Origin of the sequence: Shewanella sp. MBTL60-007 (assembly GCF_019654915.1) — a bacterium.
GTDB lineage: Bacteria > Pseudomonadota > Gammaproteobacteria > Enterobacterales > Shewanellaceae > Shewanella.
Window position 1 is genome coordinate 1 of the sequence record NZ_BPET01000001.1, and the last position, 57,671, is coordinate 57,671.

The 57,671-nt window shown below is 46.3% G+C and carries 54 protein-coding genes and 2 rRNA genes (1 of these 56 running past the window's edge); 35 read left to right on the forward strand and 21 right to left on the reverse strand.

Features of this window, described 5'->3' with window-relative positions:
• Together K5Q92_RS00005 and rrf are read left to right on the forward strand one after the other, a co-directional pair.
• Positions 1-116 (forward strand): 23S ribosomal RNA (locus K5Q92_RS00005); the annotation flags it as partial.
• A 143-nt stretch (positions 117-259) separates the two neighbouring features.
• Positions 260-375 (forward strand): 5S ribosomal RNA (rrf, locus tag K5Q92_RS00010).
• 1,568 nt (positions 376-1,943) lie between these two features.
• Here rrf and hemB read toward each other — a convergent pair.
• The 12 genes from hemB to rraA form a co-directional block, all read right to left on the reverse strand.
• Positions 1,944-2,954 (reverse strand): porphobilinogen synthase, encoded by a 1,011-nt coding sequence (gene hemB, locus K5Q92_RS00015; protein WP_028766639.1) that lies wholly within the window; start codon positions 2,952-2,954, stop codon positions 1,944-1,946.
• Positions 2,955-2,978: 24 nt separating this feature from the next.
• Positions 2,979-4,850 carry a diguanylate cyclase gene (locus K5Q92_RS00020; protein ID WP_220767005.1) on the reverse strand — a complete coding sequence of 624 codons (1,872 nt, stop codon included), beginning with the start codon at positions 4,848-4,850 and terminating at the stop codon, positions 2,979-2,981.
• Positions 4,850-5,644 (reverse strand): TatD family hydrolase, encoded by a 795-nt coding sequence (locus K5Q92_RS00025; protein ID WP_220767006.1) that lies wholly within the window; start codon positions 5,642-5,644, stop codon positions 4,850-4,852. The genes K5Q92_RS00020 and K5Q92_RS00025 overlap by 1 nt, the downstream gene beginning before the upstream one ends.
• Positions 5,644-6,150, reverse strand: a complete 507-nt coding sequence (locus K5Q92_RS00030; RefSeq protein WP_220767007.1) for a type VI secretion protein — start codon at positions 6,148-6,150, stop codon at positions 5,644-5,646. Before K5Q92_RS00030 ends, K5Q92_RS00025 begins: the two co-directional genes overlap by 1 nt.
• 177 nt (positions 6,151-6,327) lie before the next feature.
• Positions 6,328-7,089, reverse strand: a complete 762-nt coding sequence (tatC, locus tag K5Q92_RS00035) for a twin-arginine translocase subunit TatC (RefSeq protein ID WP_220767008.1) — start codon at positions 7,087-7,089, stop codon at positions 6,328-6,330.
• Positions 7,090-7,092: 3 nt separating this feature from the next.
• The gene (tatB, locus tag K5Q92_RS00040; RefSeq protein ID WP_220767009.1) at positions 7,093-7,488 is read right to left on the reverse strand and encodes a Sec-independent protein translocase protein TatB; all 396 of its coding nucleotides are present in this window, start codon (positions 7,486-7,488) and stop codon (positions 7,093-7,095) included.
• Between the two features lie 6 nt (positions 7,489-7,494).
• Positions 7,495-7,764, reverse strand: a complete 270-nt coding sequence (tatA, locus tag K5Q92_RS00045) for a Sec-independent protein translocase subunit TatA (RefSeq protein WP_220767010.1) — start codon at positions 7,762-7,764, stop codon at positions 7,495-7,497.
• A gap of 61 nt (positions 7,765-7,825) precedes the next feature.
• Complete coding sequence (gene ubiB / locus K5Q92_RS00050) at positions 7,826-9,475, reverse strand: ubiquinone biosynthesis regulatory protein kinase UbiB (RefSeq protein WP_220767011.1); 1,650 nt, start codon at positions 9,473-9,475, stop codon at positions 7,826-7,828.
• Positions 9,472-10,095 carry an SCP2 domain-containing protein gene (locus tag K5Q92_RS00055; protein WP_220767012.1) on the reverse strand — a complete coding sequence of 208 codons (624 nt, stop codon included), beginning with the start codon at positions 10,093-10,095 and terminating at the stop codon, positions 9,472-9,474. The genes ubiB and K5Q92_RS00055 overlap by 4 nt, the downstream gene beginning before the upstream one ends.
• A gap of 11 nt (positions 10,096-10,106) precedes the next feature.
• Positions 10,107-10,862 carry a bifunctional demethylmenaquinone methyltransferase/2-methoxy-6-polyprenyl-1,4-benzoquinol methylase UbiE gene (gene ubiE / locus K5Q92_RS00060; RefSeq protein ID WP_220767013.1) on the reverse strand — a complete coding sequence of 252 codons (756 nt, stop codon included), beginning with the start codon at positions 10,860-10,862 and terminating at the stop codon, positions 10,107-10,109.
• Positions 10,863-11,065: 203 nt separating this feature from the next.
• On the reverse strand, positions 11,066-12,100 hold the full coding sequence (locus tag K5Q92_RS00065) for a formimidoylglutamase (RefSeq protein ID WP_220767014.1): 1,035 nt from the start codon (positions 12,098-12,100) through the stop codon (positions 11,066-11,068).
• Between the two features lie 139 nt (positions 12,101-12,239).
• Entirely contained in the window at positions 12,240-12,725 is a 486-nt protein-coding gene (gene rraA / locus K5Q92_RS00070; protein ID WP_202721254.1) for a ribonuclease E activity regulator RraA, read from the reverse strand.
• Positions 12,726-13,064: 339 nt separating this feature from the next.
• On the opposite strand from rraA, the gene K5Q92_RS00075 reads away from it, so the two are divergent.
• From K5Q92_RS00075 to K5Q92_RS00090, 4 genes are all read left to right on the forward strand, one after another.
• On the forward strand, positions 13,065-13,316 hold the full coding sequence (locus K5Q92_RS00075) for a uroporphyrinogen decarboxylase (RefSeq protein ID WP_220767015.1): 252 nt from the start codon (positions 13,065-13,067) through the stop codon (positions 13,314-13,316).
• A 194-nt stretch (positions 13,317-13,510) separates the two neighbouring features.
• Entirely contained in the window at positions 13,511-14,020 is a 510-nt protein-coding gene (locus tag K5Q92_RS00080; protein WP_220767016.1) for a phosphatase PAP2 family protein, read from the forward strand.
• Positions 14,021-14,029: 9 nt separating this feature from the next.
• Positions 14,030-15,085, forward strand: a complete 1,056-nt coding sequence (locus K5Q92_RS00085; RefSeq protein WP_220767017.1) for an MJ1255/VC2487 family glycosyltransferase — start codon at positions 14,030-14,032, stop codon at positions 15,083-15,085.
• Between the two features lie 111 nt (positions 15,086-15,196).
• Complete coding sequence (locus tag K5Q92_RS00090; protein WP_220767018.1) at positions 15,197-15,868, forward strand: Crp/Fnr family transcriptional regulator; 672 nt, start codon at positions 15,197-15,199, stop codon at positions 15,866-15,868.
• Between the two features lie 49 nt (positions 15,869-15,917).
• Here K5Q92_RS00090 and tsgA read toward each other — a convergent pair whose 3' ends face one another.
• The 8 genes from tsgA to priA form a co-directional block, all read right to left on the reverse strand.
• Entirely contained in the window at positions 15,918-17,087 is a 1,170-nt protein-coding gene (tsgA, locus tag K5Q92_RS00095; protein ID WP_220767019.1) for an MFS transporter TsgA, read from the reverse strand.
• A 96-nt stretch (positions 17,088-17,183) separates the two neighbouring features.
• Positions 17,184-17,888, reverse strand: a complete 705-nt coding sequence (deoD, locus tag K5Q92_RS00100; protein WP_220767020.1) for a purine-nucleoside phosphorylase — start codon at positions 17,886-17,888, stop codon at positions 17,184-17,186.
• Positions 17,889-18,129: 241 nt separating this feature from the next.
• Positions 18,130-18,525, reverse strand: a complete 396-nt coding sequence (locus tag K5Q92_RS00105; protein WP_220767021.1) for a gamma-butyrobetaine hydroxylase-like domain-containing protein — start codon at positions 18,523-18,525, stop codon at positions 18,130-18,132.
• Between the two features lie 116 nt (positions 18,526-18,641).
• Positions 18,642-19,967 (reverse strand): ATP-dependent protease ATPase subunit HslU, encoded by a 1,326-nt coding sequence (hslU, locus tag K5Q92_RS00110; RefSeq protein WP_220767022.1) that lies wholly within the window; start codon positions 19,965-19,967, stop codon positions 18,642-18,644.
• Positions 19,968-20,012: 45 nt separating this feature from the next.
• Positions 20,013-20,537, reverse strand: coding sequence for an ATP-dependent protease subunit HslV (gene hslV, locus K5Q92_RS00115; protein ID WP_220767023.1), 525 nt, complete (start codon positions 20,535-20,537; stop codon positions 20,013-20,015).
• Between the two features lie 150 nt (positions 20,538-20,687).
• Positions 20,688-21,263 (reverse strand): SPOR domain-containing protein, encoded by a 576-nt coding sequence (locus K5Q92_RS00120; protein WP_220767024.1) that lies wholly within the window; start codon positions 21,261-21,263, stop codon positions 20,688-20,690.
• Between the two features lie 10 nt (positions 21,264-21,273).
• Positions 21,274-23,019 carry an arginine--tRNA ligase gene (gene argS / locus K5Q92_RS00125; RefSeq protein WP_220767025.1) on the reverse strand — a complete coding sequence of 582 codons (1,746 nt, stop codon included), beginning with the start codon at positions 23,017-23,019 and terminating at the stop codon, positions 21,274-21,276.
• A 124-nt stretch (positions 23,020-23,143) separates the two neighbouring features.
• A complete protein-coding gene (gene priA / locus K5Q92_RS00130; RefSeq protein WP_220767026.1) occupies positions 23,144-25,339 on the reverse strand; it encodes a primosomal protein N' in 2,196 nt (731 codons plus the stop codon).
• A gap of 210 nt (positions 25,340-25,549) precedes the next feature.
• Here priA and K5Q92_RS00135 point away from each other — a divergent pair, with 210 nt between their 5' ends.
• From K5Q92_RS00135 to K5Q92_RS00220, 18 genes are all read left to right on the forward strand, one after another.
• The gene (locus tag K5Q92_RS00135; protein WP_220767027.1) at positions 25,550-26,260 is read left to right on the forward strand and encodes a FimV/HubP family polar landmark protein; all 711 of its coding nucleotides are present in this window, start codon (positions 25,550-25,552) and stop codon (positions 26,258-26,260) included.
• 199 nt (positions 26,261-26,459) lie between these two features.
• A complete protein-coding gene (rpmE, locus tag K5Q92_RS00140; RefSeq protein WP_220767028.1) occupies positions 26,460-26,672 on the forward strand; it encodes a 50S ribosomal protein L31 in 213 nt (70 codons plus the stop codon).
• A 190-nt stretch (positions 26,673-26,862) separates the two neighbouring features.
• Positions 26,863-27,636 carry a thermonuclease family protein gene (locus K5Q92_RS00145; RefSeq protein ID WP_220767029.1) on the forward strand — a complete coding sequence of 258 codons (774 nt, stop codon included), beginning with the start codon at positions 26,863-26,865 and terminating at the stop codon, positions 27,634-27,636.
• Positions 27,637-27,839: 203 nt separating this feature from the next.
• The gene (locus K5Q92_RS00150; protein ID WP_220767030.1) at positions 27,840-29,090 is read left to right on the forward strand and encodes a malic enzyme-like NAD(P)-binding protein; all 1,251 of its coding nucleotides are present in this window, start codon (positions 27,840-27,842) and stop codon (positions 29,088-29,090) included.
• 178 nt (positions 29,091-29,268) lie between these two features.
• On the forward strand, positions 29,269-31,188 hold the full coding sequence (csrD, locus tag K5Q92_RS00155) for an RNase E specificity factor CsrD (RefSeq protein WP_220767031.1): 1,920 nt from the start codon (positions 29,269-29,271) through the stop codon (positions 31,186-31,188).
• 217 nt (positions 31,189-31,405) lie between these two features.
• Positions 31,406-32,284: an MSHA biogenesis protein MshI gene (locus K5Q92_RS00160; protein ID WP_220767032.1), complete on the forward strand. Its 879-nt coding sequence runs from the start codon at positions 31,406-31,408 to the stop codon at positions 32,282-32,284.
• Complete coding sequence (locus tag K5Q92_RS00165) at positions 32,284-32,892, forward strand: fimbrial assembly protein (protein WP_220767033.1); 609 nt, start codon at positions 32,284-32,286, stop codon at positions 32,890-32,892. The genes K5Q92_RS00160 and K5Q92_RS00165 overlap by 1 nt, the downstream gene beginning before the upstream one ends.
• On the forward strand, positions 32,889-33,545 hold the full coding sequence (locus K5Q92_RS00170) for a type II secretion system protein M (RefSeq protein ID WP_220767034.1): 657 nt from the start codon (positions 32,889-32,891) through the stop codon (positions 33,543-33,545). Before K5Q92_RS00165 ends, K5Q92_RS00170 begins: the two co-directional genes overlap by 4 nt.
• Positions 33,526-33,861: an MSHA biogenesis protein MshK gene (locus tag K5Q92_RS00175; RefSeq protein WP_220767035.1), complete on the forward strand. Its 336-nt coding sequence runs from the start codon at positions 33,526-33,528 to the stop codon at positions 33,859-33,861. The genes K5Q92_RS00170 and K5Q92_RS00175 overlap by 20 nt, the downstream gene beginning before the upstream one ends.
• 4 nt (positions 33,862-33,865) lie before the next feature.
• Positions 33,866-35,536, forward strand: coding sequence for a pilus (MSHA type) biogenesis protein MshL (gene mshL, locus K5Q92_RS00180; protein WP_220767036.1), 1,671 nt, complete (start codon positions 33,866-33,868; stop codon positions 35,534-35,536).
• A 2-nt stretch (positions 35,537-35,538) separates the two neighbouring features.
• On the forward strand, positions 35,539-36,447 hold the full coding sequence (locus tag K5Q92_RS00185; RefSeq protein WP_220767037.1) for an ExeA family protein: 909 nt from the start codon (positions 35,539-35,541) through the stop codon (positions 36,445-36,447).
• Positions 36,444-37,589, forward strand: coding sequence for a tetratricopeptide repeat protein (locus K5Q92_RS00190; protein ID WP_220767038.1), 1,146 nt, complete (start codon positions 36,444-36,446; stop codon positions 37,587-37,589). Before K5Q92_RS00185 ends, K5Q92_RS00190 begins: the two co-directional genes overlap by 4 nt.
• The gene (locus tag K5Q92_RS00195) at positions 37,589-39,322 is read left to right on the forward strand and encodes a GspE/PulE family protein (protein WP_220767039.1); all 1,734 of its coding nucleotides are present in this window, start codon (positions 37,589-37,591) and stop codon (positions 39,320-39,322) included. The genes K5Q92_RS00190 and K5Q92_RS00195 overlap by 1 nt, the downstream gene beginning before the upstream one ends.
• A gap of 2 nt (positions 39,323-39,324) precedes the next feature.
• Complete coding sequence (locus K5Q92_RS00200) at positions 39,325-40,545, forward strand: type II secretion system F family protein (RefSeq protein WP_220767040.1); 1,221 nt, start codon at positions 39,325-39,327, stop codon at positions 40,543-40,545.
• An 18-nt stretch (positions 40,546-40,563) separates the two neighbouring features.
• Positions 40,564-41,055, forward strand: a complete 492-nt coding sequence (locus K5Q92_RS00205; RefSeq protein WP_220767041.1) for a hypothetical protein — start codon at positions 40,564-40,566, stop codon at positions 41,053-41,055.
• Between the two features lie 69 nt (positions 41,056-41,124).
• Positions 41,125-41,733, forward strand: a complete 609-nt coding sequence (locus K5Q92_RS00210; protein ID WP_220767042.1) for a type II secretion system protein — start codon at positions 41,125-41,127, stop codon at positions 41,731-41,733.
• Between the two features lie 94 nt (positions 41,734-41,827).
• The gene (locus tag K5Q92_RS00215; RefSeq protein ID WP_220767043.1) at positions 41,828-42,343 is read left to right on the forward strand and encodes a prepilin-type N-terminal cleavage/methylation domain-containing protein; all 516 of its coding nucleotides are present in this window, start codon (positions 41,828-41,830) and stop codon (positions 42,341-42,343) included.
• Between the two features lie 13 nt (positions 42,344-42,356).
• Positions 42,357-42,869: a prepilin-type N-terminal cleavage/methylation domain-containing protein gene (locus K5Q92_RS00220; RefSeq protein WP_220767044.1), complete on the forward strand. Its 513-nt coding sequence runs from the start codon at positions 42,357-42,359 to the stop codon at positions 42,867-42,869.
• 81 nt (positions 42,870-42,950) lie between these two features.
• Here the strand turns inward: K5Q92_RS00220 and K5Q92_RS00225 are convergent, their stop codons facing one another.
• A complete protein-coding gene (locus K5Q92_RS00225; RefSeq protein ID WP_220767045.1) occupies positions 42,951-43,088 on the reverse strand; it encodes a hypothetical protein in 138 nt (45 codons plus the stop codon).
• A 127-nt stretch (positions 43,089-43,215) separates the two neighbouring features.
• Here K5Q92_RS00225 and K5Q92_RS00230 point away from each other — a divergent pair, with 127 nt between their 5' ends.
• The 11 genes from K5Q92_RS00230 to K5Q92_RS00280 all read left to right on the forward strand — a co-directional run.
• Positions 43,216-43,692 (forward strand): Tfp pilus assembly protein FimT/FimU, encoded by a 477-nt coding sequence (locus K5Q92_RS00230; RefSeq protein ID WP_220767046.1) that lies wholly within the window; start codon positions 43,216-43,218, stop codon positions 43,690-43,692.
• Positions 43,693-43,702: 10 nt separating this feature from the next.
• Complete coding sequence (locus K5Q92_RS00235; RefSeq protein ID WP_374758422.1) at positions 43,703-44,254, forward strand: prepilin-type N-terminal cleavage/methylation domain-containing protein; 552 nt, start codon at positions 43,703-43,705, stop codon at positions 44,252-44,254.
• Positions 44,254-45,144 (forward strand): PilW family protein, encoded by an 891-nt coding sequence (locus K5Q92_RS00240; protein WP_220767048.1) that lies wholly within the window; start codon positions 44,254-44,256, stop codon positions 45,142-45,144. The genes K5Q92_RS00235 and K5Q92_RS00240 overlap by 1 nt, the downstream gene beginning before the upstream one ends.
• Positions 45,134-45,634 (forward strand): MSHA biogenesis protein MshP, encoded by a 501-nt coding sequence (locus K5Q92_RS00245; RefSeq protein ID WP_220767049.1) that lies wholly within the window; start codon positions 45,134-45,136, stop codon positions 45,632-45,634. The genes K5Q92_RS00240 and K5Q92_RS00245 overlap by 11 nt, the downstream gene beginning before the upstream one ends.
• Positions 45,627-49,763, forward strand: a complete 4,137-nt coding sequence (locus K5Q92_RS00250) for a DUF6701 domain-containing protein (RefSeq protein ID WP_220767050.1) — start codon at positions 45,627-45,629, stop codon at positions 49,761-49,763. The genes K5Q92_RS00245 and K5Q92_RS00250 overlap by 8 nt, the downstream gene beginning before the upstream one ends.
• A 172-nt stretch (positions 49,764-49,935) precedes the next feature.
• Complete coding sequence (locus tag K5Q92_RS00255) at positions 49,936-50,985, forward strand: rod shape-determining protein (RefSeq protein ID WP_220767051.1); 1,050 nt, start codon at positions 49,936-49,938, stop codon at positions 50,983-50,985.
• Positions 50,986-51,026: 41 nt separating this feature from the next.
• Positions 51,027-51,914, forward strand: coding sequence for a rod shape-determining protein MreC (gene mreC, locus K5Q92_RS00260; protein WP_220767052.1), 888 nt, complete (start codon positions 51,027-51,029; stop codon positions 51,912-51,914).
• On the forward strand, positions 51,911-52,399 hold the full coding sequence (mreD, locus tag K5Q92_RS00265) for a rod shape-determining protein MreD (RefSeq protein WP_220767053.1): 489 nt from the start codon (positions 51,911-51,913) through the stop codon (positions 52,397-52,399). Before mreC ends, mreD begins: the two co-directional genes overlap by 4 nt.
• 89 nt (positions 52,400-52,488) lie before the next feature.
• A complete protein-coding gene (locus tag K5Q92_RS00270) occupies positions 52,489-53,085 on the forward strand; it encodes a nucleoside triphosphate pyrophosphatase (protein ID WP_220767054.1) in 597 nt (198 codons plus the stop codon).
• 201 nt (positions 53,086-53,286) lie between these two features.
• Entirely contained in the window at positions 53,287-54,753 is a 1,467-nt protein-coding gene (rng, locus tag K5Q92_RS00275) for a ribonuclease G (protein WP_374758423.1), read from the forward strand.
• Positions 54,753-57,671 carry the 5' portion of a YhdP family protein gene (locus K5Q92_RS00280; RefSeq protein WP_220767056.1) on the forward strand. The gene runs 1,359 nt beyond the window's last position, so the window shows 2,919 of its 4,278 coding nt (coding positions 1-2,919); the start codon lies at positions 54,753-54,755; its stop codon lies off the right edge, out of view. Before rng ends, K5Q92_RS00280 begins: the two co-directional genes overlap by 1 nt.

The window sequence follows — 57,671 nt, forward strand, 5'->3', positions numbered from 1 at the left end:
CTAGGAATTTAATTCCTCTAAAGAGCCGTTCGAGACTAGGACGTTGATAGGTCAGGTGTGTAAGCGTTGTGAGGCGTTGAGCTAACTGATACTAATGACTCGTGAGGCTTAACCATACAACCCTGATGGGTTTTGTATGAGAGACTAATGTTTCTGACAAAATTAGAACTTACTCTGAAAAGAGTGGCACTTAATGTAGTGTGAACCCAATTTTTAAGACTTGCATAGCGAGTCCAGCTTTTCAAATTTACCAAATTTGTCTGGAAACCATAGAGCTGTGGTCCCACCTGAATCCATTCCGAACTCAGAAGTGAAACACAGTATCGCCGATGGTAGTGTGGGGTCTCCCCATGTGAGAGTAGGTCATTTCCAGGCGCTAATTAACGAGAAAGCCCGCTACGATGTAGCGGGCTTTTTTCGTTATTGCCTGGAAAGATGACCGAACGAACATGGGGAAGTAGAGAGTGCATGCGAAGCATGCTTCAAATCATGTGTACCCAGAGGGCATAATAAATAGTAGGGTGAAGCCCTTGTGCTTATCAAACGAAGTTTGATGCAAGGGGGAACGCGGAGAGCTTGCTCGAAGCTGGCCATTTCCAGGCGCCAAACTTTTCTCTAAAGATTGGCGAAAAAGCCCTAGCAAACAACGCTAGGGCTTTTTTCGTATATGCGCTGACCAAAATTGTTCCAGACAATTTAAGGCACTTCCTATATCCATATAGGTCGCGCGAAAAGAACGACTCCCGATGTCGCCCCGCCGCTGAGCGGGGCCAGAAACTGCATCCATGCGTTTCAGGCATTCGGCACATCCATGTGCCTTGCCTCCAGCTACGAAGGCAAGCTTCTCCGCGTTCACTCTTCACTTAAAGCAGAGGGGCTGAATACTGCGTATTCAAAGCGCCTCACTTTCACCCCCATGTGTTCGCTGCGCGAACCGAGTAGCTCATTTCCAGGCTTCAAATTAAGTGAGAAAGTACTTATCCTCGAATGCTATAGATGGGATTAGAGAGGAGTTGCGTTTGGGCGACACAAAAGTAATTAAGATTACCTAATCAATGTATCGTTACCGGTTAAGGTGACTTTTCTACTTAAGCACGTACGTGCAATACCTACCCCCGACGTCAACCCGCCGCTGAGCTTGGACAGAAACTGCATCCATGCGTTTCAGGCATTCGGCACATCTGACGTTTAGGACTAACAAATGCCTTGATGGCATGGATGCCAAGGAAAGGCCATGTGCCTTGCCCCCAGCTTCGTAACAAGTTACTCGCGCTTCAAAGCCCTTGAATGCGTTGCATCCAGAGCAGGGCTTCTTCGCCCCCATGTGTTCGCTACGCGAACCGAGTAGCTCATTTCCAGTCGCCAAATAACGAGAAAGGTGACCACTAGAACATGGGAAATAAAAAGCCCGAACGGAGTGAGGTTCAGTACCCATGTGGAGGTCGATAAATGTTCCTGACAATATCGACACTTCCGCCATCCGTGGCGGTCGCAGGGTGAAGCCCTTGTGCTTATCAAACGAAGTTTGATGTAAGGGGTGAACGCGGAGAGCTTGCTCGAAGCTGGCCATTTCTAGGCGCCTGTCTTACTGGTAAAGAGTAGTGAAGAAGCCACCTACTCTTATACGATAAAAGCATGTTGCTTTTTCTGTTACCCATCAATTTAAAGCCCAACTTTTATATTCATATCTTCATAGGTAAGCCGAATTTCTCCACCGTGAGGGGATAATAGAAGGAGTTTATGTTTAAAGGGGGAATAGGAGGGATTTAGTTCCTTTTTGATGAGGAGCAAAGATGGGAGTCGCTGCCGAGGAAGAATATAGCTAGAAGCGCTTATGGCTTTGTCTAAGCGTTATTTTCTAATGGAGTGATTTGACGGTGGCTGTAAGGAATAAAAAAGCCAGAGCGAGGCTCTGGCTTGTTAGATGTATGGCTTAAATTGGCTTACTTATCTTCTTTTAACCACTGAGCAGCGCGTTTCGCGAAGTAAGTTAGGATGCCATCTGCGCCTGCGCGCTTAAAGCAAAGTAATGATTCCATTACGATAGCCTTTTCTGCTAACCAACCGTTTTGAATTGCAGCCATATGCATGGCATATTCACCGCTTACTTGATAGGCAAAGGTTGGCACTGCAAGCTCAGTCTTAACGCGGTGCACGATATCAAGGTATGGCATGCCTGGTTTAACCATAACCATATCAGCACCTTCTTGAATATCTAAAGCCACTTCATGTAGTGCTTCATCGCTGTTAGCTGGGTCCATCTGGTAGCTGTGCTTATTGCCACCCTTTAGGTTGCCTGCTGAGCCTACTGCGTCACGGAAAGGACCGTAGTAGTTAGAAGAGTATTTAGCCGAATATGCCATGATTTGTGTATTGACGTGGCCAGCTTCTTCTAGAGCCTTACGAATAGCGCCAATGCGGCCATCCATCATATCTGAAGGAGCAACAATATCTGCTCCCGCTTCAGCGTGAGACAATGCTTGCTTGACTAAGATCTCTGTGGTGATGTCATTCATGATGTAGCCGGTTTCATCAATGATGCCGTCTTGACCATGGGTAGTAAATGGATCTAGTGCAACGTCTGTCATCACACCTAGCTGAGGGAATGCTTCCTTCAATGCGCGTACGGCACGTTGAGCCAGTGCGTCGGCATTGTAAGCTTCTTCAGCCATTAAGGTTTTTTTCTCAGCTGGAGTCACTGGGAATAATGCGATCAGTGGAATGCCAAGCTCTACTAGCTCTTCAGCTTCTTTTAGTAGTAGGTCAATTGAAAGACGTTCTACGCCTGGCATAGAAGCGACCTGTTCTGTGCGGTTGTTACCTTCTAAGACGAACATAGGGTAGATCAAGTCATTGACTGTTAGCTGATTTTCAGCCATTAGACGACGACTAAATTCATGTTTACGCATACGGCGCATTCTACGTTGTGGGTAGGCACTAGTAATAATATTCACATTTAGCTCCAGACGATGGTGATATTAATCTTGATCAGGGCAATATAGCTTTACTCGATTTCGCCCGTCATTCTTTGCTTGATAAAGTGCTTTATCTGCTTGTTCTAATAATAAAGTCGTGTGTTCTTCTGAGGTGATGATTTCACTGCTCACCCCAATACTAACCGTTAGAGGGATCTTATTTCCGCCCCAACTGATAGGTAGTTCGCTGATAACTTTTCTTATTGTCTCAGCTACTTGTTGCGCACCTATCTTATCAGTGTTGGGTAATATAATAGCAAACTCCTCCCCCCCAAAACGTGACACTAGATCGGTTGGTCGCTTTAAAATCTCTTTTAAGTTGTCGGCGATAACTCTTAATGCTTGGTCACCAGCTAGGTGTCCGTGGGAATCATTGATTAGTTTGAAGCGGTCTATATCCAGCATCAAAATTGAAAGGGGCGTCTGCTGTCGGCGGCTAATTCGTCCTTCGGCTAGAATACGTTTATCGAATGATGCACGATTTTTTACGCCCGTTAGACTGTCTACCCTTGTCTGCTCGGTGAGCTTTTGGTTCGCCTCATTAAGCTCTCTTAACGCAATCTCTAGCTCTAGGGTTCTCTCTTGCACCATTTTCGCTAGTTTTTCGCTCCCCCTAGCTTCAATGCGAAGTGCTTCCTCTTTGATCTCTTGGGCTTTCTTCGCTTGGAGTAGTGCATCTTTTTGTATTTGTAACTTAGCTAGGCGTTCATCGTTATATCGAATTGCCAGTAGCGCTGCCATAAAAATCACTTCGATGCTCAGCCCTATCATGAAGGGGGTTTTAGCTTGTAGATCCCAGTGAAGAAAGCCTAGATAGATAGCGCCAGATAAAAGTGCGCCTAGCATCATACCAGCCCAACCAATGGCAAATAGCTTTGCTAATTTATTACCTTTGAATGCTTGCGCTAGAGACATGTACATTAACATTACGCTAGATAACATGACCGCATAAATATTGAGCGTTAATGCGGTCGAGTAGTCGAGTAGTAGACCAATAAAAAGCAGTAGTACAGACATGGCGGCGCTGACGCGACAGAACCTAAGCATGGCTTGATTGTGGTATTTAAGGTGCATGACCTTTTCAGAGAATAAAAAGGCAAACATTATTGAAAGGCTTAGCAGTGCAGGCAGAGCAAACTCTTGCATGCGTGGCCACTCAGGCCAGAGAAACCTAAATGCTAGCCCATGTAGGCTGGCCACAAAAAGGGTTATGGAGAGAACATAGCCAGCATAATAGCTATAGCTGAATGAGTGTGATGTCACCGCAATCAATAAGCTAAAGATGCCAATCGCCATGAGTACACCAATTTGAAAACCATATAAGATTGAATGCCGCTCAGCATCCTGGTAGTAGGCATCGCTAGCCCACAAGGTTATCGGTAAACTGGATGTTCCGGATGTCTTGATTCGCAAGTAGAAGTGATGCGTATCTCCTAGCTTGCTGTTAAATGAGTACAGCAATTGGGTGCTTAAAATGGGTCTTCTGCTGAACGGGAAGCTATCTCCAGCCTGAAACTGGTTAAGCAATGTTGAGCCGTTAAAGTGATAAAATTCAATATAGTCGAGGTGTGGATTAGCGAGTGATAAGATCATTTCTCTTGGAACTCTCGCTTTTTGAGTTAATGAAAATTTTATCCAATAGGTTTTTTTTGCGATCCCTCTCATTTCCTTCGGATCGTATTTTTGCCATCTAAAAGGTGACGATGCCGCTACCTGGGTTATATTAGAAAGCTCATCGAACTGAGCAACGTATAACTGAGATGTCAGTTCAACTTTATCCGCGGTATGCTCATCAATAAGTAGCGGTTCTTTAGCTGCTGTGAGGCTGGAAAAGAACAATAGAGCTATAACCAACAGTAGATATTGGGCCTGCATTAATACTCTAAACCAAAAAACGTTCGGCTATTTTTATAGGTTACAGCTGAAAAGTCATCAATACTCTGTTTTCTAAGATCGGCAATATACTGAGCAATATAAGGGAGGTATTTAGGTTCATTTTTACTGGATTTGGGCTTTGGACGCATACTTCTGGGTAAGAGGTAAGGGCTGTCGGTCTCTATTAACAAGCGCTCATCAGGAATATAAGGAACTATTGAGGCTAGTTCTTGCCCTCTACGTTCATCACAGACCCAACCGGTGATCCCTAGATAAATGTCTTGCTCTAGGTAAGCATCGAGTGATTGTTTGTTCCCTGTAAAGCAATGCAATAAGGCTGCCGGTAGGTGTGGGCGGTATTCTGTTAAAATGGCTAAAAAATCCTCATGAGCATCGCGTTCGTGCATGAGTACCGGCATCTTTAGCTCAACAGCTAGAGCAAGTTGTTCTGCGAAGGCTTTGCGTTGCATGTCTCGAGGGGAGAAGTCTCGATTATAATCCAAACCACATTCACCTATGGCTAGGACGCAAGAAGATTGGGCTAAACTGCGGATCCGAGCCGCACTATCTGCTTTCCACTCGCTTGCGTGATGAGGGTGAACGCCAGCCGTACTATAGAGCTGTTCAGGAAATTGCTCACAGAGACCGATTGCTTGCTGACTCTCTTCTAGATGACTACCAATCACCACCATAGAAGTGACCGAATGTGCAGCTGCATCTTCTACTACACGGTGAATATCTTTTTCAAGCGAGCTGCCAATCAAGTTGACAGCTATATCCATATACTTAGGCATTACTTTAAGCGCTTTACTCTAATAGTTGTGTTGCGATCATCTAAGCCGAGCATGAATGAGCCAAGCGCTGCTTTCTCGATATAGACGGTTTGATCGGCCTTTAATCTATATGAGCGGCCGTCGGTTTGTTTCCAGACTTGGCCGTTAGTAAATTGGATTTTTAGCGCCCCATAGGCATCTTTGGAAACCTTACTTACATTTAAGTAGATCTTATTGATCTCCTCATCTTCGCTCTTTTTAACTTTGCCAAACTCATCTTGAGAGCTGCCCGTCGTAGAAACGACAGCTGTGCTTGATGTGGCGACCGAAACTGTTTCGGTCGCAGGGAGCGTCTTTGTAACGGTGCTATTTGGTTGAAGAGACTGCGCTAGGTTGTCATAACAAATTAAGCGCTCAAGTTTATCTTCTATAGAGGCGCACTTGGCTAACTGCGTTTCGATCGATGCATATGCACTACTGGAGAGCATTAAAGATGCCGTTGTGAGTATTAATAGCTGTGCTTTCATCAAAAATAACTTCCTTTTACTCTATAGATAGACTCACACTGATTTTACATTTTATTCGGATAATTGAAACACAAATGTGATGGGGTAATGGGGGGAGGCTGAAAACAAAAAAGGTATTATCTACGTCTTTTATTACGAGATAATACCTTTTAGATACGCGCTTATTTAGTCAGTGTGCTAAGACTCAGATTTTTCCTGCTCAATATCATCTTCATCTTCATCTTCATCTGGTTTGCTGTAAAAACGCGCCGCAAATAATCCACCTTCAAACAGGATAAGCATCGGAATTGCTAACATTGTTTGAGAGATGATGTCTGGTGGTGTCAGTAGCATACCGATGACAAATGCGCCGACCACAATATAGGGTCGCTTTTCTTTTAGCTCTTCTGGTGTCGTTACACCGGCCCAACATAACAGAATTACTGCCACAGGGATTTCAAAGGCTAAACCAAATGCAAAGAACAGTTTGAGAATAAAATTCAAATAACTGCTGATGTCAGTAGCAACTTCAACACCATCAGGCGCTACGCTAGTAAAGAATCCAAAGACTACAGGGAAAACAATATAATAGGCGAAGGCAATACCTAGATAGAACAGTAACGTGCTGCTCGCTAGCAGAGGCATAACCAAGCGCTTCTCATGCTTATATAGACCTGGCGCGACAAATGACCACACTTGATAAAGAACGTAAGGCACTGCTATGAAAAACGACAGTACTAAGGTCAATTTAAATGGGGCAAAAAATGGCGCTGCAACATCGGTTGCAATCATACTGCTTGATTCTGGCAAAGCCTGCATCAAGGGTGTGGCCATATAATGGTAAATATCGTTGGCCCAATATACCAAGCAGATAAACACCAAAAGAACACTACCAATTGCTCGCAGTAACTTAGTGCGTAACTCAAGCAGGTGGCTGATTAATGGCTGCTGTTGTGACATGGACTACCCGTTAGGTTTGTCTGAATTAGCACTCGTTGTCGAACTTGTCTCTGCAGTCGGGGTTTCTTTGGCTGGAGTATCCTTAGCCGCAGGAACGTCTTCTACTTGATAAGGACGATTAACGGATTGAGCCGCTTCTTTTAATTGATCGATTGAATCCTGTAACTCTGGAGAGAGGTTCTTTAAACCCTGACTCTCTGCATTTTTCAAATCAGAGTGCAGTTGCTCAATCTTAAGCTCCTGCTCTAATTCGTCTTTTACCGAGTTAGCCATTTTTTTCATGGCGCGGATCCAGCTAGAAATTGAGCGCACCGCAGTTGGGAGTCTTTCAGGGCCAAGTACAACTAGGCCCAAGATCCCAATCAGCAGCAACTCCATAAAGCCGATACCGTCGAACATAGTCGATTACGCCTGTTCTTTGCCCTTAGACTCAGCCTTTTTCTCGGCTGTCTCTGCAACTTTTGCAGTGTCTGTCACTTTTGCAGTGTCAGCAGCTGGCTTGTCAGTCGCGTTTTCTTCTATAGCCTTCTTCTCTTCTTCAGAAGACATGGCGTTCTTAAAGCCCTTAACTGCACCACCTAAATCGCCGCCTAGTGAACGTAACTTCTTAGTTCCAAACAATAATACGACAATTAAAGCAATGATAAGAAGTTGCCAAATACTAATGCCACCCATGGATGAATCCTCTTAATTAGATTACTGGTTCTATTATGAACCTTTAGTTATTTAGGTCTAGCTAAAATTTGCGATTCTTTGGTCTTGATCGCCATCCCAGCACCCACAGAGTGATGCCTATGCCAATACTGCCATAAGAGGGCCATAGTGTAGCGCCTTGGTTTAACAAAATAGTGCCACAGATCACTAAAACAGCCGATGTAATCAAAAGATAGTTACTTTTATGCGCTTTTTGCTGATGTTTGAGATATCGATCTAACAATTTATTTTGATTTTTAGATAGGTCGCGGCCCATTTTTAAATTGTCATAGATAAGTTCGGGTAACTCAGGCAATTGTTCGGTCCAATATGGCAGTTTTTGTTTAACTTTTGCTGCCATTACCTTGGGGCCGACCTGTTCAGACATCCACTGCTCAAGAAAAGGTTTAGCTGTCTGCCATAAATCGAGTTGAGGATAGAGCTGACGTCCTAGCCCTTCGATGTAAAGTAGTGTTTTCTCTAGTAAAACTAATTGCGGTTGCACAACCATATCGAAACGGCGGGCAGTTCTAAATAGTTCTAGCAAGACGTGACCAAATGAGATCTCATCCAGCGGTTTATTAAACATTGGCTCGCAAACCACCTTTACCGCTTGCTCAAAAGCGCCAACATCCGTTTCAGGGCTAACCCAGCCCGATTCTATGTAGAGTTGAGCAATACGACGATAGTCACGATTAAAGAAGGCTAGGAAGTTTTCGGCTAAGTAGCGTTTATCTTCTTCGGTTAGCGTTCCCATAATGCCGCAATCCAAACCTATATAGAAAGGATCGTTAGGATGCTCTCTGCTAACAAAGACATTGCCGGGGTGCATATCTGCATGGAAGAAGTTATCGCGGAAAACTTGAGTGAAGAACAGTTCAACTCCGCGTTCAGCGAGTAGTTTAAGGTTGGTGCCTTGGGCTTCTAATGCCACTTTATCCGATACGGGAATACCATCGATACGTTCCATAACGATGAGGCGCGTAAAGCACAACTCTTCGTACATATAGGGGATATAGAGTGCGTTAGAATCTATGAAGTTATTGCGTAGCTTGATGGCATTTAGTGCTTCAAGCTTTAAATTTAGTTCGCCTTCGATAGTGGTGCGGTAATCCTCGACAACCTCAGCTGGACGTAAACGATTGTTGGCACCGAGTAGAGTCTCAAGAAAGTCAGCGGCTTGAGACATAAGCAGAAGGTCTGCATGCACCTTTTGCTCAACATCAGGGCGTAATACTTTGAGTACAACAGCGGCGCCATTAGATTTCAGCGTAGCAGTATGGACCTGGGAGATTGAGGCCGAAGCCAGCGGTGTGTTATCAAAATCATCGAAGTAAGTTTCGATGGGAGCGCCAAGCTCGGCTTCAATTGAAGCTCTAGCAATCGCAGAATCAAAGGGAGGCACCCGATCTTGCAGCATCGCCAACTCTTCCGCCCACTCATCTGACAGCAGATCTCTACGGGTTGATAGCATCTGGCCAAACTTGATGTAAACCGGACCAAGCTCTTGCATCGCAAGCTTGAGGCGCTCGCCACCGACTTTGTCTTTATGTTGATTTCGCAGCCAAAAGAAGCAATACCTTAGTAGTTTGAAGTACCAAGGCGTTAACTTAGAGGGAATTAAATCATCTAGCCCGTAGTGCAATGCAATACGGATTACGTGATAAGCGCGCCTGATACTTTTTACTGTCATGGTTTGGTTTTTACCCTATTGATAAGCTGGTCTATCCGTATCGCAGTCGCCTCCACATCGGCGCTGAGGTCTTCGATTCTATCACTTAAATGGATAAATTCGAGCTTGTGAGGAGCAAGTCGATACTCCTCGGTCGCAAGTTGACCTAGATGTGAGCGAGTCTTGAACAGTACACCCTTTACATCCCGCTTGGCTTGTTTAAAGCCTTGATGAATAAAGTGCGTGGGTGCATCACCAATATAGTGTGAAAGGGGCTCTGCAAAGTCTACTTCAACCTGTTGCATATAGTGGCTGAATGTCTGTAACAGGTTTAAATCCCCCTCGAGACTGAGTTTATCTTGTTTGATAAGTTCAGTGAGGTTTGCGCCCTCTGTCAGTTGGTAGAGGGTGGTGGCATCGGCATTCACTTTAGTGGTGACTTCGCCTTCGTAGCGAGAGAGTACGAGGATCTCTTTTGAAAATAGAAAGTACAGCGGCCAGTTAAGTTGTGATAGCTGGATGCATAGCACTTTGCCATGAATGCTACGTAAGTTAGCGTATTCTTCAGGAGTTTGAGAGATCAGCTTGTTTAAGCTGATCTCTATCGCGGCGCAGGCCAATAATGACAAGTCACGAGACATAGTGAGTCCTATCAGAATTTATAGCCCTTATGTAAGGCAACAATACCGTCAGTCATATTGGTGTAGTTGACCTGCTCAAAGCCGGCATTTTCCATCATCTGCTTCAAAGTCTCTTGATCAGGATGCATGCGGATTGACTCAGCTAGATACTCGTAGCTGTCAGCATCTTGAGTGATTAGAGAACCCATCTTTGGTAGCACTTTGAAGCTATAAATGTCATAAACCTTGCGCATGATTTCGTGCTGCGGCTTTGAGAATTCAAGTACAAGTAACTTTCCACCTGGCTTTAGTACTCGTAGCATAGAAGCGATTGCAGCATCTTTATCGGTCACATTTCGTAGACCAAAAGCGATGGTGATGATATCAAAGTGGTTGTCTGGAAACGGCAGTGCTTCAGCGTTAGCTTGAACGTAATTGACGTTACCAACAATGCCTTTGTCACGTAGTTTTTCACGACCGACCTTAAGCATTGAATCATTAATGTCGGCTAAGGTTACCTGGCCTGTTTCGCCAACGATGCGAGAAAACTTAGCCGTTAAATCACCAGTGCCGCCAGCGAGATCCAATACTTTCATGCCTGGACGTGCACCTGCACTTTCGATAGTGAATCGCTTCCACATGCGGTGGATACCGAAAGACATAACGTCATTCATGATGTCGTACTTTGCCGCGACAGAATGGAATACGCCAGCAACCAAGTCGGCTTTCTTTTCGGCTTCTACTGTTTTATAACCGAAGTGAGTGCTGTTTGAAGTGTCCTCTGACATCTATCTGTTCCTATACGTTAACAATGAAATTGTTGCGATTGTAAGTCATCAAAGTGAATTGCTGAATCTTTCATCTATCACTCTGTGACGCATGTTAGCTATCGGCTGACCAATAATAAGAAAATGCGCGTTAGCGCAGCCTATCGAAAAATTGACAGCGCATTACACCACAATATCTATCAATGTTGAATAATTATTACTAGCTACAGTGCATTAATACGTCCACTGATGTAGGAGTAGATCAATTCACTGATGCTTTGGCCTGTTTCACGGTGTCCCGCTGCAGTGCCGGCAACATGACAGCTAGGTGCGGCTTCAGCTAAGTGCAGGTACGCAGTTGGGCAATGTTTAGCTATGTAGCTGACATAGAACAGGGCATCGAGTAGGGGGACTCCAGCCGCTGTAGAAGCGCTGCTTGGCATATTGGTTATGGCGTCGAGATCAAGCTCTATAGCGACGGGGAGTTGGGTATTGTTTAAAGCATCGGAGATGTTTTTTACTGCAGTCTCGACACTGAGCTCTCGTCGAACCCAAATTTGCTGCAAGCTATGCCAGTGGCCGCCAAACACTTTTAGTTGCTCTAATGTCGCTTCGCTATTTTTAAGTTCGTGTAAACCCAGAACATGATAGTAGCCTAGTGCGCCTGAGGCAGCGGCATAACTAAAACCGTTACCACTATGGCGACCTTCCTTTGGTCTAAAATCGGAATGAGGGTCGAGGTTGACCGCGGCAATGGGGCGCTTAAGCCCAGCTTTTGCTGCCATCAGTAAACCGTAAGCGTTATTGTGGCCACCACCGATGACGATAGGCTCAAGCCCTGCACTAAATACTGCTGTGAGCAGTTCTATCACTCGCAGATCTAATTGTTCGACCCTGTTTCTTAATGACTCCGGGCTCGCATTAGGAGGAAGCTGCAGGTCTTGGGTATCGACTTGTCCTAGCACTAGGCATTGCTCGCCGCTTAAGAACCGGTTCGATTGCAAGTTGAGAAACTGTGCCATAGCGCTATCAAAAGCGTCATCGGCACCGCCACGGCCTAAGTTAGCGCGAGGACCTATATCTTCGCCTATCCCTATGATCACAAAGCGAGCACCATTGGCTTTTGCGTGAGCTAGATTCGCGCTTAGGTTCAGCGAAACGTCTGCTAGCTGAACGACTTCTCCAAGCTTGACCTCACCCTCTCGGGTATTGATTAGACTTGATAGTTTAGTGGTGCTGAAGAGGCTTAAATACTGCATCTTGTTATTCTTATTTTGAGCTTATCATTTAGCCTCTAGTTTAAGCGCTTAAATTTTGGCTGCAAGCCCAGCTTGTTTAGGATATAAAAAAGCCAGTCACTTAGGACTGGCTCTGATTCATTTGCTTTGGCAAAGGCTGCTAGTCAATGTCTAGCGGCTCTGGTGACAAAATGATACCCGTGTTATCAGCATAGACGTGATCGCCTGGTAAGAAAGTTACACCACCAAAGTTTACAGGGATCTCAAGCTCACCAACGGCATTACTATCGGCGCCGACTGGAATAGAGGCTAATGCTTGGATACCGATATCTAGATCTTCTAATGCATCGACATCGCGCACTGAACCGTAAATGATGATGCCTTCCCAGTTATTCGCAACAGCAGCTTCTGCAATGGTAGAGTCAAGTAGTGCACGGCGCAGTGAGCCACCGCCATCGACAAGTAGTACTTTCCCCTCTCCATCTTCCTGAAGTGCATCAATGATAAGGCCATTGTCTTCAAAGCATTTGACGGTGCTTATAGAGCCACCGAAAGAGTTACAACCACCATAATTGCTGAACATGGGTTCGACAACATCAACGACATCGATATAAGTGTCACAAAGTTCTGAGGTGTTGTATTCCATAAGAACACTCCTGATAGATAGAGATGCTCAGAAGTCCGAGCAAACAAGTAGTTGCACTCAGTATATAAGGGATTCTTAAAAAGAAAAGTGTTATCAATCACGCAATTGTCTATAAAGACGGCGTTCGCATAGGTTGTGGTAATATTTCTCCTTGCTGGTTAAAAAAACATCCAAAATATGATTCAGGTCATTATATGACGTTTTTTTATTACAGTTGGTCATCTTTTTTGTTAGCATGTCATCAGATAATTTAACTTAAACTCAAATTTTGAGCCGCTTTAGGGGCACGGATCCCCCGATTAGCATAGGGAAGGCATAGGGCCTAATAGAAGGTGCCTTATGGAAGCTGTTAATACTATTGAAATCATCGGTTATTCTGCATCAGTGATGGTTGCGATTTCACTTATGATGAAAGACATTATCTGGCTAAGATGTCTAAACTTTACCGGTTGTGCATTGTTTGTCATTTATGGTGCATCTATTGAAGCTTGGCCTGTTGCGGGGATGAATGCATTTGTTGCCTGCATCAACGTTTATCATTTGCTTAAGCTATATCGTAACCGCAACAACCCACAACTCGCCTCAGAATAATATCTGCAGAACTCCAGCCTGATCTTCCATTATTCAGGCTGGATACACCTACTCGTAATCCTAGCCGAGCTAATTTTACACTTCGAGAATCTCTGACGTATCATCACTCTGATGTCATAAAACTTTAGATAAGTTGTCACTTGTGTGTCATGGAGCTTCCATAGCCTTACAGTCATAGTAACTGGGAGGTTGCGATGACTTCGATAAATTCGTTTGATCAGAACTTGTATCGCTTAGTTGTGCGCAAGGGGCGAGAACATGGCCTCGAGAAGTTGGCTCTTTCTGTGTCAGCTTCGGGTAATGGTTCGCTATATTTGTATCTTGCAGTGCTGTTTCTAATATTTGATGACAAAGGCGAATCACTGCTTTATTCCATGCTTGCAGGGTTTATTGTTGAGCTGCCTCTCTACCTGTTACTAAAGAATATTATTCGCCGTCCGCGCCCCTGTCATGCGTTAGCCGATGGCGTGGCGAGTTTTGAGCCTGCGGATAAATTCAGTCTACCTTCTGGTCATACAGCCGCTGCCTTTGTGATGGCGACCAGTATTTATCTCATCTACCCAGCGCTTATTTATGTTGCCGTCACTTGGGCATTTGCTATCGGTCTTTCTCGGGTGGTGTTGGGTGTGCATTACCCAATGGATATTTTCGCAGGATCTGTACTTGGAGTGACTGCGGTTATTGTTGGTCAGCAAATTACTTAGGAGGTCAGCTTGCGAATTCTTTATGGGGTTCAAGGTACGGGAAATGGCCATCTCAGTCGGGCAAGAGTGATGGCTAAAGCGCTACAGCGTCAGGGCGTAGATGTTGATTTTTTCTTTTCTGGTCGTTCACCTGAGCATTTTTTTGATATGCAGTGTTTTGGTCAATATCGGGTGCAATCTGGGTTAACTTTTGCCACTGAAAATGGTCGCGTAAGTGTGGCAAAAACTGCAAAAGACAATGCTTGGTTAGGCTTTATCAAGGATGTTAAGCGCTTGGATTTAAGCGGCTACGATCTGCTGTTAAATGATTTTGAACCGGTATCGGCTTGGGCTGCTAAAAACCAAGGGGTTCCGTCAATCGGTATCAGTCACCAAGCCGCGTTGAAATATGCAGTGCCTAAGGTAGGTGATAACTGGTTGAGTGACTTCATGTTAAGTTATTTCGCCCCCGTGGATATAGCGCTTGGCTGCCATTGGCATCACTTTGGCTTTCCAATTTTGCCGCCTTTTGTTGAGGTCGATAAAGTTGAACAACAAATAACCCATCAGATCCTAGTTTATCTCCCATTTGAGTCGGCAGATGAAATTGTTGAGTTTTTAGCTCCCTTCGCTAACTACACCTTCTTGGTTTATCACGCATGTAAACCCTCCACAGTACTACCTGAACATATTCGCTGGCATGGATTCGATAGGGTGGGGTTTAAGAGGGAGATGGCGAGCTGCGGTGGAGTCATTGGTAATGCGGGATTCGAGTTGTCTAGTGAGGCGCTAACATTGGGTAAAAAATTGCTCATTAAACCCTTACTTGGACAGTTTGAGCAGCTATCAAATGTGGCTGCACTAGAATTGCTTGGCGCTGCCGAGTGCATGAAAATGAGTTTAGATCCCCAAGCATTACGACGCTGGTTAAAAGCGCCTATGCCCGAGGCTATTCATTATCCAGAGGTGGGAGATGCATTGGTGTCCTGGTTACTTCGAGGGGATTGGAGTCGGCCAGAGGGCTTATGCCAATCTCTTTGGCAAGAGGTGTGCTTACCGACGAGTTGGCAGAAAAAAAGCCCTTAGAAGAGGGAAAGGGCGAATGGTAAGCCGAGCCTCACTCGCGCTTTAGAATTAAGCTGACTAAAGGCGTATAATTAACTTATCTATGTCGATTTTAGTTAATTCAATACCAGTATGCAGTTAAAACCACTCGCAAAAGGACGCTTTCACTCATTATGGCAGCAAGAGCATGATGCTATTGAGCAGATCATGCGAGAGTGTATCACCGAGACCAAGACAGTCTCGGCGCAGCATAAGTTGATGCGGCAAGGGCAGCAGGTGAATGCGCTTATCTTAGTGCATCATGGCCGTATTTCCATGGGATATACGGCGAGAAATGGTCGTAGCTTTCAGTTGGGTACAATGACCTGCGACTCGCAATTATTTGGTGAGATGGAGTTCTTTACCGATTATTTGTGCCAGCTCGATATCATTGCTGAAGAGCCGTTGGAGTTCTCCATTATCAATGGCGAAAAATTGCAGCAAGCATTGGTTAAGACACCGAAGTTTGCGCTGTTTTTTGCTAGCGCCATCGCAATCGACTACCAAGATACGGTAGATATATTTACCCGTCGAATGTTATATCCCATCGCATATAACATCGCCTACGATCTTTATCATCAGTATTTAAATGACCAGCCAGTAGAAGGCTTCACTAAGTGCTATTTAGAGGCCGAGCGCTTCGCGACCACCGATAGGGTTTATCGCCGCGCAGTAAAAAAACTCGAAGATCTTAATCTCATTAAGCGGGAAAGAGAGGGGCTGGTAATTTGTGATATTGAGGGATTAAAAGCCTTTATTGAATAGCTCCAACCCTTACTCAGGCTTGGAGCTATTCCATCATTACAGCGGGTACTTAAGCAGTCTGTAATGTTTGCACCAGTTTTTGGCGATTAGATAACAATAGCATAAGGATGATTAATCCATAGAGCACTGGAATAGCATACATCACAGTTTGTAGGCCGATGATGCTTTCAAACAGTGAGCTGATTGCCGGGCTAAACATCGCGCCAGCACTACCACTGATCAAGATATAAGACACATTACGGCTACTGGCACTTTTCACAAATGATACACCGTAAGCTATAAAGGCGTTATAAAGCGCGGCGCAGGCAAAGCCGTAACCATAGGTTAAGTAGCCAATCCAGTTTAGGTTTTCAGTGGTAACAATAAGAGTGGTGATGGCGAAAGCCAGAGAGATCACCCCCATCAGGAAGTGCTGGATTTTAACTCGGGTAACAATCACGGTAGAAACGAGTGCACCTACTAGTGCCGCAGACCAGTATTGAGTGATGATGTTACCTGCATCTTCAAATGGAATGTCGAACTTAGTCTTAACGAACATGGGAGCCCAAGTCAGGAAAGTGTACAGGGCTAGCATGCCTAAAAATAGACCTAAGCCACCGCTGATGATGCCAAAATTCCACTCTGACTTTTCATCAGCTTGTTCACTGTTGCCCTTGGCTTCACAGAGCTCAAAGTTGGTAGCCAGTGCAATTGCTGCCGTTGCGAGTGCAACAATACCGACAGCTAGGTAGCTGTAGCTCCAAGAAAGTGCATTACTGAGGGCATAAGTGGTGATTAACGGAAATACAACGCCAGCCACGTTAAAGGTCGCATCTTGAACCACTAACAAGGTGCTTTGAATTTTGTCTTTCCACACCGAAACCACAATGGTACCCGCGATGCAAAGACCGATACCACCACATAGGCCAATTACCGTCATAGCTATCATGACGACGCTTAGGGAGCTGGTGAAGTGCAGCGCAGCGGCGCTTAGTGCAATACTGATGTAGCTCAATAGGGTAATGCGTTTGACGCCAATTCTTTCAATTAAGAAGAAGGCGGCAATGGTACCGGCTAGGGCACCGCCATTGAGCAGTGAGAATATAGAGGCCACTTCATTGACGTTTGCTGAGAACTTTTCGCTGATAGGTTCAATGAGCATACCGAACTGGGTTGCAAAGCCTGCCATGACGAAGTTGGCGAGGAAGCTGAGCAAGGTTAAGGATATTTTGTTTTTCATCATCTGTTCCTAATTTTGCCGTATCACGAGCTAAAACTAATCACTAATATAAAAAGTAAGCCGCTGGAAGAGAGACTTCGAGCGGCTTATTTAGTCTTACTGACAGGCTGTTTCTAATGCCAGCTCAATCATCTGATTAAAGGTTAACTGACGAGCCTCTGCACTGGTCTCTTCGCCAGTTAAGCAATGATCCGATACAGTAAGGATAGCGAGCGATTCGAAGCCCTTGTGGTGAGCGAGACCGTATAGACCAGCCACTTCCATATCCACGCCTAACACGCCAAAGCGCTCAAGTGCAGGGATCATATCTTCGTCTGGGTCGTAATACATATCACCGCTAAACACGTTACCGACTTTTACGTTGATCTGCTTTTGCTGTGCAATCATGTAAGCTTTATGCAGTAGGTCGAAGGTGGCTGATGTTGCCATCTGGTAGCCGCTGCTGCGCTTAGCATTGGTTGGAGAGTCTGTGCCTGCAGCCTGAGCTAAGATCACATCGTTAATTTTTACGTCATGCTGGGTGGCACCTAGGCTGCCGACACGTATGATGCGCTTTACACCAAAATCAGCTACAAGCTCGTGGGCGTATAAAACCATAGAAGGAATACCCATACCATGGCCCATCACCGAGATGCGCTGACCTTTATAGAAGCCGGTATAACCAAGCATATTACGAATGTTGGTGACTTCTACCGCATCTTCTAGGAAGTTTTCAGCGATGTATTTTGCGCGAAGCGGGTCGCCAGGCATGATGATAGTTTCAGCGAAATCGCCTGCTTTGCCATTGATATGTGCAGTCATGAGTAATCCTCTTTTTTAATTACGTCAGATAGTAATTGCCTGCGGGAAATGCAGAGAGGACATAAGTCCGCATTGAGCGATATACGTGCAGTTTTTCTGAGGAGTTCACAAAAGCTAGGCTTTAAAAATCGTGATACACAGTGAACGGTTGGCTCAGATTTATCGAGGAAATAGGGAGGCTGTAGCAGGGGAACAGTTAAGATCGCCATGATGGCGGCGATCTTAATGCGTTTGAAGCGAGTTACTTGTGGTACTTCACGGCCATATCGATTAATGGTTCGCGACTGGCTTTTGCTGCACGTAGGCGGGCAAGATACTTCTCCCACAGATCGACTTGATGAGTCGCGAGATCATGTAGGACTTTCCAAGAAAACAGACCTGTATCGTGGCCATCATCGAAGACGATTTTTACCGCATAGTTACCGACAGGTTCAATGGCTGTGATATTGACGTTTTTCTTGTGAGTGACCAGTACCGGGTTGCCGTGGCCATGCACTTCTGCTGAGGGCGAATAAACTCGTAGCATTTCACAGCTCAACTGGTGAACCTCACCGTTATCGAAGGTCATCTCAAGTTGGCGAGATTTACGTTTTAGCTTTAACGCCGAAACATTGGGCGTGTTGTTATCTTGAGTCATCTATTAACCGATATGATTTTAACAAGTATTAGAAACACAATAGCGGTTAAGCACAAAGTTGTCCTTAACCGCTATCACTAATTTAGCCATTATTTGGCAACGAAAGTAAGCAGTGCTTAAAGAATAAAGCGGCTTAAATCTTCGTCTTGTACCAAGTTGTCTAAGTGCGCCTTAACATACTCGGCATCAATCACAGACACTGAGCCTGATTTGTCAGAAGCCTCAAAAGAAAGCTCTTCCATCAAGCGTTCCATGACAGTGTGTAGACGACGAGCACCGATGTTTTCTGTGCGCTCGTTTACCTGCCAAGCGGCTTCGGCAATGCTGTCGATACCGTCTTCGGTAAACTCAACCGTCACGCCTTCGGTTGCCATCAAGGCGATATACTGCTCAGTCAGTGATGCATGTGGCTCAGTCAAAATACGCTTAAAATCACCTGCAGATAGTGCATCTAACTCGACGCGGATCGGTAGGCGGCCTTGAAGCTCTGGAATGAGATCCGATGGCTTAGACATCTGAAATGCACCAGAGGCGATAAACAGGATATGGTCAGTTTTAACCATGCCGTGTTTGGTGTTAACCGTACAACCTTCAACTAGAGGCAGTAGATCGCGCTGTACACCTTCACGAGAAACGTCTGGGCCAGATGACTCACCACGCTTACAGATCTTATCGATCTCATCTAAGAACACGATACCGTGCTGCTCAACTAATTCGATAGCTTGCTCTTTCAAGTCTTCTTGATTAACTAGCTTAGAGGCTTCTTCCTCGATCAATAGCTTATAAGCTTCCTTGATTGGCATCTTACGGCGCTTGCTAGCACCCGGTCCCATGTTTTGGAACATGCTCTGTAGCTGGTTAGTCATCTCTTCCATGCCAGGAGGAGACATGATTTCGATGCCAACTTGCGGTGCCGCAATATCGATTTCGATTTCTTTATCGTCTAGTTGGCCTTCGCGAAGTTTTTTACGGAAGATTTGGCGAGTCGCGCTATCATCGGCTTTCTCGTTGTCCCAATCTTCTTTAGGTTTAGGTAGCAAAGCATCTAAAATTCGCTCTTCTGCCGCTTCTTCGGCGCGGAATTTACACTTTTTAATCTGCTCTTCACGGGTCAGCTTGATGGCAGAGTCAGTTAGATCGCGAATGATCTGCTCAACTTCCTTACCGACATAGCCAACTTCGGTGAACTTAGTCGCTTCAACCTTGATGAAAGGCGCTTTTGCAAGGCGGGCTAGACGGCGAGCTATCTCGGTCTTACCTACACCCGTTGGGCCAATCATTAGGATATTCTTTGGCGTCACTTCTTGGCGTAAGTCAGCGGCAAGCTGCATACGACGCCAGCGATTACGCAGTGCAATAGCAACAGAACGCTTAGCTTTTTGCTGGCCAATAATGTGACTGTCTAGCTCATGAACAATTTCACGTGGTGTCATCTCAGACATAATCTTTCCTCATGCTTTACAGCATTGTCGACCAAGCGCGGGCGCTTAGTACTTTAATTCTTCAATAGTTTTAAACTGGTTGGTGAATACACAGATATCACCTGCGATTGTCAGCGACTTTTCGGCGATTTCAAGAGCACTTAAGTCTGTGTTTTCTAAAAGTGCGGTCGCGGCTGACTGGGCAAAGTTGCCACCAGAACCAATAGCGATAAGGTCATTTTCAGGCTGAACAACATCACCATTACCGGTAATGATTAATGAAGATTCGGCATCGGCCACCGCAAGCAGGGCTTCAAGCTTGCGCAGTACTTTATCTGAGCGCCAGTCTTTAGCCATTTCAACGGCGGCACGCATAAGGTGACCTTGGTGCATTTCGAGTTTAGCTTCGAAACGCTCGAATAGGGTGAATGCATCGGCTGTACCGCCAGCAAAGCCCGCAAGTACCTTGTTGTGGTACAAGCGACGAACTTTTCTAGCATTGCCTTTCATAACGGTATTACCGAGAGAAACTTGGCCATCACCAGCGATAACAACTTGGTTATTTCGGCGTACTGATACGATTGTGGTCACAATAAATCCTCTTCTCTAGCCAGAGGCGTTATGCCTTCTGGTTGACGATAATAGAGATATGGGGATGCTGATTTGAATATCAAGGGGTGTATCGTGGCCAGCCATAAAAAAACGCTGCACAGGGCAGCGTTTTGTTTGAGACGAGTTTATTTAACCTTCCCAGAACCAGATCTGACAGCCGTTGGTGCCGCCATTTTGTAAGATATGACGCTGTCTTTCGGCATCACGTTTCTTATCGTAAGGTCCTAGTACGACTTTATACCAGATCCCGCTGCTACCTTTGACTTTACGCACCTGAGCTTCTAAGCCTTGGAAAGCGATAATCGCTTTTAGCTCATTGGCCTGAGACTCTTTTCTAAATGAGCCACACTGCATCTGGTAAGGACGCTTAGGTTTGTCAGAGGTGTCAGGAATATCGACTTCAACCTTCTTGTTTTCCAGCTCTTCAAGATAGGTCCACTCCTCTTTAGGTACTGGAGGCAGTGCATCAGGATCTTTCTTGACAGGCTTTTTCTTTGGCTGCTCGACAACAGCAGGAGCAGGCGCTGGCTCGTCACTGGAACTTAGAGTCCACAGCAAATAGCCAAAACCGCCTAAGCCTGTAAGCGTGATAAGCAACAGCAGAATAGGGAAACGCTTAGGCGCGCTCCCTTTTGAGCTCTTTTTGCGAGCGCTGTTCTTACCTTTTCGAGCAGGCTTTCGGTTTGCATAATCACGATTTGTCATGGGTTAAAGGTTACATCCGTTCTAACGTTTCAACACCAAGAAGGTTCAGGCCTTGCTTCAAGGTCTTAGCGGTTAGCTGAGACAATAGCAGGCGGCTCTTTTTCAACTCTTCTGTTTCAGCTGCCAGTACAGGGCAAGCCTCATAGAAGCTAGAGAAAGCACCTGCAAGCTCAAATAGGTAACCACAAAGTGCATGAGGCTGACCTTTACCCACCATGCGTGCCATGACTTCACCAAACTGGGCCAGCTTAGTACCTAGGTCTTTCTCCTTCTCGTGATCAAGAATGATTGTTGCATCGCTTAAATCAACGTCTTGAGCACGCTTGAAGATCCCCGCTACACGAGTGTAGGCGTAGAGTAGGTATGGTGCTGTGTTACCTTCAAAGCTCAGCATCTGCTCAAAGCTAAAGATGTAATCACTTGCGCGGTTCTTAGAAAGATCGGCGTACTTAACAGATGCGATACCCACAACACGGGCAATTTCGGCCAGCTCAGCTTCATCCATATCAGGGTTCTTGCTGCGAACAAGTTCGAGTGCACGGCTGTCGGCTTCGTTTAGTAAGTCGATAAGTTTCACCACACCACCAGAGCGAGTCTTGAATGGACGGCCGTCTTCACCGTTCATGGTACCGAAGCCCATGTGCTCGAAGCTCATCTCTTCGCGAACAAAGTTAGCGGTCTTGGCTAGCTTAAACACTTGCTGGAAGTGGAGTGCCTGACGCAAGTCAACGAAGTAAAGTGCACGGTCTGCTTTTAATACGCTTGAACGGTAGCGCATCGCAGCTAAGTCGCTGGTGGCATACAGGTAACCGCCATCGGCTTTTTGGATAATAACCGGTAGAGGCTCGCCTTCTTTGTTTTTAAATTCTTCTTGGAAAACAACTTTTGCGCCGTTGCTCTCTGCAAGTAGACCTTGAGCGTCAAGGTCTGCAACCACTTGCTCTAGGTCATCGTTATAAGCACTCTCGCCGCGAACATCTGCACGAGTTAAGCTGACACCTAAACGCTCGTACAACTCGTGACAATGGCTTAATGAAATATCGTTAAATTCACGCCATAGCTTGTTGCAATACTCATCGCCAGATTGAAGTTCTACAACTAGCTTACGTGCGCGGGTAGCGAACTCTTCAGACTCATCGAAACGCACTTTAGCGGCACGATAGAAGGTCTCAAGATCCGACAACTCCATCTTGGCTTGCTCGCCATTGGCGGCGCGAAGCTCTTCCATATAGGCAAGTAGCATACCGAACTGCGTACCCCAGTCACCCACATGGTTTTGACGAATAACATTGTGGCCAAGAAATTCAAGGGCGCGCACAACGCTGTCACCGATGATCGTCGAGCGTAGGTGACCTACGTGCATCTCTTTGGCTAGGTTTGGCGAAGAGTAATCGACAACAACAGTTTGCGGTGCTGGCAATTCGATACCTAAAGTGTCGCTGTTAAGTGCAGCCATTAACTGGTTTGCCAAGGCGTTATCATCAATAAAGAAGTTGATAAAACCAGGACCTGCGATCTCGACTTTCTCAACATGAGCCGAAGTCGGTAGGTTATCGATCAGTAGCTGGGCGATTTCACGTGGATTTTTACCGGCCGCCTTGGTCAGCATCATTGCCAAGTTAGTCGCAAAATCACCGTGGCTCTTATCTTTCGTTCGGTCGACCTGAATGCGGGCTTCAAAATCTGCAGGAACAATCCCTTGTTGTTTAAGGGCATTTAAAGATTCAGCGAGTAAAGATTGAGTATGTGATTTCATTGGCGTTTGATCGACACTTACATAAAGAAAAATAATAAGGAGTAACCGACTATTTTAGCCGCTAGTGGCGGTGAATTACTATCCTCTAGCGAACTTTTTCTGCATTGAAATGGATAAAGTCGATTTAAAGCAGATCCTGGGGGTCTCTATCTATGCTCCAACGACATTTTTTAGCTAGCGGCAGTTGCTCAATTTGCGGTAGCGCTCGTTCAAACTCCTGCTGCAGTCGATTACGATTTTTAGTCTGGAATAACAGCTGGCGACGATACTTACCGGCTTTCCTGTCGAGCGGTGCAGGCATGGGGCCAATTACCTCACACTCTTCATCTTGCGGTAACAAAGCACCTATCTGGCTCAATAGGTTATCGGCATCGATAGCTTGATGGGCCTCGGCACGAATTAACACCATGTGCCATGCTGGTGGAAGTAAGGCTTGAGTCCGTTCAAATAGCTGATTACGGGCAAATTCTCCATAACCTTTGTGCATCAGTTCGCGCAGCATGGCGTTATCGCTTTGATGGGTCTGCAGCAATACTGTACCGGGCTTAGTGGCGCGCCCAGCACGACCGGAGACTTGAGTATAGAGCTGACCAAAACGCTCTGGTGCTCTAAAATCGGCGCTAAATAGCGCACCATCGACATCTAACAGCCCTACGAGGGTGACATCGGGGAAATGGTGTCCCTTGGCAAGCATCTGGGTGCCGACAAGAATTTTATACTCGCCTTTATGAATAGCGTTGAGGTGCTCTTCGAGCGAGCCCTTATTGCGGGTGGTATCTCTGTCTATACGCACCACAGGATGGTTGGGAAACTCTTTTTCTAAAAATGAAGCCAGTTGTTCAGTGCCTACGCCTTGCCCCGCAAGCATGGTGCTGCCGCAGCTATGGCACTGTCTCGGGATGGCATATTGATTACTGCAGTGGTGGCAGCGAATTTCACCGAGGGCCTGATGTACGGTGAAGAAGGCGTCGCAGCGATCGCACTCGTGTAGGTGACCACATTCGTGGCAGATGAGTGCTGGGGCAAAGCCGCGGCGGTTCAAAAACAGGATCACCTGATTACCTGCATCGAGGTGGATTCGCATCTCATTTAATAGTGCGTGAGATATCCCCGAACGCAGTGGTTGATTGCGAATATCGATGATGCCCTGGCGTACTTTTTCGGCTGCGCCCGCACGTTTGGCTAGATGCAGGTGTTGATAACGACCATTTAAGGCGTTTTGTAGTGTCTCTAGTGATGGTGTAGCCGTGCCTAAAATCACCGGGATCTGCTCTAGGTGACCGCGCATCACGGCTAAGTCGCGGGCGTGATAGCCAACACCTTCTTGCTGCTTAAAACTGGCGTCGTGCTCTTCGTCTAAGATGATCACCCCGGGGTAAGCCATAGGGGTAAACAGTGCCGAGCGAGTACCGATAATAATTGCTGCCTCTCCAGATTTGGATTGGCGCCAAGCATCAAGCCTCTGGTTATCGGTGAGTCCTGAATGGATCACCGCTACCTTGACGTTGAATCTGCGTCTAAATCGGTTAATAGTTTGTGGCGTAAGGCCAATTTCGGGAACGAGTACTAAGGCTTGCTTTCCTTGCCTGAGCACGGTTTCGAGCATGGCAAGATAGACCTCGGTCTTTCCCGAACCCGTGACCCCTTCAAGCAGGGTACAGTGGTAACCGGACTGCTGGGTTAGGGTTGCTACGGCAATGGCCTGTTCTGGGTTGAGCCTATGGGGCTCTTCTGTCATCTCAAGTGTTTCACGCCAACTTAAATCGGTGGCAAGTATACGGCTTTTCTTTTCAATCCAACCTTTGTCGTCCAACGCTTTTACGGCGGCTTTGCTTAGATCCAACGTGGTAATTTCGTTTAGCTCTAAGTCGCGTTCACGTAGAGTATGCAGTAGTTTACGCTGTGCCGGTGCGCGGTTCAGTTGATTGATATCAGCCTCTTTGCCAGCATCGGTTAACGTCCAATAGCTGACGGTAGAGGCTTTTACTTCGGCACCTTTGCGCAGTGCCACAGGAATGGCTTGTGACAGCATCTGACCTAGGCTGCAGAAGTAATACCTTGCAGCCCAAGCGGTTAATTTATAGAGTGATTCTGGTAGTAGTGGCTCGGTGTCAAGGATTGCCACAATCGGTTTGATCTGCTTAGGCGTCAGTGAGCAGCTATCGCTGGTGGCGGTAATTAGGCCGATGAGTTGTTGACGACCAAATGGCACCTGTACACGCATGCCTTTTTGAGGCGTAATGGTGATGTGCTCAGGCACTTGGTAGCTAAAGTTTTGCCGCATTGGAACGGGAAGTGCGACCTCAACAAACAAAGGCATAGGGTTACTGTTTCGAAAGGATATTGGCTTTAAGTGTACCGAGGCTATTAACTGAGAGCTAGCGAGAATTGATTTTATTAGCCCGATGCGAAGTGATGGTTATTAGGTGGAGACAGATGTTCGCTGGCGGTTATACTCTGTTTTATAGACCAATATTTTAATAAAGAAATGACCAACATAGATGGTTAACTTAGATTAGGAAGCACTTTAATGAAGAGAATCATATTGGCGCTAGCAGGCTTTATGATGCTAACCACGGCCCATGCACAGGTGTCCCATGTCAGTATTAATGAGCGGCAATTTGAGCTTGGTCAGCATCCTAGTTTAAAAGTTAATATCGTGTCATCTCACTCTAGCTTAAAAAAAGTTCAGTTTTCTATTCGTCAGGCCAGCGGCGAAGAGCGGCTCATCTCTAAGCCCTTGACGAGCTTTATGGTGCAAGTGGAAGGTGTCGATGATGTGGTCGATAAAGATGCCGTGTTAATAGTTAAAGAGTATCAGGTTAATCGCTGGCACCAAGTTAAGGTGTTAAGTTTATTTAACTCTAATTTGTCACACGCCGAAAAGGATAGCCGCTCTTTAGCTGCTCCAGAGCTTAAATCAACGGAAAGCCTAGTTGGAAATAATAGCGGTATTCGAGTTAGTGGCGCTGACGTCATAGTGAGTCGCTTAGACGATTGCCAGATTGAATTTGATGGTAAAGAGACGCTTTGGCGGGTGGCTAATCGACAATCAAAACGATGGGGAATTAGCCCCTATGGAGCGATGCTCGCCATTTTTGAGACGAATCCTAAGGAGTTTAATCGGCAGAGTATTCATGGTCTGAAATCAGAGGCTAAATTGGAGTGTCCGTCGATGACCACGCTGGAGAAGTATGCTGATGCCAAGGCTGCAGAGAAAGAGTTTGATGCGATGAAATAGTGATTTAATACCTTAGTGCAGAGCACAGTAATAATGGCTTTTTACTGTGGTCGGGTATAATTCATTAAACAGCTAAAGTGGTGCTTGAATCTACAATATAGATCCTGTAGTATTCGCCGCCTAAATAATTTTATTAACTGCATGTGGTGTCCGACTTCGGGTTGGAAGAGCGACATGGCCTTTTACTGAGGTAATTCCAATGAAACCAGGCATTCATCCTGATTATGCAGAAATCACTGCAACTTGTACTTGTGGTAACGTTATCAAGATTAACTCTACTGTAGGTAAAGATTTACACCTAGACGTATGTGGTTCATGTCACCCATTCTACACTGGTACCCAGAAAGTTATGGATACTGGCGGACGTATCGACAAGTTCAACAAGCGCTTTGGTGCACTTGGCAAGAAGTAATTACTTCTGCAATGAATTTAAAAAAGGCGCCTTATGGCGCCTTTTTGCTATCTTGAGTTTACCGTCAGCATCTGTGCTCACCAGTTAAGGGGGACTTTTCTACCTGTTCACATAGCTATCTGTCATGGCCCCGTGATACTTTTACTGCATGGCGTGTTTCTGCGTTGTGGGTATTAAGGAGAGCCAAGAGATGGGTCTAACAAGAGTATTGGCAGTCCTGCTGTTAGCTTTACAGGTTTTCGCCGCACAAGCGAGCCAGTGTGTGCCGACTCAATTTGATGAAACCGTTACCCTAGATTACGTTAACGATGGGGACACAATCACATTAACTGATGGTAGATTGATCCGCCTTATCGGTATCGATGCCCCAGAGATCGATTTTCAATTTCCTGCTCTTTCTCAGCCCTATGCGACTTCGGCAAAACAATACTTGTCACAGAGAATCAAACCCGGCCAGACGCTACTATTGGCTTTCGATAAGAGGCGTTTAGACTTTTTTGGGCGTACATTGGCCTATGTTTACACTCAAGATTTACAGCATCTGCAAGAGTTGATGTTAGCTAACGGTTTTGCCAAGGCAAGGGTCTATCAGAATGATTACTTTTGGCAATGTCTAAGTAAGGTTGAGCAAAAAGCACGGGAGCATAGGGTTGGACTCTGGAGCCATAAAGCTTATCAAGCCAAGCTGACCAATGCACTTTCTCGTGATGATAGTAATAAATGGTTAGAGGTCAGAGGAGTTGTTACGGGTTATGAAAGAAAAGGTCAAAATTTTGAGCTAAATATCGATAATAACTTAGTTGTGATGATGTCTCAGCAAGATATTGGTAAGTTTAGTAACATTTTGACTCTTAATCTGCTTGAAAGCCCAGTAATTGTTCGAGGCAAGCTGTACTTTTCTTACGGTAAATATCGCCTAAATGCGACTCATCCCTCCCAGATAACCTTAGAAAATACACCCTAGGAATAATATATAGCGATAAAGTTAAAAAATGAGAAGAACTTATTTGAAATGACCTGAGATTCAAGTATCTTAGCGGCTATCAGCTAACTGTTTTTTGCTCAAATAAGATGCTTTAAAAAAGCACTATTATCGAGCCGTAAAATGAACCTTTAGTTGTCGACCTTTCGCTCAGGATATTATTAGTCGCACTCAGGATTAGAAAAATGGCAGATCTTCGTCAACAAGCCCTCGATTATCACGAATTCCCAGTACCAGGCAAAACAGCTGTTTGCCTAACCAAACCCGCAGCAACTAGCATGGATCTCGCGCTAGCCTATAGCCCAGGCGTTGCAGAACCTGTACGTGAAATTGCGGCTAATCCCGACAACGCATACCGCTTTACTGGTAAAGGTAATACGGTTGCAGTGATCTCTAATGGTACGGCTATTTTGGGCTTAGGTAACTTAGGTCCATTGGCCTCTAAGCCTGTTATGGAAGGTAAAGCGTTACTGTTCAAACACTTTGCGAATATCGATGCAACGGATATCGAAGTTAAACACAGAACATCTGAAGAGTTTATTAATACGGTTGAAGCAATCGCAGATACGTTTGGTGGTATTAACCTTGAAGATATCAAGGCGCCAGAATGTTTTGAGATTGAAAAAGCGCTAATCGAGCGTTGTAATGTACCAGTATTCCACGATGATCAGCATGGTACCGCAATTGTTACAGCGGCGGGCATGATTAACGCGCTGGAAATCCAAGGCAAGTCTATCGAAGAGGCTGTATTTGTTTGTATGGGCGCTGGTGCGGCTGCGATCGCCTGTATGACGATGATCGTTAACTGTGGTGCGCAGCGCGAAAATGTCTACATGCTAGATAGAAAAGGCGTTATTCATACTCGTCGTGACGACATTAATGAATATAAAGCGTTATTTGCTAACAACACCGATAAGCGTACGCTACAGGATGTGATTAAAGGTGCTGACGTATTCTTAGGCCTTTCGGGTCCAGATGTTCTTGCAGCGGAAGATGTTGCGCTGATGGCCGACAAGCCTGTTATCTTTGCTTGTTCTAATCCTGATCCAGAGATCAAGCCTGAGTTAGCACACGATGTTCGTAAGGATCTGATCATGGGTACGGGCCGTAGCGACTACCCTAACCAAGTTAACAACGTTCTTTGCTTCCCATTCATCTTCCGTGGTGCGCTAGATGTGCGTGCTTCTAAGATTAATGATGAGATGAAGATTGCGGCTGTGCATGCCATCGCGGCATTAGCAAAAGAGCCTGTGCCAGCCTCTGTGCTAGCGGCATATCCGAATGTAGACTCACTTGAGTTTGGTCCAGACTATGTGATCCCTAAACCAATCGATGCTCGTCTGCTACCAAATGTAGCCAAAGCGGTTGCGATTGCGGCGATTGAATCTGGCGTAGCGACAATTAAAGAGCTACCTGAAGGTTACATGGAGTCTTAATTCTTCGTGCAACGGCATAAAAAAGGGCCCTTAGGCCCTTTTTTGTTGCCGAGCGTTTTTCGATTACTGTATAACTGAATGTTATTAAGCTAAGGCGGGCTTTTTCATTATTTTCTGGGGTGCGATTAAGAGTATGATGATTTAGGCGCAATAAAAAGATCCTGCAGGAAGCGGACTGATGAAACTGACTCGAATTCTAACTAAAAAACTGACTAGCTTTTGGCTTATGTCATTGGCTGGTGTCGCATTTATCTGTTTTTTGACTGCGATGGTTAGCTTTATTCAGTTAACTTATTCCTTCCAACAGAATAAGGTAGGCGAATTAGAAAGCCTGATTGAACAGCAGTTTACTAAAAATTTGTCACAACTAGGTGGAGATGAGGTGGAGCAGTGGCTACCGCCTTTGCTGCGAGCCTATCAAGCCAGTAATTTCTCTTTATCCCAAAATAATCAATCAATTTTTGAATACCAGTCATCGACACCGTATAAGCACGGCGTGAGCTATACAAGTGCACTTGCCGATGGTCAGTTAATGATGACACTCACCATGCCTCAGCCATTTAGTAAAGCCGATGTGAGCTGGGGTGAGCTCTTGGTGATCATTATTGGCTGCTTCACCGTCTTTTTATTTGTGCGCTTTGGGTTTCGTTGGTTTTCGGTTCAACTAATTGGTATCGAAGATCTTGCAATGCGTTCTAGCCTGATTCTATCGGGAAAACACGATAAGGCACTCGCTGAAAAGGGCGATGGCAAACCTCGATTGATAAATCGAGCGCTTACCCACCTGCTGTTAGAGTTAGATGATGCCCACAAAGAGCGTGCTCGCTTCGATCAGTTTATTCGCTCGAATACATTTCTAGATGCGAGTACTGGCATTGGTAATCGACTATTTCTGAAAAACCGTCTCGACGCGCTCAGTAATCAGAGGGGCATGATGACGCCTGGGGTGCTGTACTTACTAGAGATGGAAGATTTAGATTTGTTAAGCAAAGAGCTTAATGAATATGAAATGGATGAATTACTGTCGCAACTGATCGGTACCATTAATCAAATTTTAGCCGATAAGGCCAATAGTATTTTTTCGAGGCGTTCAAACAATCAATTTGCCGTCGTTGTACCACAGATTTCGCAGCTAGAAGCAGATCAGTTGGCGGCTAAGTTATTACGCTTAAGCATGAATCAGCTCAGTACCAGAGTTCACCTTCCAGATGACTTTATCCATATTGGCGGAGCATACTTTAAGGTTGGCGATGATAAAGATGCACTGGTCGAAGAGGCTGAATTAGCACTGCGCTCGGCACAATTTCAAGGAAGCAGTAGCTGGTTTATGTACGATAAAGGTGCGGTCGATGGTGAGCTGTCAAAGGGCTCGGTACGCTGGCGTAGCTTTCTGGAAAATGTCTTGGTGAGTAAGAGGATCTTCCTATTTTCTCAGCCCGTTGTCGATAGTGACTCCCATGCTCATCATCAAGAGGTGACCAGTAGGCTTCGTGACACTCAGGGGAATCTAGTCAGAGCCACGCTATTTTTGCCTATGGCGATAAAGTGTGGTCTAACGCCTCAGATAGAGCGACAAGTGATAGAGATGGTGATGTTCGATCTCTTACCTAAGCATAAAGATAATAGTCTTAAGTTCAGTATTAATTTGAGCTTAGATACCTTGGTTAGCCGCGCATTTGTGCGCTGGCTAAAAACAACCCTACTCGAATACCGCCATCTAGCGCCACGGCTGATCTTCGAAGTCAATGAAGATATTTTAGTTAATCATCAAGCACAACTAGCAGAGCCATTGGACATGATTCAGAAAATGGGGGCTGCAATCTGTGTTGATGGTGTAGGCCAGCAGGTAGTGAGCACTGAATATATCCATCACTATCCCATCTCCTTGATCAAACTGCATCGTTCAATTGTTAACCACATCCATCTGCGTGCAGAGAATCAGCTATTTGTGCGTAGCTTGATGGGGGGCTTGTACCGTACAGGGGTGCAAGTGTGTGCTGAAGGTGTAGAAGTCTTTGAAGAGTGGCAGACTTTGCAGATTTTGGGAGTCAGTGCTGGTCAGGGGAGCTTCTTCAGCGAGCCGATCGAAGAGGTATAGTTTGTTTCTTCTTTGTTAGTGTTTGTTGCGCTTTATTCCTAAATTGGGGTTTTATCTATAAAAATCAGGGATAACTCGCTACACTAGTGGCATAATATGTGGCCTTGCGCTAATTAGCTAAGGTTTGACAGTATTTCATATATAAACTGATGTGCTATTGAGCACATTTTGTGAGCGCACCTGGGTTGGTTTTTGATAATTTCTAAGGCATAGATGAATGGAAGGAAGCTTGTTAGATAAGATTCAGTTTTGGCGCAAATCTGCACCGACACTCGAGTTGGGTATCTATATATGCGCTGACAAAATATCCGTCTTTCAAGCACCCACTATAGAGACTGGCGCTAAAGCCATGACATTTTCGTTTAACCACCATAATTGGGATGAAGCATTCTCTCAGGTGGTTAAAGAGTTTGCTCCAGCGAAAATTCAAATTGTACTAGCCGCTGATTTTTATCAACTATTACTGGTCGATAAGCCGAATGTGCAAGATGATGAGCTGAATGCGGCACTGCTCTGGTCGGTAAAAGATATCGTAAGCCAAGCGGTGACTGATATTCATCTGGATTACTTTGAATCATCGAAACAAACAACCAATAAAGTCAATGTAGTTGTGACTGAGAAGTCCCTGTTATCAGCCCTGTTATTAGCCGCTAAAAGTGCTGGTTTGCACACAGTCGGCGTCTCTATTGAAGAGATGGCAATGAGTAACTTGTTTAACGATAACCAAGCAAGATTGGTATTAAGCCATCGCGAGGGACAAGAGTTATTGCTGACTGTTGTAAGAGATGGTGAAGTGTTTATGCAGCGCCGAGTGCGGGGCTTCTTACAGATTGATAAAGTCTCTGCTGAAGATTTAGCCTACGGGGTTGCCGATAATTTAAGTCTAGAGATCCAACGTTCGATGGACTATTTCGAGAGCCAGCTTCGAGAAGCCCCTGTATCCTCCATCGAGTTAGTCATGGACGGTGAGCGAGAGCAGCTTGCTACGCTTATTAGCGCTAACTTTAATCAAAGTGTCACCCCCTATCATTCGACGTCGGTTGAGGCGGTATTTGCCGAGTTGGCTTTAGCCGAGTTAGCGCGAGGTCTGGCGTAATGAAATTAAGAGTCAACCTTTATTCCGATACATTGTTTCCGCCAGAGCTACGCTTATCCTTTCTTAAATTAAGCCAGCTGCTATTGGGCCTAGTCGTCGTATTATTGCTATCGAGTTTGTTGGTCTTTGGTTTTAATGCCAAGCTTGAATCTGAGAAAAATAAACTTGAGATAACCAAGCAACGTCTTGATTCAGAGAAAAAAGATCTCGAGACTGCTCTGGCTAAGCGAGGGCCGAGTGAGGACTTGGTTGCAGAAGTGACCTTGAAGGCACAGCAGTTAGAGCTTAAACAGAAACTGTTCGGCAAACTGAGTCAACAGGAGATGCTGACTAGCTATGGTTATTCGCCACTAATGACAGATCTCGCTACTGTGGCCAACGCTAATATTTGGTTAAATCGAATTCAAGTTAACGAAAACCGTTATATCTTTGAAGGATACACCTCGACTCCAGAGGGAGTACCTTTGTGGATCGAACGCTTGAAAACAACAACCACTTTAAAAGGCCATGCATTTGCTTCTATGACGATGAGTTTAGGAGAGAAGCAACCCTTGGCATTTAAGCTAACCAGTGATACCAGCACCGCTGACAAGGAGCTGATTAAATGAAGCAGCAGTGGAAGCAAATAGCCGAAAAGTTTGATGTTTTAAGCCAGCGAGAAAGAGTGCTGGTTGCCGCGGCTACGCTTATTCTTGCCGGAGTCATTTTTTATCTACCGTTGGAGTCAGCAATCAATGAGTACAGCAAACTCAGTGAACAGAAGCGCTCTATCGAGAGCGAGAATCGGATCTCAAAGCAACAGATTGCGCTGTACGAAGAGAGCTTAACTAAAGATCCCGATACCGAATACCGACAGCGCCTAAGCAATATAGAGCAGCAAAACAAGGCAATAGACGAGCAGTTATCATCCCAGATGGTGGATATGGTGCCCGCAGATCATATGCCGACCTTATTGGCTGGTCTACTTTCAAAAATTAAAGGCATCAAGCTTCACTCTTTTACCTCAATTGCACCGACCCCATTATTAGAGGTGGGCGAAGAGAAGAAGTTAAATCTGTACAGTCATGGGATTAAACTTGAATTTGTTGGTGATTACTTTTCAGTGCTGAGGTTTGTCGAGGCTGTAGAAAGTATGCCTAATAAGCTTTACTGGCGTAGCATGGACTATCGGGTTGATACTTATCCAAAAGCTTCAGTATCGCTAGAGCTCTACACCTTGAGTATCAATAAGGACTTTATCAGTGTTGCCAAAAAAGATTAGTGGATTATTGATTGCTTTCTTGTGCAGTACTTTAGGTTTTAACCTTAATGCTGCAACGTTACGTGATCCAACATTACCTGGAAATACTTCAGAGAAAGGAAAAGTGGTGTCTGGCTCATCGAGTCGCCACCTTGTATTAAATAGCGTAGTGAAGAAAGACAGTTCAGCTTATGCGGTGATAAATAATCAGATTTACACCTTAGGCGAGCGGGTCAAAGGTGTCAAAATCGTGCATATTGGTAAGGACACTGTGTCGTTATCCGACGGCCGTAAACTAACAATGTTTCAAGCTATTACAGATCTTAAGGGACAATAATTAAATGCGCTCAATAACTTATATCACCCCTTTGTTGTCTTTATTGCTAGTGGCTTGCCAAACAGTTGATAGGCCTATCCCTGTAGCTTCTAAGGAGGCGTTAGCAGAATCTATCGCTGCTGATAAAGCTGCAAATGCCACTACGCCACCGCCAGCAGTGATGCCAGATGAAGTGCAGCGTGAGCTTTCATCGGGGAATTTGTTAGAGGGCTTTGCCCCTGCAAGGCCTACTGAGCGACGTTTCGATGTATCCGCGAACAATGTCGACGCTAAAATCTTTTTCCCTAGCCTAGCGCAAGGCACCCCGTTAAGTGTCGCCGTTCATCCAGATGTAACTGGTAAGATTTCATTGTCGCTAAAGAGCGTGACCTTACAAGAAGCATTACAAGTTGTTGAGGATATCTATGGTTATGAAGTGAGCCGCGAAGGACGTGTGTTACGGATTTTCCCTGCTGGCATGCGTACTGAGACTTTCTCGTTAAACTATCTGTACATGGAGCGCCAGGGCTTGTCTCTGACTTCGGTGAACTCAGGGCGTATCTCAGACAATAACTCAAACAGCAATAACAACAGTAATAGTAACAATAACAATAACTTCAACGAATCTTCGAACAGTAACTCAAGCTCGGATAGTAATAATAACGAGCAGACTAACGGTACCTTTATTCGTTCAAAGACCAAATCTGATTTTTGGGGCGAGTTACAAGAAACCTTAGTCTCGATTATTGGTAATACAGGCGGTGGACGCCAAGTCGTTGTGACGCCACAGGCTGGTTTAGTGACGATTAGGGCTTATCCTAATGAAATCCGCCAAGTCCGTAATTTTATTAAAACAGCAGAGAGTCACCTGCAGCGCCAAGTTATCTTAGAGGCGAAGGTGCTTGAAGTGACGTTATCTGACGGTTATCAGCAGGGCATTCATTGGGAGAGTGTACTAGGCCACGCCGGTAGTACCGATATTAGCTTTGGTACCAGCCCAACTGCGGGTCTTGGTGATAAAATTACCAACGTCTTAGGTGGGGTCACCTCTATCAAGCTTGAAGGTTCAGACTTTAGCACCATGATTAACCTGCTCGATACCCAAGGGGATGTCGACGTGTTATCTAGCCCGCGTGTAACGGCGTCTAATAACCAGAAAGCAGTGATTAAAGTGGGAACCGATGAATACTTTGTGACAGATGTTTCCTCTACTACGGTGGCGGGTAATACGCCGGTGACGACCCCTGAAGTCGAGCTGACACCATTCTTCTCTGGTATCGCCCTAGATGTCACACCGCAAATCGATGAGCAAGGCAATGTGTTGCTGCATATCCACCCATCGGTGATCGACATTAAAGAGCAAGTGAAGAGCATTAAGATCTCTGATAGCACACTAGAGTTGCCGTTAGCCCAGAGTGAGATCCGTGAGTCTGATACTGTGATTAAGGCGGCTAGCGGAGATGTTGTGGTGATCGGTGGCTTGATGAAGAGTGAAAATACCGAGATCGTTTCTAAGGTTCCTCTGCTAGGCGATATTCCTCTCTTAGGTGAAGCCTTTACCAACCGAGCCAACTCAACGGTTAAAACAGAGCTAGTGATCTTGCTTAAGCCTGTGGTAGTGGGTGCCAATACATGGGAAAACGAATTGAAGCGTTCTCAAGAGTTGCTTGACCGTTGGTACCCTGAGGAGCAGTAAGCTTGTATCTGCAGCATTTTGGGTTAACAGAAACCCCGTTTTCTCTTACGCCGAATACGGGATTTTTCTTTGGCCTCGCGCCCCATGTTGAAGCCTTGCAAGTGCTGCAAACGGCGTTACAAACTGGCGAAGGCTTTATTAAAGTAACCGGGGAAGTGGGCACGGGTAAGACGCTCACCTGCCGAAAACTGATGAATGAGCTGCCAGAGCGTTTTCATTGCGCCTATCTACCTAATCCATACCTCACACCTGATGAGCTGCGCTGGGCGGTAGCGATGGAGCTGGGCTTAAAACATTCGAGCCAAATAGATCAACAGCAATTAACTGGTCTCATCCAACAGCAGCTCTTAGCGTTAAGTACACATGGACACTCGATTATTTTAGTGCTCGATGAGGCGCAGGCGCTGCCTGATGAGAGCTTAGAGGCGCTGCGTCTGTTTACTAATTTAGAAACAGAGAGCCGCAAGCTGTTGCAGGTGGTTTTGTTTGCCCAGCCAGAGCTAGATGAAAGGTTAGCACAGAGTAAGTTTAGGCAGCTAAGACAGCGGATCACCTTTAGCTACTGTTTGCGTCCATTGACGATCGAAGAATCTGTTGCCTACATTCAGCACCGATTAAGCGTTGCTGGTAGTGAAAGCGGGCGGTTGTTTAACGAATCGAATGCTAAACGTATCGCTAAGGCCGCACGAGGAATCCCTAGGTTGATTAACGTGTTATCCCACAAGGCTTTGCTTGTAGGCTTTGGTGAGGGAGTGAAAAAAATAGAGTCCCGTCATGTCGATGCTGCGATTGCAGATACTTGTGACGCCATTAAGCATCAATATGGCATGGTTAAATGGTTGGTTGCCGCAGTGGTTGTCGTGAGTAGTTGTTTAGGTGTGTTTTACTGGTTTAAAGGAGGCGTTGCATGAGCGTAATCAACAAGATGCTCAAAGATTTAGATGAGCGCCAACAGCCACATGGCATAGAAAGTATGACCGCCCCGCAACTGGCCTTTAAACCTAAGACCTCTTCGAAGCGTGCTCTATTACTTACGAGTATCGTTTCGCTCGCTGTTGGTGGCGCAACGGTATTTTTTGGCCTAAACCTGATGCAAACGGAGACGGTAAAAGCTGAGACGGTAAAAGCTGAGACGGTAAAGGCTGAGACGGTAAAGGCTGAGACGGGCAAAGCTGAGACGGTAAAAGCTGAGACGGTAAAAGCTGAGACGGTAAAAGCTGAGACGGTAAAAGCTGAGACGGTAAAAGCTGAGACGGGAAAAGCTGAGACGGTAAAAGCGGAGACGGGAACGGCTGAGACGGGAACAGCTGAGACGGTAAAAGCTGAGACGGGAACGGCTGAGACCGAAGCTGTTAACACTGCAGTGGTTAAGTCTGAAACATCCCCATCTGAGCATTTTAATATTGCGCCTGCTACTAAGCGTTCTAAGCAGTTACATAGCAGCGGCAATATGGCGGTTAAAGAGGTAAAGCTTTCACCTGAGGAGTTGGCGCAGAAGCAGATGCTGCTGGCAACCGATGCGCAGCAGCAGGGGCTTCACCGTGACGCGCTAACTTATTACGAGGCGGCACTTGCCTATGACCCAAGTTTACATCAGGCAAGAAGACAGGCTGCAGCCCTCTATTATGGCCAGAGCAAGTTAGCCAAAGCAGCAAAGTTGCTAGAGCAGGGACAGCTTTTGTTTCCACAAGAGTATGAATTTTCCCTGTTGTTAGCGCGAGTACAGCAGGCGGGAGGGCAAGCCGAGCAGGCGCTTAAGAGCCTAGCTAAAATCCCAGATAACAGTGTGTTAGCCATTAAAAAGTGGCATCAACAGAGTGACTTGGCACAGGCGCAGAAAGACTACCCAGTCGCGGAACAGAGCTTTCGACAGCTTGCCAAGTATGAGCCCAGTCAAGGCCGCTGGTGGATGGGACTTGGTTATTCCTTAGATGCGCAGCAAAAATATACCGAAGCGAAAGCGGCATATAGCCAAGCTTTGTCTCAAGGTAACTTATCCGCGCAGGCTAAGATTTACGTCGATAATCGATTGCTGCAGTTAGGAGCGTACTAGTGAAACCCAAATTAAAAATGCGATTAGGTGATCTGCTGGTTCAGGAGCACATCATCACCGAAGAGCAGTTGCAGCAAGCATTATCCGAACAGCGTAATACGGGAAAGAAGCTGGGGCGTACACTGATCGACCTGTCATGTATCACAGAGCAGCAGCTACTGCAGTTTTTGTCGCATCAGCTTAACATTCCTTTTCTCGACATCAGTAAGCGTGCTATCGCGGCAAACGTTATCGGCCTATTGCCTGAGGTGCAGGCGCGTCGATATCGCGCTTTAGTCGTAGAAGATAACGGTGATAGTGTGCTGGTGGCGATGAGCGATCCCGCCGATCTGCAGGCGATGGATCACCTTGAGCTACAGTTGGCGCCAAAAGCTATCTCTATCGCGGTAGTCACCGAACAGCAGTTATTAGATGCCTTCGATAACCTCTATCGACGCACCGACGAGATCGCGCAGATCGCAGGCAAGCTCGAAGAAGAATATGCCGCAGATGAGTTATTCGATCTTGGCAGCTTGACCGAAGCCGATAGCGATAATGAGACTACAGTGGTTAAGTTACTGCAGTCTATTTTCGAAGATGCAGTGCAGATGCGCGCCTCGGATATCCATATTGAGCCAGGTGAAAAGTCACTGCGTATTCGGCAACGTATCGATGGCCAGCTACATGAAAACATTTTGCCTGAAGTGAGCATCGCCGCTGCGTTAGTCTTGCGCCTAAAGCTAATGGCTGGCTTGGACATTTCAGAGAAACGCCTACCTCAAGATGGTCGATTCCATATTGAGATCAAAGGCCATAAGATCGATGTGCGTATGTCGACTATGCCTATCTACCACGGTGAGTCAGTGGTAATGCGTCTGCTGGATCAATCGGCGGGTTTGTTGACCTTGAATGAAACGGGCATGCCGCCTGAGATGCTGGCAAGAGTGCGTCGTCAGATCAAACGCCCTCATGGAATGTTACTGGTGACAGGGCCAACAGGTAGCGGTAAAACGACCACACTTTACGGTGTGCTCAGTGAACTCAATACTGCGGATCGCAAGATCATCACGGTTGAAGATCCGGTGGAATACCAGTTACCTAGAATTAACCAAGTTCAAGTGAACCATAAGATCGGCCTCGACTTTTCTAACGTGTTAAGAACCACCTTGCGTCAAGATCCAGATATTATCATGGTGGGTGAGATGCGAGATCAAGAGACGGTTGAGATTGGTCTTCGAGGCGCATTAACGGGTCACTTCGTACTTTCAACTCTGCATACCAATGATGCGGTGACCAGTGCTTTGCGTCTGCTGGATATGGGAGCAGCGAGTTACCTTGTTGCCAGTGCGCTTAGGGTGATTATTGCCCAGCGACTAGTGCGTCGAGTCTGCCAAAATTGTGCAATAGATTATCAACTAACCGCGCAAGATAAAGCCTGGCTCTCGAGTGTGAGCCAGCTCGATTACTCTCAGGCGAAATTTAGGGTTGGAGTTGGCTGTCAGAGTTGTAATGGTAGTGGCTATCGCGGCCGTATTGGTGTATTTGAGATCTTAGAGCTTGATGAGCCTATGATTGAGGCGATGCGCACTGGTAACCCACAGGACTTTACTCGCGCTGCATATCAGAGCCCCAATTTTACCCCGTTAGCAGAGTCCGCTTTAAAGTATTTGGCACAGGGGATGACCACCATAGAAGAGGTGGCTAAGTTAGTTGAAGATGTCAGTGACATTGAACTAGAGCTGAGTGAGGCTTAATCATGCCAACATATCGCTATCGCGGTCGTAGCGCTCAAGGCGAGCAGGTTAAAGGGGTACTAGATGCTAGCTCCGAAAGTGCTGCCGCAGATCAGTTGATGTCTCGTGGGGTGATCCCGCTGGAGTTGACAGTAGCAAAAGAGGTTAAAGAGTTTAGCTTTAAGGCTTTATTTAAAGGTAAGGTTGCATTAGATGAGCTGCAGATCTTTACCCGCCAGATGTATTCTTTGACGCGCTCAGGGATCCCGATCTTACGTGCGATCGCCGGCCTTTCTGAAACGACGCATTCGGCGCGTATGAAAGAGGCGCTGGATGATATTTCAGAACAGCTAACTTCAGGTCGCCCTCTATCATCAGCGATGAACCAGCATCCGGATGTATTCGACGCGCTGTTTGTTTCTATGGTTCATGTGGGTGAGAACACGGGTAAGTTGGAAGATGCGTTTATTCAACTTGCAGGCTATATCGAGCGTGAGCAGGAAACACGCAGGCGTATCAAAGCCGCTATGCGTTATCCGATCTTTGTATTGATCGCTATCGCTATTGCCATGGTGATCCTCAACATCATGGTGATCCCTAAGTTTGCCGAGATGTTTTCTCGATTTGGTGCCGATCTCCCCTGGGCGACTAAACTGTTAATCAATACTTCTAATGTATTCGTTAACTATTGGCCCGCGATGATTGTGGTGCTGCTGGCTGGTTTCGTGGGGATTCGCTATTGGCATAGTACCGAGAAAGGTGAAAAGCAGTGGGACAAGTGGAAACTCAATATTCCCGCTGTAGGCAGCATTATCGAACGTTCGACCCTGTCTCGCTATTGTCGTAGTTTCTCGATGATGTTGAGCGCTGGTGTACCTATGACTCAGGCACTCAGTTTAGTCGCTGATGCGGTCGATAATGCTTATATGCACGACCGTATCGTTGGAATGCGCCGTGGTATTGAGTCAGGTGAGTCTATGCTCAGGGTGTCGAATAACTGTCAACTATTTACCCCACTTGTGTTGCAGATGGTGGCCGTAGGCGAAGAAACGGGGCAAATTGATCAACTACTTAACGATGCCGCCGATTTTTACGAGGGCGAAGTCGACTACGATCTTAAGAATTTAACCGCCAAGCTGGAGCCTATCTTGATCGGCTTTGTTGCCTGTATCGTGTTGGTCTTAGCACTGGGGATCTACCTGCCTATGTGGGACATGCTTAATGTCGTTAAGGGCGGTAGCTGATGACGCGAGAACAAGGTTGTGCTTAATCAACAAAAAGCCGATGAAGAGTTGATTAGCGTTTATGGCAAGGTTATTGCCTTAATCATTTTGTTAATTGTATTGTTTTACTTAGCTTTTAATTACTTTGGCAGTATTAAGCAGCTGAGTCGGCCCAGTATGCAAGTTGAACATACACGCTTACTCAATGTACTGGGGGTCGCTCGCTCTCAATGGCTGATGCGTAGCAAACCGGAGATCTTGATCCTCGATTGGTATTCAGATAGTCCTAAACATGCCACGTCCACAGGCCAAGTGCGCATGGCTGCGGGGGGCTGGCCTGTACCAAATGAGACAAGTGTTGCTGGTTGTCGTCTATTATTGATGGAATTGTTGGGTCCGGGTTATGCGCAACAAATTGAAACACGATTCAATCCTGATACGGGTGTTTGCCGATTTATTGGCGAGTCAGGTGAAAGTATTAGCTATCAAACCACCTCTGGGCGGGTCATTTTTTTGACGCAAGGTGGCTAAAGAGTGAAATTATCTGTTTTCTAATTTTAACAAACTGCTAGAATAGCCGCATACAACACTGGGGGTAAAATGAAACAACAGTATCAAAAGGGCTTCTCCCTTATTGAATTAGTCATAGTTATCGTGATCTTAGGTTTATTAGCCGCGACGGCTATTCCACGTTTTTTAAACGTAACTGATGATGCTGAAGATGCCAGTGTAGACGGCGTAGCAGGTGGCTTAAGTACTGCAGTGAGCTTTGTTCGCTCACAGTGGGAAGTGGACGGTCGCCGTAACAATACCGTGTTATTAGATGGCACCACAGTAGCATTAGATACTCGTTTCGGCTATCCAACGGGATCGAGTAATACCGATGCTAAAGCTATGACAGAAGGTACGTGCCAAGAAGTATTTGATCTTGTTTTACAAAATGCACCACGAAGCGTAGGCTCAGGAGAAGATGCGCGTAAAGCAAGATATGTAGTGAGCGTGGCAAAAGGAGCGGGTGGCAGTTCAAATACCATAGATGGCGTGCAAGTTAGCGATCTTGATGTTTGTTTGTATTACCTAGCCTCATCACTGGTGTTAAATCCACAGGATGGTAAGCCTACTGAAGATTTAACTGATCTAAGTAACTTAGCTGGCAAAGGGGTGACTTACAACCCAGGGTCTGGTCAAGTGGCAAGTTTTATCGACTAAGCAAGCAGTTGCTGGTTAACAGTAAAAGTTAATTGTTTACGGCTCGCAGGCTTTTAGTGTTTGCCGTACATGTTATGTGATTGAGGATATTTATATGCAAAAGCAAAATGGTTTTACACTAATTGAATTAGTGGTCGTTATTATTATTTTGGGTATCTTGGCAGTGACTGCTGCGCCTAAGTTTATCAATCTACAAAGTGATGCTCGTGCGTCAGCACTGCAAGGTGTTAAAGGTGCCATTCAAGGCGCTAACGGCCTAGTATTCGCTAAGGCTGCGCTAGCTGGTGATGAGCGAGCGAGCGTTATTACCGGGACTGATGTCAATATCGGAACTGAAGCTGCTCCGATTAATGTAAAGACTCTATTTGGTTATTTATTAGCAACAGGCACTGATTTTAATACTGCTATTGATGCCTCGTTTGCACCAGTAGCAACGCCTGGTAATGCTGATTGGATTTACACTGTTACAGCGGGTACCGCCAATGCACCGGGTACTATGGTTATCAGTCAAGTTGGCGCTCCTAATGATAGCAACACCTGTCAATTAACATACACTGAAGCTACAGCTACAACTACGCCTACTTACGTAATTGTTGATACTGGCTGTTAATAGGACTTTTTAAATGCAAAAGCAAAGTGGTTTTACCCTAATCGAATTAGTGGTTGTGATCATCATCCTAGGTATCTTGGCTGTGACCGCTGCACCTAAGTTCATTAACCTGCAGAGCGATGCGCGTGCATCGACCCTTCAAGGTATGAAAGGCGCTTTGCAAGGCGCTAACTCATTGGTTTTCTCTAAGGCTGCAATTGCTGGTGAAGAGAAGAAAGGCTCTGCAGATGGGACCACATTAGGATCTGTGGATATTGGTACTGGTACTAATGCTACTACTAATTACGGTTATTTAGTTTCTTCTGCGGCTCAGTTAAAGAATGCTCTAGATGTGAGTATGAGTAACTCTGAAACAGCTGGCTTTGACTGGTATGTTAAAGAAGGTGCGAATGCGGCATCTGCATCGGAAATTTATCAAGCAGGATCGCCACGTTACGGTGATGCAACGAAGAAGTGTTATATCAAATATACGCCAGCAACATCGACAACGTCTCCTCAGTATGAGGTAGAAGATACTGACTGTTAATAAGTCTCTATTAAAAAAGGCCTGCCTCGCAGGCCTTTTTTGTATCTAGACCGTTTATTGTGGCTTTATTTGCCATAATTATTAAACTGTTGGAAAATCAGCTTTAAGATGGCGAAAAGCCGGAAAAGCCGGAAAAGCCGGAAAAGCCGGAAAAGCCGGAAAAGCCGGAAAAGCCGGAAAAGCCGGAAAAGCCGGAATGACACCAGCTTGCAGTTTCATCTTTTCTAGCAGGGCGTAGCCCGCTCTAGCCGTCGCAAAGCGGCGTTCTAGGATCTAGATTCTAGTCTTAGCTTCGAAGCGAAACGGTAATGAATAATAAACACCGCTGAATCAATCAGGAAGTTCAATGCATAGAGCGCAGCGACACACAGGCTTTACATTAGTGGAGCTAGTGACCACGATAATCCTTATTGCCATTCTCTCTGTGGTGGTTATTCCTCGGCTGCTGACCTCTTCAAGTTACAGCGCCTTTACCTTGCGAGATGAATTTATCAGTGAGCTACGTAAGGTGCAGATGATGGCGATGAACAATCAAGATCGTTGTTACCGTTTGTCTGTTACCGATAAAAATTATCAAGTCTCGCGTTTTAATGGTGCCTGCAGTGGCACACCTGTACGCACCGATGCTCCGCAAGTGTTTCAAGGGGGCGCGAGCTTGGCTTTGCTCAATGGCGGAGCTAATACCTTTAATATTGAATTTAACCAACAGGGCGTACCTATAGTGAACGGTGCGCGTTGCAGTGGTAACTGTATTAGTGTGATTGCCGATGAGACACTCTTCCTTGCGATAGAATCTGAAGGTTATATCCATGATGGCCAATAGACTCTTATCGATGAAACGACAAACTCAAAGGGCGTTTACCTTAGTCGAGTTAGTTGTGGGAATGGTGGTGATCAGTATCGCCTTTGTGTTGCTGAGTACCATGTTGTTTCCGCAGGCAGAGCGCGCCGCAGATACCTTACATCGAGTGCGTTCAGCTGAACTTGCCCATTCTATTTTGAATGAGATCTGGGGTAAGCGTTACGATCAAAACACCAATTCGAATGGCGGCGTACCTGCTTGTGGTGCGCCAGCAAAACCAGCATTTGGATTACCCGCAGGTCTGCCTTGTACCGCACCAGCGAATTTGGGGCCAGATACCGTTGCTGGCGTGACCGAGGCTCGTAATGACTATAACGATGTCGATGACTATAGCGGGCTAAACATTAACAGCAATATGCTCAACAGCAGTGAACCCTATGCCGATCGCTATATTAACTACGGCCTAGAAGTCTTGGTTGCCTATGACAACTTACCTAATTTAAATACTAAGCTTGTTACCATTAATGTCACCACGCCAAATGGTGAGGTGATGACTTTCAATGCGATTAGGAGCAACTATTAATGAATACGTTAATACGTCAAGCTTCGCGATTGCAATTGGTAGCATTGAAGCAGCGAAAGAGCCAAGGCTTTACCTTAGTTGAGATGGTCACTGTGATCATCATCCTAGGTGTCTTAGTGCTTGGTGTGAGTAGTTTTTTAATTTTTGGCACCCGAGTTTTTATCGATGCAACCTCGGTTGATCAAGTCATGAGCCAGAGCCGTTTCGCCATAGAGCGAATGACTCGTGATATTCGTAATACAGTGCCTAACAGTATTCGAGTGCGTGATAGTGGTGATGGTGCTTGGCAGTGCATCGAGATGATGCCTATAACATCGAGTGCGTCTTATATCGATATGCCTATTGCACCAGCCCCCGCCTCGCAATTTGGCACCTTAATGCAGTCGAGTGCAACAGCCCCTTTGACTGCGAACCAGTTTCTATTGATTTATCCTCTAACTCCTGCCGATGTGTACACTGCAACGAGCGCTTCAATAACGCAGGGAAAGCTATTTAGTATTGACTCCATTACCGCCAATACAACGAACGATAGTCGCGTCGACTTTGGTCGAGCGGTGCGCTTCGATGAGGCTTCACCAAGACAGCGTTATTTTGGTGTTCAAGGGGCCGTGAGTTACTGCTTCGAGCAGGTGACTTCGGAGTTAAGTCTGTTAAAACGCTATTCGGGCTACGGTTTTAATCACCCAGTTCTGCAGCCATCGCCAGCTGATATGGGCACGGGAGTGTTAATGGCCGAGAACGTGGTCAATACCATCGGTCGTAATAGCCCCATCGCCTATACTCCCGGAACGCTACGTAATAACGCCATGGTGCATCTGAATCCATTGTTTGATGTGCAAGGGCAGAGTTTTCAATATCATCATCAAGTGCAGGTGATAAATGTCCCTTAACCGAGACTTTTCATTCAGTAGCCAAGGCTGCCAACTATCTAAGCGTTCTAAACAAACGGGGAGCGCCTTGGTGATCGGTGTATTCATTATCACCGTAATGTTTCTTTTGGCTGCGACATTGATAAATGTGCTTGATGATGCGGATCAAGAGATAAGTCTTGAGGTGTGGGGTACTCGCGCTTTTGCTGCGGCGAATAGTGGTGCCGATCGCGCCTTAGCGGCGCTGTTTCCTGTCGATGGTAGTGCCGGGAGTTGCCCTCCCCAAACCACATGGAATATAGGAACTGCAACTGGGCTCGTTGGATTTAATGGCTGCAGCGTGGTCATGACCTGCTCATCAGTGACTACGAATTTACCGCAAAATAATATGACTCAATATCTTATTACCAGTACCGCGACCTGTAGTACAGGGCAATGTGATTCTGGTAGCGATAGCGATGCCAGTTGTATTCGAGTGAGCCGTCAGGTGGAGGTCGAAGCACGTGATTAAACTTAGGCTGTTTTTTGGTTGTTTATTTGCTATTGCGACATTAGTTTCTGCATCTGCTTTTGCGGTTCCACAGTGTGATGAAATTTTTACCGATCCACCTACGGGAAATCATGATCCAGGGCTGACCCCACCTCCTAATTTACCCTACTTAGGTGAGCTAATTTGTAATAAGCGAGGTTGCAGTCCTACTCACTTTTTTCAGCCTGGAGATTTTTATTTTGGTGATAGTGAGTTAAAGCAAGGCAACTTTATTTATACCAATGGTACAACCACACGCTTGTATTTTGACAGCCTCAATCTTAACGGTGCGCACCTGAATGTTTTCGGTGAAACTGAAGATCTTATTATTTATGTCTATGGCGACTTTAGCATTGCTGGACAGAATAGTATAAATGGCATTGTTTACGTAGCTGGAAACGTAAATATAGCGGGTAATGCGAGTATTGATGGTGCGCTTGCCGCTGGTGGTAATTTATCGATAGTTGGTAACGGTGACGTAGATTTTGACGAGGACGCAATTGAGGATGCGGACTTTGGGGGCATGTGTAATAACGATCCTGTCAACCCAGCCATTCCAGCTCAATGTCCTGCAGACCAAAATAACATTCAGGGCTTAACTTATCGAACCTATGATGCTCGTCCTTGGTATTCCGATAATTACAGTCCTGCGAATCCGAATGAGTTTGAGACGCTAGTTAATTTGGTCCGAACGACAGAGAATCAAATCGGCGAGTCCATCGAAACAGATTTAAATCAGAAAGGTAATGGTATTAACCCACATTCAAATGCCGCAGTCGATCAAGATCTGTATCTAGGTGTGTTTGAAGGATACATAGAGGCGCCTGAAACGGGGGAGTATACCTTTGCTATCGATGGTGATGATGCCATTGAGCTATTGATCGACGGTGAAGTGATAAAAGGGTTTTATGGCGTTCACTCGACCTGTGATTGCACTCGTTACCAAGGTAAGGTCTCGCTAGAACAAGGGGCTCACACCATAGAGTTGAGGTTTCATGAGACCTTTGGTGCTGAGGCTTTCCGTCTGTATTGGAAAACGCCTTCTTCCACGCGTTTTGAGATAGTTCCAGCTAGTCAGCTGTTGACCTGTCCAGCACCGCAGTTTGAATTTGGCCGAGCCGAACTCGATGCCAGCGGTAACGCGGTTATCAACTTTAATAACAGCTATTCAGCTCCACCTGTGGTGATGGTGATGCCAACGATTGATGGTAGCAATGCTAATGGTGATCGTTCGTCAACCGTGCGAGTCGAGAGTTTGAGTGCGAGTAATGCTTCAATTAAGCAGGTTAACTCTGGCATATCGCAAGTGCTAAATAAGAAAATGGAGAAGGTGGATTATTTCGTTATGGAACCAGGCTATCGTTTCTTAGAACGAGGCAAGGCACTACAAGCAGGCTCTATTTCAACTCGGCTTTATCAAGGCAAAAACTTACCAAGTTCAGGTCGAGGTTATGAGAATATCGAGTTTGAGCATAAATTTGGTCTACAACCTGCGATGATTGGTCAGACACTGACCCATAATAATAATCGCTTTATCACCACTGTGATTAATAATGTCGATGCAGATGGTTCTGAATTTGATATAGCCATTGAAGGCTCTGAAATGAGCTCTAGAATAACTCGGCCTGAGCTTCTAGGTTATGTGGCTGGTGTGGGCCAAGGTGAGATGACAGTCAATGGTGAAAGCTTAAAGTATGAGTTTGCCAATGCCTTAAACCACGGTAATGGTAATTCTGTTCGAACCTTGAGCCAGCAATGCGCATTTAATAATAGTTACCAGCAAACCTATACCGCACAGCCTTTAACTATCGCCAATAAAAATCAACGTCGTGGTGGTGATGGCGGCTGGGTTAGACGCTGCACTAAAGAGAGCTTCAATAATCAGGTAAGCTTTGCCCTAGACGAAGATCAGCATCAAGATGGTGAACGTAGCCATCTGGCAGAGAGCATAGGTTATTTTGCATTTGAATACGCCGCTGAGCCACCTGCGGTGAATCACTACCGAATTAGCTTCGATTCCGGTGCGCTTAGCTGCGCCGCTAAATCGGTGGCGATTCAGGCCTGCGCAGACAATAACTGTAGTTCGCTGTTGACGGATCCCGCTTTTGTCACCCTGACTAAGAATGGTGCCAACTATAGCAGCGAAACTTTTACGGGGAGTACTAGTACTGAGGTTTGGCATCCACAAGGTGGGTTAGTGACCTTAGGCTTGGGAGCGACAGTACCTAGTGCCGACTACAGCTGCTATATCGATGGTAACCTGGTTACCAATGCTCAATGTCAGCTCAACTTTGAAGACAGTGGCATCTACTTTAACATCGATGATTCTACCGCCTGTAAAAACTCCAATAACTTCGAGTTATTTGCGGTCAAGAAAGATGAAACCACCCAGCAATGTGTACCGCTATTTGCTAATCAAACTAAACCGCTTTCGATGGCGTTTAACTATATTACGCCAGATGCCACTGGCATTAACGAGGCCGCCAATTTAACCATCAACAGTCTCAATGCACCTCATGCCAGCAAAGTGATTGCAGGCGGTTCGAGTGAAGAGCTTCAAGTTCACTTCGATGCCAATGGTAAAGCGCTGCTGAATGTGAATTATCCAGAGGCTGGTAAGGTGGAGCTTGCGGCAACACTGACAGAAGTTATCGAGTCGCCAGATGGTAGCACCAGTGAAACCTTGATACTCGAACATAGCGATCAATTTGTGGCTAAGCCCGATGGTTTCCACTTTTTCAATAACTCTGGCAGTAATGGTTGCACGGGGGCGAGTTGTGAGCTATTCGCCAAGGCTGGCGATGATTTTAAGATGGATGTTAAGGCGGTTTGTGGCACCGATGACGGTAAGCCCTATAAAGATCGCCCTGCGCTTAAAAACTTTAGGTTTACAGATTTAAAAATTAAGCCTGTATTACAGGCCCCCTTAGTCACTAATGGAGACATTAAAGACGGCGGTCTTGGAGGGCTAGGCCGAACAAGCTTGAGCTTTACTAAAACTAACAGCGCTCCCCTAAGACTGGCTAACCAGACATACTCTGAGGTGGGAGCGATAAGTGTTGCACTCGATGGTGAGCTGAATTATCTCGGCGCCTCGATCCCTGAAACCAATTCAAGCAGCGAGATCTTTGGCCGCTTCTCGCCTTACTACTTAACCGTGACGGCCAACACTCCTCATCTTGCGGCGCAGTGTGGCAGCTTTACCTATATGGACCAGCCATTTGGTTTCTCTACTGGTGATGAACCAACCCTGTCTATCATAGGTAAGAGCAAGAGCGGGGCGATCACCAATAACTATCAAGTCGGTGACTGGTGGCGTTATCATGGCAAACAGTGGCTAGATCGTAGCTACAGCGATACTTCAGGCGCAACCTCAACGGATGGCGCTGCCTTGCTGATTGCGGATGAGTCGCCAATTTCAGGCACAGTGGAATACTATCCGCTTAATGAGACCAATAGTGTGCAGCGGGCTTACCTAAGCGGTGCACAGCTGCATTATGGCCGCACTGCATCGTTGGCGGTTCCCTTTAATGGTCAGTTTGACTTAGAACTATCGAAGGCTGATGTGACAGATAAGGATGGTATTTGTTACCAAGACAGCGCCGTCGGAGCTTGTATTGGCTTTACCTTTGACGATATCGCTAAAGACGATGTTTTTGCGCTGCGTTACGGCCGCTTTGTGATGCAAAATGCTTATGGCCCATCATCGGAAGAGCTGCGTCTAGAGGTCGGAACCCAGTATGTTGGGGCTAGCGGCGAGTGGCTCACCAATACAGAAGATAACTGCTCGATTTTCGATACTACCAGTGCGACAGAGTCTGCCGATATTGGCTTGTACCTGTCTCCCGATGCTGGGCTGGAAGGCGTTCAAGGCTTTACTCGCCCGGGAGGAACGGGCAAGGCAGGAACTATCGGTCTAGGTAACAGCTTTATCTATTTCCCAGCCCCCCACGCCGATGGCGAAGTGGGTCTGCAGCAGCATCTCGATAAGTGGCTGCAATGGTATTGGAGTTTTGGCGCAAGTAGCGCATTACAAGACCCACGAGCGACCGCCTATTTTGGGACTTACCGTGGTCATGACCGGATTATTTATTGGCGAGAAGTTAACTAATTGTCAGTAACAAGGGGGGAGACAAGTTATTGACTCGCTCTTTGGGCTGTATATCGCAAAAAACAGGGTTTCATTAGCAATTGTTAACCTCTTCGGTCTTGTGGATTTTAAGAAGCGTGATAAAGTTACCTGATTTCTTTTTTCTATGACTCCACAGAGACAGGCTGGTTACATGTTCAAGAAGCTACGCGGCATTTTTTCTAATGATCTTTCGATCGATTTGGGTACAGCAAATACGCTAATTTACGTCCGTGAAGAAGGCATTGTGCTAAACGAACCTTCGGTGGTTGCTATCCGTGGTGAGCGCACGGGTTCAGGTCAAAAGTCGGTTGCGGCCGTCGGTACTGAAGCAAAGCAGATGCTAGGTCGTACTCCTGGGAACATTCAAGCCATTCGTCCAATGAAAGATGGCGTTATTGCCGACTTTTATGTCACTGAAAAAATGCTACAGCATTTCATCAAGCAAGTTCATAACAACAGCGTATTCCGACCAAGCCCTCGCGTCTTAGTATGTGTGCCTGTTGGCGCAACACAAGTTGAACGTCGTGCGATCCGTGAATCAGCCATGGGCGCAGGTGCTCGTGAAGTTTATTTGATTGAAGAGCCAATGGCGGCGGCAATCGGTGCAGGTCTGCCTGTTTCTGAAGCAACTGGTTCTATGGTTGTCGATATTGGTGGTGGTACTACAGAAGTTGCGATTATCTCGCTAAACGGTGTGGTTTACTCATCGTCTGTTCGCATCGGTGGTGACAAGTTTGATGACGCAATCATCAACTATGTGCGTCGTAACTACGGAAGCTTGATTGGTGAAGCGACAGCTGAGCGTATCAAACACACAATCGGTACTGCATATCCAGGCGATGAAGTATTAGAAATTGAAGTACGCGGTCGTAACCTTGCAGAAGGTGTACCGCGCAGTTTTACCCTAAACAGCAACGAAATTTTAGAAGCATTGCAAGAGCCACTATCTGGCATCGTCAGTGCTGTTATGGTGGCACTAGAGCAGTCTCCTCCAGAGTTGGCGTCAGATATCTCTGAGCGCGGCATGGTGTTGACCGGTGGTGGTGCTTTGATCCGCGATCTTGACCGCCTACTAATGCAAGAGACGGGCATTCCTGTGATGATCGCAGATGATCCATTGACTTGTGTGGCACGCGGTGGTGGTAGAGCTTTAGAGATGATCGATATGCACGGCGGCGACCTGTTCTCTGAAGAAAACTAACCACGGTTAAAAGGGGCGGTGTTTAACCGCCCTAGTTTGTTATGAAGCCTATTTTTGTTCGCGGTATTTCCAATCAATTTAGACTCATGCTGGCAGTGATTATGTCAGTGATTCTGCTTGTCGCTAACGACAGGCTAGAGCCTGTGCGTAACTCTCTCTCCTCACTGTTAAGCCCATTGCAATATGTGGCAAACATTCCCGGCGCTCTGCTCGATCTCTCCGCCGAAAGCTTAGCAACGCGCAACATGTTGGCTAAGCAAAATAAAGAGTTATTGCGTCATCAACTTCTGATGAGCGAACGTTTACAGCGTTTTGAACATCTGCGCCAAGAAAACGATCGCTTACGTAGCCTACTCGGTTCTCCAGTGCATATGGACGCTAAGAAGGTGGTTGCAGAAGTGATGGAAGTGGCGAGCGATCCTTTCCATCAATATGTGGTATTAAACCACGGTGCACGTAGCGGTGTATTTGTTGGCCAACCTGTGGTCGATGCCCAAGGTGTCGTTGGTCAGGTAGTGCAGGTCAGTGAGTTAACCAGCCGAGTATTATTGTTATCGGATGCCTCCCATGGCATTCCTGTTAGGATCACCCGTAACGATGTGCGCCTAATGGCGGTCGGAACGGGTGTGCTTGATGAGCTAGAGATGAGACATGTCGCCAAGAGTACAGACGTGCGTGTAGGCGATCTATTGGTTTCTTCGGGTCTAGGTAAACGCTTTCCTGAAGGCTATCCAGTGGCCCGTGTTATGAGTGTCGAAAAAGATGACGGACAGAGCTACGCCACCGTGATCGCTCAGCCGTTAGCAGCACTAGATAGAATTCGTTACCTGTTATTACTATGGCCTGATATTGAGTCTGACGGCAAAGATCTTACCCCTCCAAAGGGGGTTGAAGAAGCCATGAAGGCGAGTCAGGAGGTCGCACAATGAGTTTACATGTGGCAAATGGCCGTTGGGTCGTTTGGCTAAGCCTATTGGTGGCAATGTTGTTCCAAATTATGCCGCTGCCAGATATGGTAGAGGCTTGGCGTCCAAGTTGGTTGCTGCTCGTCATTATCTATTGGGCGATGGCATTGCCTCATCGCTACAATATTTTGACCGCTTGGGTACTCGGGGTGATGCTCGATATTCTGCTTGGGGCAACCTTAGGCATTCGCGCATTTGCGATGTCGGTTGTTGTTTATGTGGTGGTTCTGCATTTTCAGCGGCTACGTAACTTCCCAATGTGGCAGCAGGCACTATTGGTGGCTATGTTGGTCGCGCTCTATAACCTAGTGGTATTTTGGGTGCAGTTTGTAACTGGTAGTGCGGTGTTCGATGTTAGTTTGTTCTATCCAGCATTTTCGAGTCTAGTGATGTGGCCATGGATCTTTTGGGTCTTACGCCGAGTAAGACGTCTGTATAAGGTTCGATAATCCACTATTTATTTGCTTTCCTTGGCTGACTTAGTGATTGTCATTTTCGACTACGTTAGCCTAGTTAGAATCATAGAAGGGTACTGTGTATGAAGTTAGTACTTGCTTCGGGCTCGCCTCGTCGTAAAGAGTTGTTAAGCCAGTTAGCTTTTTTAAATACTAAAGCAGATGTGCCATTCGAGTTTGAAATATTAGCGGCCGATATCGATGAGAGCCATAAGAGCGGTGAGTCTGCTGACACATTTGTGCTGCGTTTAGCTCAAGAGAAAGCCTTGGCAGGTCTAGCCTTGTTTGGTACAGACAAGCAAGCAGTAGTGTTGGGATCAGACACCATAGTGGTACAGGGCGAGACGATTTTAGGTAAGCCTAAAGATGAAGCCGATGCGGCGGCGATCTTGGCGAGCCTTTCGGGTCAGTCGCATCGAGTGATGACTGCAGTAGCGTTAACCGATGGCATTAAAACCGTCAGCCGTCTAGTCACCACTAAGGTACAATTTTGCGAGTTAACTCAAGCCGATATACTTAGTTATATCGCGACGGGTGAGCCGATGGATAAAGCCGGAGCCTACGGGATCCAAGGGCTGGGTGGAAATTTTGTTGAAGCTATCGAGGGCAGTTATTCCGCGGTAGTTGGGTTACCTTTGGTAGAAACCCGTGCGTTGTTGTGTGAGATGCAAGTTTTATAGCCATAAAAATCAGTAAAAATAGGCTTTAATTGCCAAGCTATAGACTATCGTTCATCGCAGACTCTAACTGGCAGTATTGGCTCTTTGCCCAATATTGCCAGATCACAAGCTACGCCAAATCCTTTTTAAATTAAGCTATTTCCCTGAGTGGGGTGAGTTGTGAGTAGAAGTCGAATCGCGCAAAACCGAGGACAGAGAAAGATAGGCTCTGAACTCTTAATCAATGTAACACCTACAGAAGCTCGAGTAGCATTAGTGGAGCACGGTGTTCTGCAAGAGGTTCATATCGAGCGACGCATGAAGCGTGGTTTGGTGGGCAACATTTATAAGGGCAAAGTGAGCCGTGTACTACCCGGTATGCAGGCCGCCTTTGTCGATATTGGTTTAGATAAGGCCGCATTTTTACACGCTTCTGATATTGTGCCTCATACCGAGTGTGTCGCCGATGTTGAGAAAGGCAACTTTGTTGTGCGCGATATTGCCGAGCTAGTGAGGCAGGGGCAAGACATCATGGTGCAGGTGGTTAAAGATCCACTGGGTACCAAGGGCGCACGCTTAACTACCGATATCACTCTGCCTTCCCGCTACTTAGTCTTTATGCCGGGTTCTAGCCATGTTGGCGTTTCACAGCGTATTGAGTCTGAGGAGGTCCGCGCACGGCTCAAGAAGCTTACTCAACCCTTTGTCGACGATGACGGTGGATTTATTATTCGCACTGCTGCCGAGAGTGCCGGTGAAGATGAGTTAGTACAGGACGCCGGATTTTTAAGACGAGTCTGGGCTAAAGTCAGCGAACGTCGTAAGCGTCGCGGTGTCTCTCTACTGTACCAAGATCTTGCCTTGCCTGTGCGTATCGTACGCGACTTTGTGGGTACGGAGCTGGATCAAATTCAGGTTGACTCTAATCAAACTTACGAAGAACTGCAGCAGTTTGCCCAAGAGTTTATGCCAGAGATTGCCGATAAGCTTGAGCATTACACAGGTCCCGTGCCTATTTTCGACCTCTATGATGTCGAGAATGAAGTGCAGCGCGCGCTTGGTCGTAAGGTTGAGCTTAAATCCGGTGGCTATCTGATCATCGATCAGACCGAGGCGATGACCACCGTTGATATCAATACCGGCGCTTTTGTAGGGCATCGTAATCTAGAAGAAACGATTTTCAATATCAACCTCGAAGCTACTCACGCGATTGCTCGTCAGCTACGCCTGCGTAACTTAGGTGGGATCATCATTATTGATTTTATCGATATGCTAAACGCCGAGCATAAGAAGCGAGTGCTAGCCAGTCTAGAAAGTGCGCTTTCTAAAGATAGAGTCAAGACCAATATTAGCGGCTTCTCCGGCCTAGGCTTAGTGGAGATGACCCGTAAACGCACTCGTGAAAGTTTAGAGCATGTGCTTTGCGGCGAGTGTCCGGCTTGTTTAGGGACAGGTAATCTAAAAACCGTAGAAACGGTTTCCTACGAGATCTTCCGTGAGATCATTCGTCTCAATCGTGGTTACGATGCCGATGAGTTTTTGCTGTACTGTTCGCCAGCTGTCTATCAAAGCCTTAAGGGGGACGAGAGTCATCTATTGGGCGAACTTGAAGTCTATATAGGTAAGCGAGTGCGGTTACAGAATGAACCTATGTATGCACAGAACAAATTTGATGTGGTGATAATGTAGTGCCACCAGAAACTTGTTCGCCAAAAAAGCGTACCTTTAATTTCACTCGTGCTTGCGGGCAGTTTCTAGCTATTGTGCTAGTGCTCTTCGCCTTGATGGTCAGCCTGTTTCGCGGGCTGCTGCCCCAGCTTGATCAAGTGCGCATGGAACTTGTCGCTTTCGTCAAAGCCGAGTATCAGGTTGAAGTGGAAGTTGGCCAGCTTGCCGCAGAATGGCAAGCCTATGGTCCAGCCTTGACGGTCAAAAATTTTGTTTTACCTGCACAGGAAAACCTGCCTGTCACTCTGCTATTTAATCGAGTGCATGTGAAGCTGGATTTTTGGCAGACGCTGATCACCGCGACACCGCAAATTGAAGATGTCATCTTCGATGGCGTAAACGTAGCTTTAGATCTCGACCAGTTAAAGGCGATGACGCCGCGCAACGCAGATGCCAAGTTGCAAACTGACTGGCTTTATAAATTACTGTTGGAGCAGCTTGAGCGCTTCTCAATTACAGATGCTAGATTTCAGCTCTTGAGCAGAGAGCATGACTATCGCCCCATCTTCATTAAAGATATGAAATGGCGCAATATCGATAATCGCCACCGAGGCGAGGGCAAGTTATTCCTCGATGCCGAGGCTTCTGAAGTCGAGCAACTGGCACTTAGCGTCGACGTTAACGGAAATGGTAATCGCCCCGAGTCACTGGTTGGACAGTTTTACTTAGCCGCACGCTCCCTCGATATTGGTGAGTGGGCGTCGAGGCAGCCTAACCCCTTCGATACCAGCAAGAGATTACCACTAGAAGGGGTGGTTAACCTGCAGGCATGGGCTGGCTTTTCAAACCGAAGTATCGATGGTGTTACCGTTGAATTTCAACCGAGCTGGCTAGAGTGGTTCCTCAATGATGAGCCACAGCAGTTTACCATCGAGTCGGGTGCTATGACTTGGCATCCCAACGAGCAGGGCTGGAGCTTAGCCAGTCACGATCTTAATTTCTCAACCAATGACCACCCTTGGCCAGCGGCTGAGCTTTATGCCAGAAAAAACGATCAGGGGGTCGACGCCAGTCTTAATCAGCTTGAACTGAGCATGTTGCTGCCGCTATTGCCTCTTATTCCTGGTGTCGAACTCGATGCGCTGAATAACTGGCAGTCTCTTAAGCCTGCAGGCAAGCTTACCCAGCTAAGAGCTCATTGGGATAGCCTGCTCAAACAGCCTAAAGTCGCACTTAACCTACAGCAGGTTGGTTGGCAGGCGAGTGGCTCTGTTCCGGGCGTCAAGCCGATCGATGCTAAGTTGAAACTCGATGATGAGTCTCTGTATTTTGCACTGCCAACACAGCAGTACACAGTCGATTTTAATGGTGGCTTCGCCGAGCCCATTGTGTTGCAAGGCGATGGGTTTGCTGGTGACTTTAATTTTTCTGACTTAGCGCTGACGTTACCTAAGGTGCATTTTAGCAATGCAGATTTAGACATTGATGCGGGTCTGCGTTTAGAGTTTAGCGATGCGGTACATATGGCACTACTGGCCAATGTCGATATCAATGATGTTGCCCATGTTCACAGCTATTTTCCGCTTAAAGGCATGAGTGGTTCCTTGGTGAGTTATCTTACCGAGGCGCTCAAGGCTGGCAAGACTGATGATGCAGTCGTGGTATGGCATGGGGCATTTACGGATTATCCCTACGCTCTGCATGACGGTATTTTTCAAGCTGGCTTTACTCTGTCCGATGCTACGTTTGAGTTTCAAGACACTTGGCCCGCCGTTGATGAGCTCAACCTATCGGCGCTATTTGAAAACGCTGCCATGGATCTATGGGTTAACCGAGGTCAGCTGCTCGATGTCAAAGCCGATGGCGCCTATATTGGCATTCCAGCCTTAGGTGAAAGGAGCTTGCTGAGTGTTAAAGCCGATCTGGCTACCACAGCGGAAGCCGCCAATGAGGTGATCCAAAAATCACCGCTGGTGGACTCTGTGGGGGCCACCCTCGATGTGGTTCAAATTGCCGGCGATATCACAGGTCAGATCGATTTATCGATCCCGCTTTACGATGGTGAGTCTGAGGTGATTAAAGGTACGGTTAACTTTAATGATACGCCTGTGTACATCACAGAACCGGGGATCCAGCTAGAGAAGCTCACTGGCCAAGTGCAGTTTGTCAATGATGTCGTCACCGGGACAAATCTTAACGCCTTAATGTATGAGCAGCCGCTGCAGTTTAGCTTTAATACCGAAAGCATGAATCAAAACTATGGCGTCGATGTCACCCTAAACGGTCAGTGGCAGCTTGCTGATCTGCCTGAGGAATTACATAACCCTCTCAGTGATTATTATTCAGGGCAAGTTGATTGGAATGGCGATCTGATGCTGATCTTCGATCCATTGGGCTATCAGGTTCAGGCGCGAGTGGAAACCGACCTTGTGGGGGCAGAGCTTAAGCTGCCGGCGCCATTAGGTAAGAAACAGGATGAGACGAAGCATTTAGTTGCAGAGCTTATCGGTGATAACAAGCAGGCCTCATTAGGGGTTAAGCTGGATAAGCAGCTGGAATTTTGGGGGGGCTTCGATGCCAACTCGGGGAATTCGCTTGCTCACTTCGATCTACTCTTAGGGCGCTTATTTAAGCCTGGAGATCAGTTACGTAAAAGCCAAGGTCACCTACAGATCGAGCTTGATAACACCGAGTTTTCGCCTTGGCTGCCGATTATTCAAAGCTTTGTCAGTCAAAGTGATGCCGCAGTGCTACCAGCCGATGCGACTCAGTTAGAGCAAAAGTCGCTGTTCCCGCCCTTGGTATCTATTGACGCAAAGTTTAATAAGCTAGATTTTATGGGACAGCCGCTAGAGGATATGCATTTTGCTGCAGCGCCTACCGAGCATGCTTGGCGCTTCGATGTCAGATCCCAGCAGCTTGATGGACGCATCGACTTC

Excerpts from the sequence above, each read along its gene's own strand:
- K5Q92_RS00020 (WP_220767005.1), bottom strand. The coding sequence starts at position 4,850 with ATGCAGGCCCAATATCTACTGTTGGTTATAGCTCTATTGTTCTTTTCC.
- K5Q92_RS00025 (WP_220767006.1), bottom strand. The coding sequence starts at position 5,644 with ATGCCTAAGTATATGGATATAGCTGTCAACTTGATTGGCAGCTCGCTT.
- K5Q92_RS00030 (WP_220767007.1), bottom strand. The coding sequence starts at position 6,150 with ATGAAAGCACAGCTATTAATACTCACAACGGCATCTTTAATGCTCTCC.
- tatC (WP_220767008.1), bottom strand. The coding sequence starts at position 7,089 with ATGTCACAACAGCAGCCATTAATCAGCCACCTGCTTGAGTTACGCACT.
- tatB (WP_220767009.1), bottom strand. The coding sequence starts at position 7,488 with ATGTTCGACGGTATCGGCTTTATGGAGTTGCTGCTGATTGGGATCTTG.
- tatA (WP_220767010.1), bottom strand. The coding sequence starts at position 7,764 with ATGGGTGGCATTAGTATTTGGCAACTTCTTATCATTGCTTTAATTGTC.
- ubiB (WP_220767011.1), bottom strand. The coding sequence starts at position 9,475 with ATGACAGTAAAAAGTATCAGGCGCGCTTATCACGTAATCCGTATTGCA.
- K5Q92_RS00055 (WP_220767012.1), bottom strand. The coding sequence starts at position 10,095 with ATGTCTCGTGACTTGTCATTATTGGCCTGCGCCGCGATAGAGATCAGC.
- ubiE (WP_220767013.1), bottom strand. The coding sequence starts at position 10,862 with ATGTCAGAGGACACTTCAAACAGCACTCACTTCGGTTATAAAACAGTA.
- K5Q92_RS00065 (WP_220767014.1), bottom strand. The coding sequence starts at position 12,100 with ATGCAGTATTTAAGCCTCTTCAGCACCACTAAACTATCAAGTCTAATC.
- rraA (WP_202721254.1), bottom strand. The coding sequence starts at position 12,725 with ATGGAATACAACACCTCAGAACTTTGTGACACTTATATCGATGTCGTT.
- K5Q92_RS00075 (WP_220767015.1), top strand. The coding sequence starts at position 13,065 with ATGGAAGCTGTTAATACTATTGAAATCATCGGTTATTCTGCATCAGTG.
- K5Q92_RS00080 (WP_220767016.1), top strand. The coding sequence starts at position 13,511 with ATGACTTCGATAAATTCGTTTGATCAGAACTTGTATCGCTTAGTTGTG.
- K5Q92_RS00090 (WP_220767018.1), top strand. The coding sequence starts at position 15,197 with ATGCAGTTAAAACCACTCGCAAAAGGACGCTTTCACTCATTATGGCAG.
- tsgA (WP_220767019.1), bottom strand. The coding sequence starts at position 17,087 with ATGAAAAACAAAATATCCTTAACCTTGCTCAGCTTCCTCGCCAACTTC.
- deoD (WP_220767020.1), bottom strand. The coding sequence starts at position 17,888 with ATGACTGCACATATCAATGGCAAAGCAGGCGATTTCGCTGAAACTATC.
- K5Q92_RS00105 (WP_220767021.1), bottom strand. The coding sequence starts at position 18,525 with ATGACTCAAGATAACAACACGCCCAATGTTTCGGCGTTAAAGCTAAAA.
- hslU (WP_220767022.1), bottom strand. The coding sequence starts at position 19,967 with ATGTCTGAGATGACACCACGTGAAATTGTTCATGAGCTAGACAGTCAC.
- K5Q92_RS00120 (WP_220767024.1), bottom strand. The coding sequence starts at position 21,263 with ATGACAAATCGTGATTATGCAAACCGAAAGCCTGCTCGAAAAGGTAAG.
- argS (WP_220767025.1), bottom strand. The coding sequence starts at position 23,019 with ATGAAATCACATACTCAATCTTTACTCGCTGAATCTTTAAATGCCCTT.
- priA (WP_220767026.1), bottom strand. The coding sequence starts at position 25,339 with ATGCCTTTGTTTGTTGAGGTCGCACTTCCCGTTCCAATGCGGCAAAAC.
- K5Q92_RS00135 (WP_220767027.1), top strand. The coding sequence starts at position 25,550 with ATGAAGAGAATCATATTGGCGCTAGCAGGCTTTATGATGCTAACCACG.
- rpmE (WP_220767028.1), top strand. The coding sequence starts at position 26,460 with ATGAAACCAGGCATTCATCCTGATTATGCAGAAATCACTGCAACTTGT.
- K5Q92_RS00145 (WP_220767029.1), top strand. The coding sequence starts at position 26,863 with ATGGGTCTAACAAGAGTATTGGCAGTCCTGCTGTTAGCTTTACAGGTT.
- K5Q92_RS00150 (WP_220767030.1), top strand. The coding sequence starts at position 27,840 with ATGGCAGATCTTCGTCAACAAGCCCTCGATTATCACGAATTCCCAGTA.
- csrD (WP_220767031.1), top strand. The coding sequence starts at position 29,269 with ATGAAACTGACTCGAATTCTAACTAAAAAACTGACTAGCTTTTGGCTT.
- K5Q92_RS00160 (WP_220767032.1), top strand. The coding sequence starts at position 31,406 with ATGGAAGGAAGCTTGTTAGATAAGATTCAGTTTTGGCGCAAATCTGCA.
- K5Q92_RS00165 (WP_220767033.1), top strand. The coding sequence starts at position 32,284 with ATGAAATTAAGAGTCAACCTTTATTCCGATACATTGTTTCCGCCAGAG.
- K5Q92_RS00170 (WP_220767034.1), top strand. The coding sequence starts at position 32,889 with ATGAAGCAGCAGTGGAAGCAAATAGCCGAAAAGTTTGATGTTTTAAGC.
- mshL (WP_220767036.1), top strand. The coding sequence starts at position 33,866 with ATGCGCTCAATAACTTATATCACCCCTTTGTTGTCTTTATTGCTAGTG.
- K5Q92_RS00190 (WP_220767038.1), top strand. The coding sequence starts at position 36,444 with ATGAGCGTAATCAACAAGATGCTCAAAGATTTAGATGAGCGCCAACAG.
- K5Q92_RS00200 (WP_220767040.1), top strand. The coding sequence starts at position 39,325 with ATGCCAACATATCGCTATCGCGGTCGTAGCGCTCAAGGCGAGCAGGTT.
- K5Q92_RS00210 (WP_220767042.1), top strand. The coding sequence starts at position 41,125 with ATGAAACAACAGTATCAAAAGGGCTTCTCCCTTATTGAATTAGTCATA.
- K5Q92_RS00215 (WP_220767043.1), top strand. The coding sequence starts at position 41,828 with ATGCAAAAGCAAAATGGTTTTACACTAATTGAATTAGTGGTCGTTATT.
- K5Q92_RS00220 (WP_220767044.1), top strand. The coding sequence starts at position 42,357 with ATGCAAAAGCAAAGTGGTTTTACCCTAATCGAATTAGTGGTTGTGATC.
- K5Q92_RS00225 (WP_220767045.1), bottom strand. The coding sequence starts at position 43,088 with ATGAAACTGCAAGCTGGTGTCATTCCGGCTTTTCCGGCTTTTCCGGCT.
- K5Q92_RS00230 (WP_220767046.1), top strand. The coding sequence starts at position 43,216 with ATGCATAGAGCGCAGCGACACACAGGCTTTACATTAGTGGAGCTAGTG.
- K5Q92_RS00235 (WP_374758422.1), top strand. The coding sequence starts at position 43,703 with ATGAAACGACAAACTCAAAGGGCGTTTACCTTAGTCGAGTTAGTTGTG.
- K5Q92_RS00240 (WP_220767048.1), top strand. The coding sequence starts at position 44,254 with ATGAATACGTTAATACGTCAAGCTTCGCGATTGCAATTGGTAGCATTG.
- K5Q92_RS00245 (WP_220767049.1), top strand. The coding sequence starts at position 45,134 with ATGTCCCTTAACCGAGACTTTTCATTCAGTAGCCAAGGCTGCCAACTA.
- K5Q92_RS00255 (WP_220767051.1), top strand. The coding sequence starts at position 49,936 with ATGTTCAAGAAGCTACGCGGCATTTTTTCTAATGATCTTTCGATCGAT.
- mreC (WP_220767052.1), top strand. The coding sequence starts at position 51,027 with ATGAAGCCTATTTTTGTTCGCGGTATTTCCAATCAATTTAGACTCATG.
- mreD (WP_220767053.1), top strand. The coding sequence starts at position 51,911 with ATGAGTTTACATGTGGCAAATGGCCGTTGGGTCGTTTGGCTAAGCCTA.
- K5Q92_RS00270 (WP_220767054.1), top strand. The coding sequence starts at position 52,489 with ATGAAGTTAGTACTTGCTTCGGGCTCGCCTCGTCGTAAAGAGTTGTTA.